The sequence below is a fragment of the Streptomyces sp. cg40 genome, from assembly GCF_050320165.1.
GTDB classification, from domain to species: Bacteria; Actinomycetota; Actinomycetes; order Streptomycetales; family Streptomycetaceae; genus Streptomyces; species Streptomyces hokutonensis.
Window position 1 is genome coordinate 4915090 of record NZ_CP190128.1, and the last position, 56051, is coordinate 4971140.

56 protein-coding genes and 1 riboswitch (2 of these 57 only partly in view) are annotated in these 56051 nt (G+C 70.1%); of the genes, 33 read left to right on the forward strand and 23 right to left on the reverse strand.

Features of this window, described 5'->3' with window-relative positions; genetic code table 11:
* Positions 1 to 1199: the end of a helicase-associated domain-containing protein gene (locus tag ACQHII_RS21640; RefSeq protein WP_427920851.1), read on the forward strand. Its footprint begins 1384 nt before the window's first position; only the last 1199 of its 2583 coding nucleotides appear in the window; the start codon falls outside the window, past its left edge; it ends in the stop codon at positions 1197 to 1199.
* Positions 1200 to 1207: 8 nt separating this feature from the next.
* Here ACQHII_RS21640 and ACQHII_RS21645 read toward each other — a convergent pair whose 3' ends face one another.
* The 6 genes from ACQHII_RS21645 to fxsA all read right to left on the reverse strand — a co-directional run bounded on the left by ACQHII_RS21645 (position 1208) and on the right by fxsA (position 9999).
* The gene (locus ACQHII_RS21645; protein WP_427920852.1) at positions 1208 to 1708 is read right to left on the reverse strand and encodes an NUDIX hydrolase; all 501 of its coding nucleotides are present in this window, start codon (positions 1706 to 1708) and stop codon (positions 1208 to 1210) included.
* Entirely contained in the window at positions 1644 to 2777 is a 1134-nt protein-coding gene (locus ACQHII_RS21650) for an aKG-HExxH-type peptide beta-hydroxylase (protein WP_427920853.1), read from the reverse strand. Before ACQHII_RS21650 ends, ACQHII_RS21645 begins: the two co-directional genes overlap by 65 nt.
* Before the next feature lie 56 nt (positions 2778 to 2833).
* The gene (locus tag ACQHII_RS21655; protein WP_427920854.1) at positions 2834 to 4045 is read right to left on the reverse strand and encodes an FxsB family cyclophane-forming radical SAM/SPASM peptide maturase; all 1212 of its coding nucleotides are present in this window, start codon (positions 4043 to 4045) and stop codon (positions 2834 to 2836) included.
* A gap of 152 nt (positions 4046 to 4197) precedes the next feature.
* A complete protein-coding gene (gene fxsT / locus ACQHII_RS21660; protein ID WP_427920855.1) occupies positions 4198 to 8223 on the reverse strand; it encodes an FxSxx-COOH system tetratricopeptide repeat protein in 4026 nt (1341 codons plus the stop codon).
* Positions 8207 to 9613 carry an FxsC protein gene (gene fsxC / locus ACQHII_RS21665; protein ID WP_427920856.1) on the reverse strand — a complete coding sequence of 469 codons (1407 nt, stop codon included), beginning with the start codon at positions 9611 to 9613 and terminating at the stop codon, positions 8207 to 8209. Before fsxC ends, fxsT begins: the two co-directional genes overlap by 17 nt.
* A gap of 203 nt (positions 9614 to 9816) precedes the next feature.
* A complete protein-coding gene (gene fxsA / locus ACQHII_RS21670) occupies positions 9817 to 9999 on the reverse strand; it encodes an FxSxx-COOH cyclophane-containing RiPP peptide (RefSeq protein ID WP_362971299.1) in 183 nt (60 codons plus the stop codon).
* Positions 10000 to 10832: 833 nt separating this feature from the next.
* On the opposite strand from fxsA, the gene ACQHII_RS21675 reads away from it, so the two are divergent.
* Positions 10833 to 11318: a DUF5994 family protein gene (locus ACQHII_RS21675; protein WP_427920857.1), complete on the forward strand. Its 486-nt coding sequence runs from the start codon at positions 10833 to 10835 to the stop codon at positions 11316 to 11318.
* Positions 11319 to 11712: 394 nt separating this feature from the next.
* On the opposite strand, the gene ACQHII_RS21680 is transcribed toward ACQHII_RS21675, so the two are convergent.
* On the reverse strand, positions 11713 to 11850 hold the full coding sequence (locus ACQHII_RS21680; RefSeq protein WP_427920858.1) for a hypothetical protein: 138 nt from the start codon (positions 11848 to 11850) through the stop codon (positions 11713 to 11715).
* Between the two features lie 222 nt (positions 11851 to 12072).
* Between ACQHII_RS21680 and ACQHII_RS21685 the strand changes: the two genes are divergently transcribed.
* From ACQHII_RS21685 to ACQHII_RS21700, 4 genes are all read left to right on the forward strand, one after another.
* Positions 12073 to 13305, forward strand: coding sequence for a helix-turn-helix domain-containing protein (locus ACQHII_RS21685; RefSeq protein WP_427920859.1), 1233 nt, complete (start codon positions 12073 to 12075; stop codon positions 13303 to 13305).
* A 55-nt stretch (positions 13306 to 13360) separates the two neighbouring features.
* Positions 13361 to 13801: a hypothetical protein gene (locus tag ACQHII_RS21690; protein ID WP_427920860.1), complete on the forward strand. Its 441-nt coding sequence runs from the start codon at positions 13361 to 13363 to the stop codon at positions 13799 to 13801.
* Positions 13802 to 14445: 644 nt separating this feature from the next.
* On the forward strand, positions 14446 to 15561 hold the full coding sequence (locus ACQHII_RS21695; RefSeq protein WP_427920861.1) for a hypothetical protein: 1116 nt from the start codon (positions 14446 to 14448) through the stop codon (positions 15559 to 15561).
* Positions 15558 to 15917 (forward strand): ASCH domain-containing protein, encoded by a 360-nt coding sequence (locus ACQHII_RS21700; RefSeq protein ID WP_427920862.1) that lies wholly within the window; start codon positions 15558 to 15560, stop codon positions 15915 to 15917. The genes ACQHII_RS21695 and ACQHII_RS21700 overlap by 4 nt, the downstream gene beginning before the upstream one ends.
* A gap of 1678 nt (positions 15918 to 17595) precedes the next feature.
* On the opposite strand, the gene ACQHII_RS21705 is transcribed toward ACQHII_RS21700, so the two are convergent.
* Positions 17596 to 18024 (reverse strand): GntR family transcriptional regulator, encoded by a 429-nt coding sequence (locus tag ACQHII_RS21705; RefSeq protein ID WP_427920863.1) that lies wholly within the window; start codon positions 18022 to 18024, stop codon positions 17596 to 17598.
* Between the two features lie 166 nt (positions 18025 to 18190).
* Here ACQHII_RS21705 and ACQHII_RS21710 point away from each other — a divergent pair, with 166 nt between their 5' ends.
* The 6 genes from ACQHII_RS21710 to ACQHII_RS21735 all read left to right on the forward strand — a co-directional run bounded on the left by ACQHII_RS21710 (position 18191) and on the right by ACQHII_RS21735 (position 23131).
* Positions 18191 to 18550 (forward strand): hypothetical protein, encoded by a 360-nt coding sequence (locus tag ACQHII_RS21710; RefSeq protein WP_384165407.1) that lies wholly within the window; start codon positions 18191 to 18193, stop codon positions 18548 to 18550.
* On the forward strand, positions 18547 to 18834 hold the full coding sequence (locus ACQHII_RS21715) for a hypothetical protein (RefSeq protein WP_427920864.1): 288 nt from the start codon (positions 18547 to 18549) through the stop codon (positions 18832 to 18834). The genes ACQHII_RS21710 and ACQHII_RS21715 overlap by 4 nt, the downstream gene beginning before the upstream one ends.
* Before the next feature lie 2 nt (positions 18835 to 18836).
* Positions 18837 to 20237, forward strand: a complete 1401-nt coding sequence (locus tag ACQHII_RS21720; protein ID WP_427920865.1) for an FtsK/SpoIIIE domain-containing protein — start codon at positions 18837 to 18839, stop codon at positions 20235 to 20237.
* Between the two features lie 48 nt (positions 20238 to 20285).
* Complete coding sequence (locus tag ACQHII_RS21725) at positions 20286 to 20993, forward strand: DUF2637 domain-containing protein (RefSeq protein ID WP_427920866.1); 708 nt, start codon at positions 20286 to 20288, stop codon at positions 20991 to 20993.
* 150 nt (positions 20994 to 21143) lie between these two features.
* A complete protein-coding gene (locus tag ACQHII_RS21730) occupies positions 21144 to 22625 on the forward strand; it encodes a replication initiator (protein WP_427920867.1) in 1482 nt (493 codons plus the stop codon).
* Positions 22622 to 23131, forward strand: coding sequence for a hypothetical protein (locus ACQHII_RS21735; RefSeq protein ID WP_427920868.1), 510 nt, complete (start codon positions 22622 to 22624; stop codon positions 23129 to 23131). The genes ACQHII_RS21730 and ACQHII_RS21735 overlap by 4 nt, the downstream gene beginning before the upstream one ends.
* A 77-nt stretch (positions 23132 to 23208) precedes the next feature.
* On the opposite strand, the gene ACQHII_RS21740 is transcribed toward ACQHII_RS21735, so the two are convergent.
* Positions 23209 to 24849 carry a recombinase family protein gene (locus ACQHII_RS21740; protein ID WP_427920869.1) on the reverse strand — a complete coding sequence of 547 codons (1641 nt, stop codon included), beginning with the start codon at positions 24847 to 24849 and terminating at the stop codon, positions 23209 to 23211.
* Positions 24850 to 24876: 27 nt separating this feature from the next.
* Between ACQHII_RS21740 and ACQHII_RS21745 the strand changes: the two genes are divergently transcribed.
* Positions 24877 to 26517, forward strand: a complete 1641-nt coding sequence (locus ACQHII_RS21745) for a DNA repair helicase XPB (protein ID WP_427920870.1) — start codon at positions 24877 to 24879, stop codon at positions 26515 to 26517.
* 33 nt (positions 26518 to 26550) lie between these two features.
* Here ACQHII_RS21745 and ACQHII_RS21750 read toward each other — a convergent pair whose 3' ends face one another.
* Positions 26551 to 26733, reverse strand: a complete 183-nt coding sequence (locus ACQHII_RS21750) for a hypothetical protein (protein ID WP_086022036.1) — start codon at positions 26731 to 26733, stop codon at positions 26551 to 26553.
* 255 nt (positions 26734 to 26988) lie between these two features.
* Here ACQHII_RS21750 and ACQHII_RS21755 point away from each other — a divergent pair, with 255 nt between their 5' ends.
* Entirely contained in the window at positions 26989 to 29064 is a 2076-nt protein-coding gene (locus ACQHII_RS21755; protein WP_427920871.1) for a HelD family protein, read from the forward strand.
* Here the strand turns inward: ACQHII_RS21755 and ACQHII_RS21760 are convergent.
* Positions 29061 to 29390, reverse strand: a complete 330-nt coding sequence (locus tag ACQHII_RS21760; RefSeq protein WP_427920872.1) for an ArsR/SmtB family transcription factor — start codon at positions 29388 to 29390, stop codon at positions 29061 to 29063. The genes ACQHII_RS21755 and ACQHII_RS21760 overlap by 4 nt on opposite strands.
* Positions 29391 to 29495: 105 nt before the next feature.
* Between ACQHII_RS21760 and ACQHII_RS21765 the strand changes: the two genes are divergently transcribed.
* Positions 29496 to 30677 carry an MFS transporter gene (locus ACQHII_RS21765; RefSeq protein WP_427920873.1) on the forward strand — a complete coding sequence of 394 codons (1182 nt, stop codon included), beginning with the start codon at positions 29496 to 29498 and terminating at the stop codon, positions 30675 to 30677.
* Between the two features lie 16 nt (positions 30678 to 30693).
* Here ACQHII_RS21765 and ACQHII_RS21770 read toward each other — a convergent pair whose 3' ends face one another.
* Together ACQHII_RS21770 and ACQHII_RS21775 are read right to left on the reverse strand one after the other, a co-directional pair.
* Positions 30694 to 31383 carry a copper homeostasis protein CutC gene (locus ACQHII_RS21770; RefSeq protein ID WP_427920874.1) on the reverse strand — a complete coding sequence of 230 codons (690 nt, stop codon included), beginning with the start codon at positions 31381 to 31383 and terminating at the stop codon, positions 30694 to 30696.
* A 124-nt stretch (positions 31384 to 31507) separates the two neighbouring features.
* On the reverse strand, positions 31508 to 32197 hold the full coding sequence (locus tag ACQHII_RS21775; protein ID WP_427920875.1) for a maleylpyruvate isomerase family mycothiol-dependent enzyme: 690 nt from the start codon (positions 32195 to 32197) through the stop codon (positions 31508 to 31510).
* A 44-nt stretch (positions 32198 to 32241) separates the two neighbouring features.
* On the opposite strand from ACQHII_RS21775, the gene ACQHII_RS21780 reads away from it, so the two are divergent.
* Together ACQHII_RS21780 and ACQHII_RS21785 are read left to right on the forward strand one after the other, a co-directional pair.
* Positions 32242 to 32904 (forward strand): HD domain-containing protein, encoded by a 663-nt coding sequence (locus ACQHII_RS21780; protein WP_427920876.1) that lies wholly within the window; start codon positions 32242 to 32244, stop codon positions 32902 to 32904.
* 65 nt (positions 32905 to 32969) lie between these two features.
* The gene (locus ACQHII_RS21785; protein WP_427920877.1) at positions 32970 to 34037 is read left to right on the forward strand and encodes a GNAT family N-acetyltransferase; all 1068 of its coding nucleotides are present in this window, start codon (positions 32970 to 32972) and stop codon (positions 34035 to 34037) included.
* A gap of 15 nt (positions 34038 to 34052) precedes the next feature.
* On the opposite strand, the gene ACQHII_RS21790 is transcribed toward ACQHII_RS21785, so the two are convergent.
* Together ACQHII_RS21790 and ACQHII_RS21795 are read right to left on the reverse strand one after the other, a co-directional pair.
* Positions 34053 to 34319, reverse strand: coding sequence for a DUF4031 domain-containing protein (locus ACQHII_RS21790; RefSeq protein WP_427920878.1), 267 nt, complete (start codon positions 34317 to 34319; stop codon positions 34053 to 34055).
* Positions 34316 to 34693 (reverse strand): hypothetical protein, encoded by a 378-nt coding sequence (locus tag ACQHII_RS21795; RefSeq protein ID WP_427920879.1) that lies wholly within the window; start codon positions 34691 to 34693, stop codon positions 34316 to 34318. The genes ACQHII_RS21790 and ACQHII_RS21795 overlap by 4 nt, the downstream gene beginning before the upstream one ends.
* A gap of 55 nt (positions 34694 to 34748) precedes the next feature.
* On the opposite strand from ACQHII_RS21795, the gene ACQHII_RS21800 reads away from it, so the two are divergent.
* From ACQHII_RS21800 to ACQHII_RS21825, 6 genes are all read left to right on the forward strand, one after another.
* A complete protein-coding gene (locus ACQHII_RS21800; RefSeq protein ID WP_427920880.1) occupies positions 34749 to 35660 on the forward strand; it encodes a MurR/RpiR family transcriptional regulator in 912 nt (303 codons plus the stop codon).
* Positions 35661 to 35758: 98 nt separating this feature from the next.
* Positions 35759 to 36694 carry an N-acetylmuramic acid 6-phosphate etherase gene (murQ, locus tag ACQHII_RS21805; RefSeq protein ID WP_427920881.1) on the forward strand — a complete coding sequence of 312 codons (936 nt, stop codon included), beginning with the start codon at positions 35759 to 35761 and terminating at the stop codon, positions 36692 to 36694.
* Positions 36695 to 36710: 16 nt separating this feature from the next.
* Positions 36711 to 38093 carry a PTS transporter subunit EIIC gene (locus tag ACQHII_RS21810; RefSeq protein WP_427920882.1) on the forward strand — a complete coding sequence of 461 codons (1383 nt, stop codon included), beginning with the start codon at positions 36711 to 36713 and terminating at the stop codon, positions 38091 to 38093.
* A 30-nt stretch (positions 38094 to 38123) separates the two neighbouring features.
* Positions 38124 to 38360: a hypothetical protein gene (locus ACQHII_RS21815; protein WP_427920883.1), complete on the forward strand. Its 237-nt coding sequence runs from the start codon at positions 38124 to 38126 to the stop codon at positions 38358 to 38360.
* A gap of 199 nt (positions 38361 to 38559) precedes the next feature.
* A complete protein-coding gene (locus tag ACQHII_RS21820; protein WP_427920884.1) occupies positions 38560 to 39072 on the forward strand; it encodes an RICIN domain-containing protein in 513 nt (170 codons plus the stop codon).
* A gap of 238 nt (positions 39073 to 39310) precedes the next feature.
* Positions 39311 to 40195, forward strand: coding sequence for a hypothetical protein (locus tag ACQHII_RS21825; protein WP_427920885.1), 885 nt, complete (start codon positions 39311 to 39313; stop codon positions 40193 to 40195).
* On the opposite strand, the gene ACQHII_RS21830 is transcribed toward ACQHII_RS21825, so the two are convergent.
* Entirely contained in the window at positions 40171 to 40584 is a 414-nt protein-coding gene (locus tag ACQHII_RS21830; protein WP_427920886.1) for a hypothetical protein, read from the reverse strand. The genes ACQHII_RS21825 and ACQHII_RS21830 overlap by 25 nt on opposite strands.
* Positions 40585 to 40696: 112 nt before the next feature.
* Between ACQHII_RS21830 and ACQHII_RS21835 the strand changes: the two genes are divergently transcribed.
* From ACQHII_RS21835 to ACQHII_RS21865, 7 genes are all read left to right on the forward strand, one after another.
* Complete coding sequence (locus tag ACQHII_RS21835; protein WP_427920887.1) at positions 40697 to 41536, forward strand: helix-turn-helix domain-containing protein; 840 nt, start codon at positions 40697 to 40699, stop codon at positions 41534 to 41536.
* Positions 41520 to 41723 carry a DUF397 domain-containing protein gene (locus tag ACQHII_RS21840; protein WP_427920888.1) on the forward strand — a complete coding sequence of 68 codons (204 nt, stop codon included), beginning with the start codon at positions 41520 to 41522 and terminating at the stop codon, positions 41721 to 41723. The genes ACQHII_RS21835 and ACQHII_RS21840 overlap by 17 nt, the downstream gene beginning before the upstream one ends.
* Before the next feature lie 30 nt (positions 41724 to 41753).
* On the forward strand, positions 41754 to 42440 hold the full coding sequence (locus ACQHII_RS21845; RefSeq protein WP_427920889.1) for a hypothetical protein: 687 nt from the start codon (positions 41754 to 41756) through the stop codon (positions 42438 to 42440).
* Between the two features lie 274 nt (positions 42441 to 42714).
* Entirely contained in the window at positions 42715 to 43560 is an 846-nt protein-coding gene (locus ACQHII_RS21850) for a hypothetical protein (RefSeq protein WP_427920890.1), read from the forward strand.
* Between the two features lie 68 nt (positions 43561 to 43628).
* Positions 43629 to 44309: a Uma2 family endonuclease gene (locus ACQHII_RS21855; RefSeq protein ID WP_427920891.1), complete on the forward strand. Its 681-nt coding sequence runs from the start codon at positions 43629 to 43631 to the stop codon at positions 44307 to 44309.
* A gap of 22 nt (positions 44310 to 44331) precedes the next feature.
* Positions 44332 to 45191 (forward strand): IS5 family transposase gene (locus ACQHII_RS21860; protein ID WP_427925200.1). Its coding sequence is split into 2 segments (ribosomal slippage): positions 44332 to 44677 and positions 44677 to 45191, totalling 861 coding nucleotides; the frame shifts between segments, so codons are not numbered across the junction.
* A 37-nt stretch (positions 45192 to 45228) separates the two neighbouring features.
* Entirely contained in the window at positions 45229 to 45795 is a 567-nt protein-coding gene (locus ACQHII_RS21865) for a hypothetical protein (protein WP_427920892.1), read from the forward strand.
* Positions 45796 to 45801: 6 nt separating this feature from the next.
* Here the strand turns inward: ACQHII_RS21865 and ACQHII_RS21870 are convergent, their stop codons facing one another.
* Both ACQHII_RS21870 and ACQHII_RS21875 read right to left on the reverse strand, forming a co-directional pair.
* Positions 45802 to 46695, reverse strand: a complete 894-nt coding sequence (locus tag ACQHII_RS21870) for a metallophosphoesterase (RefSeq protein ID WP_427920893.1) — start codon at positions 46693 to 46695, stop codon at positions 45802 to 45804.
* Between the two features lie 47 nt (positions 46696 to 46742).
* Positions 46743 to 47348 carry a GNAT family N-acetyltransferase gene (locus ACQHII_RS21875; protein ID WP_427920894.1) on the reverse strand — a complete coding sequence of 202 codons (606 nt, stop codon included), beginning with the start codon at positions 47346 to 47348 and terminating at the stop codon, positions 46743 to 46745.
* 51 nt (positions 47349 to 47399) lie between these two features.
* Between ACQHII_RS21875 and ACQHII_RS21880 the strand changes: the two genes are divergently transcribed.
* Positions 47400 to 47786, forward strand: coding sequence for a hypothetical protein (locus tag ACQHII_RS21880; protein WP_427920895.1), 387 nt, complete (start codon positions 47400 to 47402; stop codon positions 47784 to 47786).
* A 157-nt stretch (positions 47787 to 47943) separates the two neighbouring features.
* On the opposite strand, the gene ACQHII_RS21885 is transcribed toward ACQHII_RS21880, so the two are convergent.
* The 5 genes from ACQHII_RS21885 to thrC all read right to left on the reverse strand — a co-directional run bounded on the left by ACQHII_RS21885 (position 47944) and on the right by thrC (position 53536).
* Positions 47944 to 49074, reverse strand: coding sequence for an NADH:flavin oxidoreductase (locus tag ACQHII_RS21885; protein WP_427920896.1), 1131 nt, complete (start codon positions 49072 to 49074; stop codon positions 47944 to 47946).
* 214 nt (positions 49075 to 49288) lie between these two features.
* A complete protein-coding gene (groL, locus tag ACQHII_RS21890; protein WP_427920897.1) occupies positions 49289 to 50911 on the reverse strand; it encodes a chaperonin GroEL in 1623 nt (540 codons plus the stop codon).
* A 340-nt stretch (positions 50912 to 51251) separates the two neighbouring features.
* Positions 51252 to 51458, reverse strand: a complete 207-nt coding sequence (locus ACQHII_RS21895; protein ID WP_007493268.1) for a cold-shock protein — start codon at positions 51456 to 51458, stop codon at positions 51252 to 51254.
* 455 nt (positions 51459 to 51913) lie between these two features.
* Positions 51914 to 52189, reverse strand: a complete 276-nt coding sequence (locus tag ACQHII_RS21900) for a MoaD/ThiS family protein (protein WP_328682262.1) — start codon at positions 52187 to 52189, stop codon at positions 51914 to 51916.
* 51 nt (positions 52190 to 52240) lie between these two features.
* On the reverse strand, positions 52241 to 53536 hold the full coding sequence (gene thrC / locus ACQHII_RS21905) for a threonine synthase (protein WP_427920898.1): 1296 nt from the start codon (positions 53534 to 53536) through the stop codon (positions 52241 to 52243).
* Positions 53537 to 53551: 15 nt separating this feature from the next.
* A riboswitch (SAM riboswitch) is annotated at positions 53552 to 53703 on the reverse strand.
* A gap of 182 nt (positions 53704 to 53885) precedes the next feature.
* Here thrC and ACQHII_RS21910 point away from each other — a divergent pair.
* Positions 53886 to 54830, forward strand: a complete 945-nt coding sequence (locus ACQHII_RS21910; protein ID WP_262061379.1) for a glucosyl-3-phosphoglycerate synthase — start codon at positions 53886 to 53888, stop codon at positions 54828 to 54830.
* 96 nt (positions 54831 to 54926) lie between these two features.
* Positions 54927 to 56051, forward strand: partial view of an alpha,alpha-trehalose-phosphate synthase (UDP-forming) gene (locus tag ACQHII_RS21915; protein ID WP_427920899.1) — the 5' portion only. The gene runs 357 nt beyond the window's last position; the window shows 1125 of its 1482 coding nt (coding positions 1–1125); the start codon lies at positions 54927 to 54929; the stop codon falls past the right edge of the window.

Here is a 56051-nt window from a genome sequence, read left to right on the forward strand (position 1 = left end):
ACCTGCGCAGCCGCCTGGCCCGCTGGACGCTGGACGAGGCGGAGTCGCTGGGGGTGACGGGGCGGGGCGCCCTGTCGGGGCAGGGGCGGGCCCTGCTGGGGGCGGCGAAGGGGACGGGGACGGCGGCGGGGAGCGCTGCGGCGGCGAAGGGCGCGGTGGCGGGCGGTGCGGTCGCCAAGGACACGCCGTCCGATGCCGGTGACAAGCTGCCCGTCCACCACCGCGCGCCCGCTCCCCCCGAGCCCCTCTCCCCCGCCGAGCAGGCCGTGGCGAGTGCCGCCGCCGCCCGGCTGCTCGCCCCGCTGCTGCCGGAGCCCTTGGACCACGTCCTGTTGCAGGCGGATCTGACGGCCGTGGCCCCCGGCCCGCTGCAACGACCGCTCGCCGATGTGCTGGACGTGCTCGCCGACGTGGAGTCGAAGGGCGGGGCGACGGTGTACCGCTTCACGCCGGGCTCGGTGCGCCGCGCGCTGGACGCCGGCCGCTCGGCCTCCGATCTGCACGACTTCCTCACCGCGCACTCCCGTACGCCGGTCCCGCAACCGCTCGCCTATCTGATCGACGACGTGGCCCGCAGACACGGCCATCTGCGGATCGGCGCGGCCTCGGCGTATGTGCGCTGCGACGACGACGCGGTGCTCAGCGAGATCCTCGCGGACAAACGCTCGGCGGGCCTGCGGCTGCGCCGCCTCGCGCCGACCGTGCTGGCGGCGCAGGCCGATCCGGCGGCGCTCCTGGACGGGCTGCGCGCGATGGGCTTCGCGCCGGCCGCCGAGTCCGCGGACGGCGATGTCGTCATCACCCGCGCCCACGCCCACCGCACCCCGCCCCGCACGGCTCCGGAACCGGTGCCGGACGGCCCGCCGACCCCGGACACGACCCTTCTGTCGGCGGCGATCCGCGCGATCAGGGCGGGCGACCGCGCCTCCACGACGCCCCTCAGGACGACCCCTTCGCCGACCGGTGAACTCCCGCGCACCGGCTCCGCCGAGACCCTCGCCACCATGCAGGCCGCCGTCCTCACCGGCACCACCCTCTGGATCGGCTACGTCAACGCCGAGGGCTCCGCCAGCCAGCGCGTCATCGCCCCCATCCGCGTGGAGGGCGGCTTCGTCACGGCGTACGACCACACGGCGGACGAGGTGCGGACGTATCCGCTGCACCGGGTGACGGGGGTGGCGGAGCTGGCGGAGGGGTAGGGCGGGGGTCAGTTCAGGTAGCGGTCCAGGGCCTCGACGGAGTCCGCCACGAAGGTCGGGCGCCGGGCCATCTTCCGCAGCTCGTCCTCCGTGACCCACGCGTGCCAGGCGATCTCGTCCGGGTCGGGGGTGATGGCGGTGATATCCGCGATGTCCGTACGGACGACCGCTTCGTGGACGCCCATCCAGTAGGGGCTGATCACGCCCCGGCACAGGTACTTGAAGGCGAACCGGACCGGCGTCACCACCCCTAGTTCCTCGGTGAGTTCACGGGCGGCCGCCTGCTCGTAGGACTCCCCGGCCTCGGCCGCGCCGCCGACCAGGAAGTTGTACTGCCCCGGGAACCGGGCCATGTCCGCCGCCCGCCGGTGCACCAGGACCCGGCCCTCCCGGTCCCGGCAGACGGTCGTCGCGACCCGGTGCAGCCAGTGCCGCGCGATGGCCTCATCCCGGTCCACCGTCCCGACCGTGCGGTCCTGTTCGTCCACCCGGTCCACCAGTTCGCCCATGGGCCCCACCCTCGCAGACGGCGCCCGGCCGGTGGAGCGCGCGGAGGGCCCGGCGCATCTCCTCGGTGAAGCGGAGGCCGGCCGGGAGGAGTTCGCCGCTGCCGAGGAGTGTGTCCACGGCGCCGCGCGTGTGCCCGAACCAGGTGGTGTGCTCCCGCTCGGCCCGGTCGTGCGGCGCCGCCGCGGTCGCCTCGGTGTACCAGAAGTCGCAGACGCCGAGATGGGCGTACGTCCCCTGGAGGAGCGCGTCGAGCGGGCGCGGGTCGGGGCGCCAGGGGGCGTGGTAGAGGGTCGGTGACACCGGGCCGTGCAGCGGGACCAGGTCGAGCAGGGCGCCGAGTTGGACGTGCAGGAACTCGTGGACCAGGGTGAGGGCGAGGAGCACCGGATCGCCGGGCGGGGAGAGCGCGACCGCGCCGTAGGCCCGCCGGGCCGCGGAACTCACCGCCGTACCGCCGGGCGCCGGGCGCAGCGGCACCAGGGTGGACAGACAGGCGGCGACGGCACGGGCGTGCCAGGGATGACGGCGGACCAGGACCTGCCAGGCGCCGTCCAGCGCGCGCTGCCAGCGGCGGACCTCGTCGGCGCTCTGCTCACCGGCGGGCGGGTGGCCGTGGACGGCGCGGAAGGGGCCGCGGTCGGCGAGCCGGACGCGCAGTACGGCGCCGTCGCACTCGGCGGACAGCAAGTGCGGTCCGGACAGCGCGGCCGGTCCGCCCCGGACCAGTTCGCCGAACCAGGCGAGATCGGGGCGCCCGCCACGTGCGGACTCGGCCAGTGCTCTGGCCAGGCCCTCGTCGAGGTAGGGGTGGAGCAGCGTCTCCTGCCAGCGGTCCGGGTCCTCGCGGCGCATCCGGGACAGCAGCAGGCACGGCTCCTCGAAACCGGCGTCGGGCGGCAGCGACCGCCGTACGGCCGCGGCCAGCACCATGCGTTTGCCGAGCTGGCCGCGCCGCAGCACCGCCACCGCCGCCGGGCCGCCCCGGGCACGGGCGACGGAGTCGAACAGGGCCGGGTCGAGGCCGAGCGCGGTGCGGGCGGAGGGGGCGTCAGGGGGGAGGACCGACACTGAGGGCTTGCTCCTCTCGGGCGGGTCGGGCGTACGGCACCACCGTCAGGCCGCCGTCATCCGGGGGCCGGCCCCGCCGCCGCGAGCAGCGTCGCCGTGACGTCCCGGCTCAGCCGGCCGGCGATGTGGTCGACGAGGACGGCGAGGTCCGCGCAGTAGACGGAGGGGGCGGCGAAGGGGGTCGGCGCGGCGGCGGGGTGATAGCGGTGGGCGTACAGACCGCCGCCGCAGACCGCGGCGCGGGGGCAGGCCGCGCAGACGGGGGCGAGTCCGGCGAGGCCGCGCTGACGGGCGCGGAAGGCCTCGTGGCGGGCGGCGTCGGCGAAGGTGTGGCGGAAGACGTCCAGGCCGGTGGCGGGAGCCCCCGGGTAGGTGACCTTGAGGCTGTCGGCCTGCTCGATGGTGCCGTCGGTCTCCACGACCACGAGGTCGACCGGGGTCAGTCCGACGGCCTCGCTGCGGGCGGTGCCGCCGAGGAGCAGCGCCATGATCTCCTCGAAGAGCCGGATCCCGGTCTCCCGCCGCGGGGCGCCGTACCAGCGGTCGAACACCGCGCACAGCCAGCGGGCGTACGGCACCGGCTCCGCGGGGACGGCGCCGGGGGCGGTGCGGGGCGGGGTGGTGCGGGTGGGGAGGCCGGGCGGCGGGGTGTGCCAAGTGGCGTGCGGCAGCAGCAGGTTGAGCCGCGGCGGGGCGAACTCCAGCAGCGCCTCGTAGGTCTCCACCGGGTCGGCGGCGAGGTCGATCGCGCACAGCAGCCCGGCGTACAGGTCGCGGTGGGGGCCGTCGGTGAGGAGCCGCAGGGCCCGGGCGACACCGGCGTGGCTGCCGCGCCCGTCGGGACGCCGGCGGTGCCGGTCGTGGGTGGCCTCGGTGCCGTCGAGGCTGACGCCGATCCGGACGCCGTGGCGGGCCAGGACCGGGAGGAGCGCGGGGTCCTCGGCGAGCCGGAGGCCGTTGGTCTGGAGGGTGACGCGCAGGGCCGCCACCCCGTCCAGGGCCTCGGCGAGCGTGCGCAGCACGGCGTCCAGCCGGGTGGCGCCCACCAGCAGCGGCTCGCCGCCGTGAAGCACGACGTGGGCCTCGCGCAGGCCGTGCGTGCGGGCGTGTTCGGCGATGTGCGCCGCCGCGCGGAGCACGGTGCCGGGGGCCATGGCCCGGGGGCGGTCGCGCCAGCTCTGGTCGGCGGACTCGTAGACGTAGCAGTAGTCGCACGCAAGGTTGCAGCGGCTGTGGATCTTCAGCAGGAACTGCCGAAAGGGAACCATGGGCCGGCCTCGCTGGATCGCACCGGTGCCGAAACCGCTCCCGCCGACGGCCCGGACGACACGGGAAGAGGTGGCTTGGCGGATGGCGGCATCCTACAGCCCGTCAGCTCCCGTGCACGCCGGGTCGCGAGCACCGGCCGGGGCCGGCCGGCTCAGGTGGTCGGCGGCTCGATGTCGGAGTCCAGCCGCACCCCGCGGGTGATCGCCAGCGTGGTCGGATGGTCGGCCCCCAGGGTCCGCCCGGCCCGCTCCAGGGCGTCGTCGCGCAGGCGGTCCGCCTCCTCCGTACGGTTCAGCGCGCGCAGGCTGAGCGACAGGTTGGAGGTGCTGCCGATGACGTCGTAGTGGTCGGCCCCGAGGGCGGCGAGCAGCCCGTTGCGCGCCGTGGTCTCCAGGTCGGCGGCCTCCTGGAGCCGGCCCGCCGCCGCCAGGTCACTGGCGTGGTTGAGCATGCAGCTGAGGGTGTAGGGGTGGAACTCCCCGAGAACTCTGCGCAGTTGCTCCAGGGTGCGCGCCGAGAACGCGAGCGCCTCCTCCTTGCGGTCCCGCAGCCGCAGGTACACCGCGATGTTGCTGGCGCAGACCAGGGTGACCGGGTGTTCCTCGTCCAGGTAGTCCTTGTAGCGGGCGAGGGCCCGCTCGGCCAGGTCCAGTGCCCGCTCGGTGTCACCGAGGGCGGCCAGGTCGCTGGCCAGGTTGCAGGCGGCGGCGAGGGTGTCGTAGTGGTCGGCGCCGTGGGCCAGGAGGTAGCGGTTGTAGATGTCGTGGTCGATGTCGTGGGCCTCGGCGTAGCGGCCGTCGCGGCGCAGGGCGACGGCCAGGTTCTTGCGGGCCCGCAGGGTGTCGCTGTGCCCGTCGCCGAGGACCTGCTGGTAGAGCCGGGTGGTCGTCTCCAGCAGGCGCAGCGCCTCGCCCAGCTCCCCGGTCTCGCGCAGGTCGCGAGCGTAGTTGTTGGCCAGGTTCAGGGTGCGCGGCTTCATGCTGCCCTGGTTCTGCCGCTGCCGTTCGTAGGCCGCGCGGTGCAGGTCGAGGGCGGCCCGGCGGTCTCCGGCGAGGTACTCGGACATGCCCAGGTTGTTGGTGTACATCAGGGTCCGCTGGTGGTCCTCGCCGAACTCTCGGACCGCCACCTCGCAGGTGTTCCGGTCCAGTTCGCGGGCCTCCTGGTAGCGGCCCAGGGCGCGCAGGTCGGCGCCGACGTTGCCTGCCGCGGCGAGGGTGGCGGGGTACTCGACTCCCTTGGTCGCGGTGAACCGCATCAGTACGTCGTAGTCCTCGCCGTAGGCCTCCACGAGCCGCCCCTGCGAGCGCAGTACGTTGCCCAGCTGGGTGCGCAGCAGCAGGGTGTGCACGTCGTCGCCGTCGCCGCCCGGGAAGCCGGGCCGTGCCCAGCGCTCCAGGGTCCGTACGGCGAGGTCGTGGGCCGTGCCGTAGAGGCTGCGCTTCCACAGGTAGCGCACCGAGTCGGTGATCAGCTTGCGGACCTCGGGGTTGGGGTCGGAGGCGGCGCGCGAGGGCTCCAGATGCGGCAGGAGTTCGTCGTACTCGTCCCAGTCGGTGGTGGCTTCCGGGTTGCCGGGGTTGGCGTCCGCGAGCGCGGTGTGCACGACCCGGCGCAGTTCCCGCCAGCGCTGGGCGCCGACGCCGTCCCGGATGACCGCCTGGACCAGCCGGTGCACGGTCAGGGTCTCGCTGCCCTGGTCGCTGCGGGCGAGCCCGAACCGGTTGAGGGCGCGCAGCAGTTGGGCGACGGCCATCTCGTCACGGGGCTCGTGCTCGTCCAGGGTGAGGGTGTGGGTGACGGCGCGGCTGTAGAGCAGCCGCATGGGGATCGGGTCGGGGCCGAAGAAGGAGCAGATCTCCAGCATCTCGGCGGCGGCCTGGTTCCGCTCCCGCAGCTCCTCCACCGCGATCTGCCAGGTGCGGGCCGCGGAGTTGGGGTACTCGCGGGCCGGCAGCGGGGTGTGGTCGAGGATGTCCATGGGACGCTCGCGCAGCCGGGACAGGTAGATGTCGACCGGCATGCTGCTCTGGCTCAGCCAGAGCGCCGCCTGTCCCACCGCGAGCGGCAGGTCGCCGAGTTCGTAGGCGACCTGTTCGGCGTCCTCGGCCGCGAGCTGCGGGCTGAACCTGTGCAGCAGTTCGACGCTCTCCTCGCGCGTGAAGACCTCCACCTCGGCCCGGCCCACGCTGTTGACCCAGGCCCGGTCCCGCGAGGTGATCAGCACATGCCCGCCGGGCGGCCCCTCGGGGAGGAGGCCGTCGAGTTCGGTGGGGCTGCCCGCGTTGTCGTACACCAGGAGCCAGCGCTTGCGCGGTTGTCCCTGGCCGAGGGCGCGCAGGACGGCCTCGGCGGTGCTGCCGACGTCCTCGCCCTCCTCCAGGTCGAGGTAGGGGGCGAGGTCGGCGAGGGCGGAGCGGATCAGGCCGGGCTGGGCCGCGTTCATCCACCAGACCACGTCGTAGGCCGATTTGTGGCGGTGTGCGTACTCCAGGGCGGTCTGTGTCTTGCCCATGCCGCCGAGGCCGTACAGCACCTGGCTGGGCACGGCGGCGGTGGGCCCGGCGGTGAAGTGGTCGCGCAGTCGCTCCAGCAGCGGACCGCGCCCGGTGAAGCCGGGGTTGCGGGAGGGCAGGCGCTGGGCGACCGGGATCGTGCCGGGGAAGGTGGGCAGGACGGTGACCAGCGGCGGGCTCGAACCGTCCGGGAGGCGCCGGTTCGGGGGCAGCCCCAGGACGGCGAGGAGCTGTTCGAAGGCCTCGGCGGGGCCGCTGCGGCCGAGGTCGGCGGCCGTGCTGTCGAGGTAGGGCTCCGCGGCCTGCGGGGCGAGGTCCTGGAGGCGGACGGCGACCAGGCCGGGGCCGCCGGCCGTCTCGTGCCCGGCGAGTTGGAGACGGATGGCGACGGCGCGCGGCTGGGCCGCGTACTCCGGCGACAGCAGGGCCAGCACCCGGCCCAGGCCGTTCACGGTGCCGGCCACCTCGGGCATGACGGCGCTGTCCGGGCCGACCGTGCTGTGCAGCGAGACCTGGTAGCCGGCCGACTCCAGGGCCTCCGCCGCCCACTCGGCCCACATGCGGCCGAGCGGCGCGTAGCTGACGTAGATCTGCGTGGGCAGGGTGCGGGGGACGCGCAGGTAGGCGGTGCGCAGTTCGGTGCGCCGCTCGGCGGGCAGGGGGGCGAGCCGCTGCACCCGGCCCTCCGAGATCCACTCGGTGAGCCGCTCGAACGCGGTGAGCAGCGAGCGCTCCTGGTGCGGCCGGTCGGCGACGGTCGCGGGGATCTCCTCGTAGGCGTAGAACGCCTTGTAGGGGATCTCGATCTCTCCCCAGTAGCGGCTGCGTTCCTCGTCCCGCAGCCAGTCGAGGAAGGGGTCGAACTCGGTGCGGCAGTAGTCCCGTCCGGCCTCCAGCCGCTCGGTCTCGGCCTCCTCGACCCGCATGGGGACCGGCAGCACCCTGATGGGGCGGGGCGCGGAGCGCTGTACGGCGGCTGCCGCGTCGACACCGCCGCGGATGCTCTGGACGCTCATGGTGAAGCAGTCGACGAGGACGTCGGGCAGGAGGATGGTGCAGATGCCCGAGGTGTCGCTGACGCCGGTCCGGCTGTCGATCAGCACGTAGTCGTAGGCCGAGATCAGTTCCTCGCGCAGCGCCTGGAGGAAGTGCCCGCCGAAGTGCCGGTCGTAGAAGCTGTGCCAGTTGAAACTGGTGACGGCGGCGGAGTAGGCGGCCGACTGGCGCCCGGCGGGCAGGAAGTCCAGCCGACCGCCGGAGGGCAGCTCCAGCAGCAGTCCGAGGGTGTACGGCGCCGGGTCGGCGGCGGCCCGCAGCCAGCCGTCGGCCTCGGCGGTGGCCGTGCCGCCCCCCGGGCGCGGCTCGGGGCCGCCGCCGACACCCGCGCGGACGGTGGGCTCCTGGGGGCGCAGCACGGTGCGCACATAGGCCTGCATCATGTTGATCAGGCCGTTGGACGACCGCAGTTCGGGGTCGACCAGCAGCGGGTGCAGGTAGCGGTGCAGGCCGGGGGCCTCCAGGTCCCAGTCGACCAGCAGGACCCGGTGGCCGGCGCTGGCGAGGATCCAGCCGACGTTGGCCAGCGCCATGGTGCGTCCGGTGCCGCCCTTGTACGAGTAGAACGTGACGATCTTGCCCGGTCCGTCAGTCGTACTGGTCATCGTCGTTGTGTCCTTGGTCGCGGGTCGGGGGCGGTTGGCCGGCCGGCTCCCCGGGGCCGCCGGTGCCGCCGGTGCCATGGCCGCCGAAGTCCCGGCGCGGGTCCTGCGGGTGCGGGACCGCCGGGCGGGGGCTCATGGGCGGAGGGTGGGGACCGGCCGGTCCGGCCGGGATGGTGAGGCCGCTCAGCGGGGGCGGGGGCGGCCCCGCCGGAAGCCACCGCAGGGGGATGGTGCTCTCCATCTCCATCAGTCGGTTCTGCGCCACCGCCAGCATCACGGCGAGCTGGTCCTCGAACTCCTCCGCGCCCACCCGGACCCGGAACAGCTCATCGTTCGGGTCGTTGCGCCGGCGCCAGTTGCGCCACAGCACCTGGCTCAGGTCCCGCCAGATCGCCTCGTCCCCGGACTCCTCGTCGGCGTCGTGGCAGGGCACCAGGACACCGGTGGCCGGGCGGTTCTGGGCGTCGTAGCCGGCGAGCGCGTCCCGGTAGGCCTCGGTGCGCACGGCCCACGGGTCGACCAGCAGGATGCTGGTCTGGTTGTTCACCATCGTCTCGTCGAGGCGACCGCTCAGTCCGTCGTCGACGACCTCGATGTTGCTGGTGTACCCCTCCTGCACGATCACCTTCTGCGCCCGGTGGGCGACCGTGGGGTGCTTGGGCGGGTGGTACGGCGTCCACTCCCGGGGTGAACGCCCGTAGTACTCGGGCCGGTTGCGTCCCTGAGGGAGCGGGTCGGCGACCCCGGCGGCCAGGAAGACCTGGACGTGCCCGTCGCCCGGCGCGGCGGCCCGCTGCGGCTCGGCCACCGGGAACAGGCCGCGCACACCGCCGAGGTCGAGGCCGGGGGTGAACGGCAGCCGAAACCGGTCCGCGGCGATCCGCACCCGCGCGGCGATCTTCTCGACGACCCTGCGGTACGCCTCGCCCGTCGGGTCGGTGCGCAGGATGTGCATCAGACCGTGCGCGGAGTACTCCGGGCCCATGCCCGCCTCGTGGTACTGGAAGCGGGCGATCTCCTCCGGCACCTCGCCGCCCATGGGCGCCCACAGCACCGGCACCAGTGCCGGGACGTCGATCTCGGTCTCCCTGCGGTACTGCTGGAGCCGCTCGCGGAAGGCGGTCCACTCTTTTCCGCAGTACTCGCTGCTCAGATAGGTCGGGGAGTACAGCGCGACGAAGGCGCGGCAGTGCCCGACCGCCGTGCCCAGCACCCGGGCCCAGTCCGCGCCCAGACCGAGCCGCTCGACGTCCCTGAACGGCGGCTGGGCCGCCGGGTCGGCACCGATCCGGCGGAGCTCCAGCACGAGATCGTCGTAGAACCGCTTCACGAACTCGTCGCGGTCGTCCTTCCGCGCGTAGCTGAGGAAGAAGTACGGCTCCTGAACCAAGTCGCCCCCCGATGCCTCCTTGGCCGACCTGACGGTATGCCACCTGTTGGCCGGAGCACGTCCCGGTCATACCCAGCGCGGTGGCGCCTCAAGCGATCGGCTTCGGACACCTGCCCGAGGTGCGGGAAACGCGGGCGTGGAACGGAGATGCGGGACGGCGGACGCCGGGAGGGGGCTGCCGGGCGGGGGCTGCCGGGTGGGGCTCAGATGGAGGAGTCGAAAGCGGCGTACGGTACGCCGACCGGGTTGACCGCCTCGTCCACCACACGTCGCAGCATCGCGCCCAGCACGGTGTCGGGCAGCTCCTCAAGCAGCCCGTCCAACGCGTCCATACTCAGGTCTGCGACATCGAGCAGGCATGAGTCGATACGGGCGCTGGCGTCCATCGGCATCCTTTGCACGAACGCGTGCACTGTCGGGGCCGGGGCACGCGGAAACTTCCGCATCCCACAAGGGATCCGGCCGCACGCGCACCCTATAGGGATTGTGTTTGGTGACACCACAGCCGCGCTCGCTCTGTCACTCTCGGCAACGCCCCCGGGTCACGGTCACGGCATGAGGCACACTGGAGGTTTGGCTCGCGCGGAAGGATGTATTACGTGAACGGTCCTCTCATCGTCCATACGATCAGGTGTGATGCACACACTAAGGGATAGGTCCGAGGTGTGGAGTGGTTTACCTGCTCAGGGGTGCCGTCAGTCTCAGAATGACCAGGCAGTTGGCAGCGTTCGAGCCTTGAACCTTCTGATCCGCAGGATCGGGCAGCCTCTTGGGAGGGTGGTCCGTCTTCGCCTGAGCTGATCGTTGACAGCGGCTAGTACAACAGGCCGGTCAGGGCCATGGTGTGCCCGATCAGCACTCTCCATGAGAAGGCGGGAGGCGTATCAATGACCCAGACCCCAGCGGTGCTCCGCAGGAGCTCGGGACGCTTGCAGAAGCACCCGCCCCGCTGGACGTCCCGGACGCGGCCCGGGGCGGCAGAGCCTTCTTTGGGGAGACAGGCGTCTGCGTGTCCCTGGTCAAGCGTTCACACGTCCTGACCAGGGACATTCCAGCGCCGATTTCCGGCCGCTGAGTCATGCGTGCCAGAGGTGGGCGGTCACGGGGAGTAGGCTGCTATCACCGAGGGCATTTCGTGCGCTGGTTGCCGTGCCGACGCCGTTTTCGGTGCACGACAACGTCGGGCTGGTGCGACCGTGCCCGGAGGCGGGTCCACGTCATGGAACCGACTGCCGATCATCCCTCGGCTGGCCCGCAGCGCCCCTCCCCACCGCTGCCGGTCCGGCTTTCGCTGGCGCCGTACGAAGCCGTCCCGGGCGGATTCGACGGAGCCTGGTGGCCCTACTCCCGCAGTCTCATCGACGAACTTCCCGTCCTGGTGGAAGCGATGGACGGCGTGGGCAGCATCACCAGGGTCGTTCTGGGGATCGACCTGTGGCCCGATATTCCGCACCGAATTCCTGTCGGCGGGCACTTCGTGACCGCCGGGTGGTTCGTGTCCGGTCACGAACAGAACGAGATCTTGCTCTGCTCCTATAGCGAGGGTTTTCGCACGCTGCTCGTTGTTCCCCCCGCGACGGCGGCCGACACGGCCGCCTGGCTGATGAGCACACCTGTTCCGGTCGACGGCAGCTGCACCGCCACCGAACTCCTGGCGATCGCAACGGCCCACTTCGAAGTCCCGCCCGTTGACGATCCGCAGTGATCGGACGACCGCCGTTACGCGTCCTGCCTGAGCACGGTTGCTTCGTTCACTTCAGACAGCAGCGTCTGTCCATCGGTTTGGAAGGCGTGGGGGCTGCGGGGCCGTGAGAGATGACGTCGGTGCATGGGACGGGCGAGAAGCCGTCGGGTTCGCCCTGGCTGCCGCAGTCTGGATTGCGGACTACTGCTCTCCGCCCGGCGGGTCTAGGGTGTCGGACAAGAAGACTTGGTCTCGGAGGAACGCCCGGCCCACTGAACGGGCCTTCCTCAATCTCAGCCGCAGCCCTTGGGCCTGGAGAGACACCTCATTTTCATGAGCGGCCGGAGTCCGTGTCCTGCAGCGGACTTGTCCGGACCCCGGCCACTTCGTCCTCCGGTCATTTCGAGTTGGGGCGTTACTCCCGCATCGCCCCAAGTGCCGCGAGGACGATCCGCGCGAGGACCTCGTGGGAGGGGAGACACGAGTCCCCGCGCCGGCGGCCGTCGTCATCGCCGGCGCTCTTGGCGGCGGCCGCCCCCAACGGGAGTCTCACAGATCCTCAGAAGAGGAAGTACCCGCTTCCCCGGCCGGAATCAACCCCCTAGGACCGGTCTCTTCGGGTGGACAGCACCCATCCTGGGCATCTCCTGACCGGTTGCACTCCACACGCGGCAGGCGGCCTAGGTACCGTCAGGGGTAGAAGCCCCGATGGATGGAGCACAATGCCTCGCCGCCCGCTGGACCGCCGGCGCCTCACCCCTAGGGGGGCGCGCTGATGCTGGAAGAAGCCGAAGAGATCGGCCGTCGCGTACGCCGCGCACGGCTCCGCCTCGGCATGACGCAAGCCGACCTCGCCGCAGCCCTGGGCATGACGCAGGGCTGGGTGTCCAAGATGGAACGCGGACACATCGAGCTGGACCGTGTTGGCCTGATCAACCTGCTCGCCTCGGAGCTGCACATACACCCGAACGACCTGATCGGACGTCCATACAACAGCACCACCCCGGCCGAGAATCAGTGGCAGGTGTCTGCCGCCGCGATCATGCGTGAGCTGCGCCGTTACGACCTCACACCCGTCTTCGACGGAACCCCCCGCCCAGCCGGTCAGCTGTGGCAGGAAACCACCCGCCTTCACCGCCTCCGCGACGCTGCTGCGAACGTGGCGATCGTGCAGGTACTCCCCGACCTGTTCCGTGAGGCGCGCGCTCTGGCCGAAGTCGCCACGGGCCACGAGCAGGAAGAGGCGTATGCCATCTACGCGGTGTGCTGCAAGTTCGCTCACACTGCCGCGCACGCACTTGGACACCCGGAGCTGGTGGCCATGGCGTGCGAACGAGCCGCATGGTCCGCGCGGCTGTCGGGCGACCCGGTGATGCCTGCCGTCGCCGACTGGATGCGCGTGTGGGACATGTGGGCAACGGCGGACTGGGACGACTCTGTCGCCTTGTCCGACAAGGCGATTCGCAGTGTGCAGCGGGAGTACGACCGCGGTGACCCGCTGGCTGTTCGGGCCTGGGGGACATTGCAACTGCGCGCTGCCGTCTCTGCCGCGCGCGGTGGTCGCAAGGCCGAAGCGAAGGACCGGATCAAGCACGCGCGGAGTGCGGCCAAGCGGATGCAGGAAGCCGCCGGCCCTCCTGTGTACGACCGTCACAGCCTGACCTTCTCGCCGGGGAACGTGCAGATCCACGCGATCAGCATCGCCCTGGAGATGCACGAGCAACGTGAGGCGCTGTCGATAAACCGGCGCACTAGCAAGGAGTTGGTCGCGTCTCTTCCCAACTCCCGTCAGGGGCACCATCACATGGACCTGGCCCGCGCGTGGCTGTGGGACGGGAACCGCGACAAGGCTCTGAAGGAACTGGAGAAGGCTGAGGTGATCGCGCCCCAACTCGTCCGCAATCACCCCATCGCGCGGTCGACGCTGCGCAGCATCGTGTACGCCGAACGGGCAAGCACTCGCGAGAAGTTGCGCCGCATGTCAGACCGCTTTCACCTCGACGGCTGAGGGCCATATTCCTGCGGTTCATATTGGGCCCCGAGCAGACACTTAGCTTCGGGGCATGGCCGAACGAACCTCGCAGCAACTCCCAAAGTCTCAGACCACTTTGAGCGCAGGCAGCCCGTTCCACCCCCGCCTTGGTGACCTCGCCATCGATCTGGCCAAGGCAGGAACGATCGGGGTCGTCGTCGCCCTGCCCAGCGACAACTCGGCGTCGTACCAACTCCGTCCGCCTGGCGGAGGCGCGGACTGGCGCGCGCGGTCCGACGGGAGCACCCTCCGCCCCGTGCCGGTTCCGGTCACGCACGTCACGCCCATGCAGCGCGACGCCGTGTACGACCCCCGTGCGCAGCAGGCCGCCATGGCGGTAACCGTCCACTACGAGGACGGGGGTGCCTGTGAGTCGATGCTCGTCCTCACCCCTGCGCAGGTCGAGCTGTACTACAACCAGCTCGGCCGCATGATCAAGGCGAGGGAATCGGCTCAGGATCGTCGGCGGTGAGGTCGGACGTGCTGATGCTCGCCCCACCGACCTCTGCACGTGCCTTTGTACGACCGCCCGTCGCATTCCGCTGTGAAGCCACTGCCTACGACCTCAGCGGCTCCCGTGAAGTCCTGCTCGCCACCTATCGCGGTCTTTCCCCACGCCTCGCGGCACGGTGGCTGAGAGCGTCCGCGCACCGTTTCGCGCGGCTGCTGTCCCCGGACGCCGGGGCTGTGGGACTCGGCAACGCCCCGCTGATCTTTGCGGGGCCGGAAATCCCGCGCCCCGATGTCGAGTTGCGAGCGTGGGCGGACAGCGATCGAGCATACGAACAAGCCCTTCGAGCCCTCGCCTCAGGCCGCGTGTTCGTGTTCACCGTGACGGACTACGACGCTCGGTACTGCCTCCGCGTGTATCCCCTGCCGACTCGCCGGCCTCTTCCGCAGCATCCAGCCCTGGCCGGGCTACCCCAGCCCTCAATGAGGGCGGGCCGTCACCGACGTCCCCGCGGGCGTCGTCCGAGCCGATGACTCCCGCCCCGCGTCTCTTCCGGTTCCCCCCGGCGCGGGGGCGGGTCCACCACGCAAATCCCAGCTCACCCGCTGAACGCACACCCGCCGCTCTGCGGCGCAGTCCTGCCCATCTACCGAGGGGAAGACGCGGTGACCATCTATCCCGTATCGCCAAACACCGTGCTCGCCAACGCGCTGACCAGTGCTGAGGACCTGCTGAGGCCGCACATCGCCGGGGTCGCTCCGGAGCGCATCGTGTTCGTGGTGGGAACGCAGATCAACGGAGCACCGCACGTGGGCACGTCCCTGGTTCAGTCGCTCACGTTCGCCACGGCGGCCCGGATTCGGGACAGGTTCGGCGTACCGGCTGAAGTTCAGTTCAGCGCACTCGACAACGCCCCGTACGCCATCGTCACCGACAAGGAGACCGGTCACCGATACCAACGGGCCTACGCGCACGCCCTGGGCGAGGCGGGCATCGCTGACCAGGTAGACAAGCTGTACCGCCCACTGTTCACCGCGCTGTCCGAGCGCTTGAACGTGCCGTACTCCGTCGAGACCTACAGCCAGCAGCAAGCGAGCGAGCACTTCCGCCGTACCTGGCTGCGTCTGCTGCCCCGCTTGGACGCCGCGCGCTGGCACCTGTCTCCATCGTCCGGCGTGCCACACGTTCGCGTTCCCTGCCCACGCCCGGGATGCGGATGGGCCGAGAAGTACGCCGAGCGGACCCGCGTCCGTGACAACGGTTTCGAGCGGGCAACCATCTCGGCTGTGTGCCTGCACCACGGCGAATACGAGATCGTCATCGAACCCGCGACCGGTGGATACCTCGACCTCGCCACGCTGTACCGCAACCTCGTCAAGGAACTGGCCATCGCTGGGCGGGACGGCACGCTGTACGTCATGGTCAAGGGCGGCGACTGGATGCCCGGCTGCCTTCTCGTCGACGGCGCCCTACAGGCTGTGGGCCTCACTCGCGGACAGATGACCGCCCGACTCTTCTGCCCCCAGGTCGTCACGGACACGGGCGCGAAGCTGTCCAAGTCCCTCATCCGAGAGGGGCGCGCGCCCTTGCCCGACGGTGCGGCCCCGTGGATGCTCGACACCCGCGAGTGGCCCGGCTCGTTGGCAGAGTACGTCGATCGCCTGCTCGGTCTGACCGACGTGTTACTCGCCGACCCACGCCATTTCTTCCGCTCGTACTCGGCCGGTGAACTCGGCCGGCTCATGTCCGCTGCAACAGCAAGGAGCGTTCCCGCCCCATGACGGAGACTGCCGCCGAGCGCGTCCGCGAACTGAACCTCTACCGCCGGTACTTCGAACTCGTCGCCGCTGGTCAGAAGACGATCGAGGTGCGGGTGAAGTATCCCCACCTCGAAGACCTGGCCTCCGGAGACGTCATCCGCTTCCGCATCAAGGGCACCGACGAGACGTGTGACGTCCTGGTGAAGCGGGTCACGGAGTACAAGACGTTCGAGGAACTGCTCGACGGGGAGGGTCCGGCGAACGTCAACCCGGCCTCCCCCCGTGAGCAGCAGCTCGCCAACATCCGCGATATCTACCCGGCGGAGAAGGAAGCGCTCGGCGCGCTCGCCATCGAAATCGAGCTGCCGCCCCGGTAAGCCCGCCGCATGGTCCCCGCTCCCCCGAGGGGACTGCTTGCGGCTTCCTGGCGTCCGCCGCTCGTTCCCGTGCTGCGGGCGGCGGACGCCCACAACAAGAGACCGGACCACCCCTCAGCCTGGACAGCGATCCGGGGTGGTCCGGTCTTGGAATCCCTGGTCAGGACCCCGGTGCCGATGGTACCGGGGCGGTCGGCGTGCTCGAACGCGGGTGCGGCTGCAACCCACTTACCCCACTGCCTAGTTTGAGAGGGTCACTGTTGAAGTCCGGTTGGCCGCATCCCAGTTCTGACCTGCACCACCGAAAGTCAGCCACGGCGGCGGGTGCGTCGAACGAGCACCTGTCACGTGTGCCTCCAGCAACCCCCCGCTGGCCCCAGCCACGCTTCCTCCATTCGTCACGGCCCTCGCCCCCTTCCCTGCCTGGGCGTTGCCGACAAAGAGCCTGGCGCATGGGCCTGCCTGCTGCTTTGAAGTCCATCGGCTGCGAAGCGCGGACTGGTCGGATGGCGCGGTCTCGCTCGGTCGGTGTCGGCCTGGTCCTGGTGCTCGGAGTGGTCGCGTTGCTTCCTGGCCTGACTGTCCGCCTCGGCATGGCTGCGCGCTGAGCGGGTGGGGGCCGCCGGAGCGGTGGCGGAGACAAGGAGCGGCGGCGGCCCATGGCCGCCAGCGCGCGCGGCCCGCCGTAGGCGGGCCGCCTTGATCCAGTAAAGAAACTCTGAACAGCTCCGCTGCGCTGGGCCCGTGGCCGGTCATGCGCCCATGTGATGTCCGCGCCTTCCCAATCCGCTCCGCGTCTCAACAACCGTTATGGACAGCCATGGGGCATTGCTGATTATTTGCTCCGACGGTCGGCGAACTTTATCCACAGGCAAATCGGTCCAGGGTTGGAGCTGTGGAAAAGCCCACAGCGAATCACGCCCGCCGTTATCGATCCGTGACCTTTGAACTGTCACACCCGGGCGGATTTTTGTACCTGGTAGCAGGTGAGGGCCGGAAAGCGGCGGTGTCTGCGAGCGCGAGAGAAGGGGTGGCCGGAATCCCACACGAGAGAAGAAGTGGAGTGACGAGGGTCACATTCACTTGGGGTCACACCAGACCCGAAAAGCGAACCCCTATAGGCACCCCTCGACGCGAGGGGCGCAACATAGCCGACGATCGCCGGTTACCCAAACCGGCGATTCTCCGGACCATTGATGTTCCTCGGCGAGCGAAGGGAGATGTGTGATGTTGGCCGCGAAGTACGGGGGCGACGGGGTGTCCGTTCTGATTCAAGCGGAGCGTGCCGGATGTAAACCGATTTCTTCGCCTCGCCGTGGGCCTGGATCTCTCGGTTCGCTCTGTTCGCCGAGTGGGCGCCAGTTGGTCACACCTCCCGCCATGCGGGCCGCGCAGAAAGGTTCTTACCCGCTGGACGGGAGCGTGAGGCCGGGGCCTTCGAACGTGTCCGGTCGGCGCGGTAGACCTGACTCACCAGGCGCGATGGCTGCTGGTTGGCCTGCGCGGGCAAGCCCGGCTTCGGCTGGCTCTGGGCGGCGCGATGACACGGAAAAGGCACGGAAGCAAGGCGGGGAGCGGAAAATGACCGAGCATGAAATAGCCGTGCTGGATGCGGAGTTGACCGACGTGTGCGCGGCGGTTGCCCGGTTGGATGCGATGGTGCAGCGGTTGGCGACGACTATTTCCGCTGCTGAGCTTCCACGATCTCCAGAAGTCGAGTCACCGTCTCCTCAAGTCGCTTGATGTCGGTCTTCATGGCCTTCATGTCCTCGGCGAGGGATTCCGCGCTGGGGCCGGGAGCATGGTCGGCTGTTTCGAGCTGGTCTTCTCGGCCCTGCTCGCCGGGGGCTGCTTCGGCCGGCGCGATGGTGGCGCTGTTGCGGACGAAACTGCCCCGGCCCTGGACGCTGTAGATCAGCCCTTCGCTCTTGAGGAGCCGTAGCGCGTTCTGCACGGTGCTGCTTGCGATGCCGTACCGGTCTTGGAGTGCGCGGGCAGAGGGCAGCTTGTCGCCGGGCTTCAGTCGGCCGGTGCTGATCTCTCTGCGCAGGACCTCGGCGGCCTGGACGTATGGGGGCCGGGAGTCGTCTTCGAGCGGCAGTGTCATGCCCGCAGGATACGGGCGCTTACCCCACACGCGATACACCCGCATCACCCTTGTGTCGCGTGTGTAGCGAGACAACCGGTGTGCGGGTGTTGCATGTGTAGCGGGTGTTGTGGTTATGTAGTGGTGCGGCCGGACCTACCGGCCCAACTCGAAAGGAAGTGCCTCCATGGCTCGTATCCGTGTTGGTCTGCTCCCGTCGGCGTCGTTCATGGTCGGCAACATGGCCGTGCCGAAGTACGCGGACGCCGAGAAGACGCAGTTCGCCGTGGACCGTGAAACCGGCGCGAAGCTGTTCACGATCACCCTCTTCTTCATGGAGGAGGACCGCGCAGAGGCGATGAAGATCACCGTTCCGGAGACCGGTCTCCCCAACGGACTCAAGCCGGGTGTGCCGGTCATGCCGGTGGAGCTGTTCGCCACCCCGTGGGCCCGGATCTTCAACGGATCTCTCTCGGACGGCATCGCGTACCGCGTGGACCGTCTCGACCTGGTCGGCGGCTCGGCCCCGGCCGCTGAGACGGCGTGAGCGGCACCGTCTTCTCCCGCACCGGCCGCGACACCCAGCTTCACAGTGTCGCGGCGGTGTGGGAGAGCGCGGGCTTTCCACCCGCCTCGGCTCTTCGCCATGCGGAGATCTGCCTGACGCTCGCCGGTCACGAAGACAGGGTTCGTCTCGTCGCGGCGATGTGGGCGAACCACGGCTTTCCGCCTGCTGACGCGGTCCAGCGCGCGGAAATCTGCCTGATCCTCGCTGCGCCGACACCCACCGACCGCACCCGAAACCGGAATCGAAAGAAGGAAGCGAAGTGACCGTGAACGACGTGAGTGAGGTGATGGGCTACGCCCCGGTCCTGATCGGGGTGGGCCTGGCCGGTATCGCCGTGTGGGCGCTGGTGTGGGTGGTCCGCTACCTGCGGGCCGATGCCATGACCCGGCAGTCCATCCGGCAGGCCGTGCGGGTGCGGCGGACCTGGAAGCGGCTGGCGCAGATGCTGAAGCTGTGCGCCATCGACAAGATGCCGACCGCGCTGGCTTCCCTGTCGAACGCGGACGGCAAGGCCGTCAAGCCCCGCGTCCTGGTCCCCGCGCTGAAGGTGACGCATGACGCGTACGGGGTGATCGCGCGGGCGGGCTGCCTGCCGGGGGTCGGCCTGGAACAGTACCAGAAGGCTGCCCCGCATCTGGCGGACGCCTGGCGGTGCACGCGGGTGGCGGTCACGCAGGATGAGCCGGGCTCGGTCGTCATCCGGGGTGTCCGACTCGATCCGCTGAAGTTCCCGACCGAGCACCGTCCCACGGGCAAGGTGCCGGAGAAGGTCGCCCGGTTGGATCTGGGCGTGGACGAGTACGCCCAGCCGGTGTGCGTCGACCTTCGGCACGTGACCGGTATGGGCGTGGCCGGCCTCCCCGGCAAGGGCAAGACGTCGCTGATCAACAGGCTTCTGTCCGACTGGGCGCCCGCTCCGTGGGTTCAGTTCGCCTGTGCGGACGGCAAGGTGTCCGCCGCGTACGAGGGTGACTACGCCGACTGGGTACGGCGCATGTTCGCCTTCGTCGGCGATGACCTCGAAGAGGCCAACAAGCTGTTCAGGCGGCTGGTGGACCTGCGGCGCGTGCGCTCGACCCTGGTGCGCGATGTCCTCGGGGTGAAGTCCATGTGGGACGTGAACCCGTCCGGGAAGTGGCCGCTGGTCGTGCTGATCATCGACGAGGCGCACACCTACTTCCGCGACCACAAGGGCAGCGACCCCAAGACCAAGAGGCTGGCCGCGCTCGCTGCCGAGAACGCCCGGCTCGTGGAAGACCTGGTCAAGAAGGGCCGTTCGGTGGGCATGCTCGTCATCCTCGCCACGCAGAAGAGCACGGGCGACGCCATCCCGACCTTCATCCGCGACGTGTGCCCCATCGGCCTGAGCTTCGCGCAGAAGACCGCCGAAGCCGCCGTTGCGGCCCTCGGTGAGGACATCCGGGACTGGCCGGACGCCAACCCGATCAACCTTCAGGACCCGGCCTACGTCGGCGTCGCCTCGATGAACCACCAGTCACAGCCCGGCTTCACCCGCATCCGCACCCCGTACGTGCCGGACGAGTGGGCGGCCGAGATCGCACACAAGACCGCCCACCTGACCGCCGACCCAGCCGACCTGCTCCCCACCGTCGACCTCACCAAGACCGACCCGGACGACGACGGCTCCACGCCCATCGCGGCCTGACCGTCCGGGCGCCAACGCCCCATTCCTGTGAGAGGAGGTGAACACCCAATGTCTGAGCACCGGATCACTCAGCGCACCGTCACCGTGGTCATGGGCATCATCGCCCTCCTTGCGTTCGTCTTCTCCTTCGGCAACGTCTGGGCCCTGGCCCTGCGCCTGGGCGTCCCCGCCCCCATCGCCCCTCTGATCGCCCCCATGGTCGATCTGTCGGTGGTCGGACTCCTGGTGGCCCTGCGCTACCTGTCCCTGCGGGGCGTCCCGCCCGAGCAGATGAAGGCGGCCACCCGCCTCATGCACGTCTCCGGCCTGCTCACCCTGGCCCTCAACATCGCCGAACCCATCACCGCCGCGCACTACGGCCGCGCCGCCGTGGACGCCGTCGCCCCGCTGCTTCTCCTCGGCTGGGGAGCGGTCGGCCCCCAGCTCCTGCGTTCCTTCCACGCGGTCACCACCGAAGCAACCGCCCCGGCCCCGGCTGACGAGACGGAACCGGCACAAGAGCCTGCCCCGGCCCCCGCCCAGCCCGCGCCCGTCGCGGCGTCCACCCCGCCCGTCACACCGGAACCGACCCTGGCCCCGATCGCTCCGGCCCTCACCGCGCCTGCGGTCAAGGTCCCCGAACCGCTGCTGACCGAAGCACGCTCCATCGCCGCGTCCCACCACGCCGAGCACGGAGAAACGATTTCTCCGGCCCAGCTCAAGAGGCGACTCGGCATCGGCCTGCCCATGGCTACGGCCCTTCACGCCGCTCTGTAGAGCCGCGCTCTCCCCGCCGGCCTTCCGGGACCACCCACCTCGCCCGCCCCTGGGCCCGACCTGCCATGCCTGCGGGCAGCAGCCCGAGCGCACTGAATCGCTGCTGCCCGCAGGACCCACCCTCGCGCCGGAAAGGAGACCCCGCCACCCATGCGCCGCTCCCTCGACCTGCGCCACGTCATCAGCCCCGGCCTGCGGGACCTGGTCGAACTGGCCAACACCCACGACTTCGACCGCGTACAGCAGCAGGTGCGCGACCTGCGCGGCTGCACCAGCCCCGTCAACCTCCATGGCTGGACCGTCACCACCGACCAGACCACCAAAGAAGTGGTCCGCTCCTACCGTTCCGAGGACGAGCCCTCCGGACGCCTGCTGACCGCCTGCGGCAACCGGCGCTCTTCCCGCTGCCCCGCCTGCTCCCGCGTCTACGCCGCCGACACCTACCACCTCATCAAGGCCGGACTCTCCGGCGGCAAGGCCGTCGCCGAAACCGTCCGCGACCACCCGCGCGCCTTCGTCACCCTCACCGCCCCCTCCTTCGGCCCCGTCCACAACCGCCCCACCATCAACGCGGGCAAGTCCCGTCCCTGCGCCTGCGGCGACACCCACGCCGAAGACGCCCCCGAACTCGGCACCCCCCTGAACCCGGCCACCTACGACTACACAGGCGCCGTTCTGTGGAACGCGCACGCCGGACAGCTCTGGGCACGCTTCACCACCTACCTGCGCCGCGCCCTGGCCGAACACCTCAACATGACGCAGAAGGCGCTGAACTCGGCCCTGCGCGTCTCCTTCGCCAAGGTCGCCGAGTACCAGAAGCGCGGGCTGGTCCACTTCCACGCCGTGATCCGCTTCGACGGACCCGACGGCCACACCACCGAGCCCCCGCCCTGGGCCACCTTCGACGCCCTCAACGCCGCCGTGGGCCTGGCGCGCAAACGTGCCCGACTCACCACCGAGTCCGACGCCACTGGCGAACGCGTCATCGCCTGGGGCGGCCGGTTCAAGGTCGACCCCATCACCGCCCTGGGCGACGGCGAACTCACCGACGCCCGCGTTGCCGAGTACACAGACGCCAAAGTCGCCGGATACGTCGCCAAGTACGCCACCAAGAACGCCGAAGGCACCGGCACCGTAGACCGCACCCTGATGTGTCGCCCCTGCCAAGGGCGCGGCTACGTACGCGGCCCGGACGGCTTCCACGACCGGTGCACCGACTGCGACGGCACCGGACAGGCCGAACCCATCAAGGCCCTGCCCATCCAGCAGCACGTACGGCAGATGATCCGCACCGCTTGGGCCCTGGGACACCTGCCGGAGTTCGCCGAACTCAAGCTCTGGAAGTGGGCTCACATGCTCGGCTTCCGCGGCCACTTCTCCACCAAGTCCCGCGCCTACTCCACGACCCTCGGCGCACTCCGCGACGTTCGCCGTGCGTGGCGTCTCGCCCAAGCCGAAGCTGCCCGCGCCCGCGCCGGACTCCCCGCCACCGACAAGACAACCCTCGTCACCGCCTCCTCCTGGACCTACCTCAGCAGCGGCTACCGCCCCGGTGAGGAGTTCCTCGCAGCACAGGTCCGCCACGACGTAGCCCACATGCAGCGCCTCAAGCAGGAGGGGGATTTCTCATGATCAACCGCAAGACGACGTTCGTCGGCCGCTTCCACTGCGGCCAAGGCTCCTGGCGTGTCTCCACTGCGACTGAGGAAGTCGCCACGGTCATCGGGCAGCTCTTCGGCAGGCAATCGCCGTGCCACGACACCCACGAAGCCGACCACTTCGAAGTGCTGCCCCGGTCAACCTCCATGCGGGTCGTCATCTCCGGCCCCGAATCCATCAGGGCCGGCCTGATGACAGCCGCACCCCGCTATGAACCCCAGCCCAGTACTCGCCTCTCGTTCCGCCTCGCCGACGCACACGCCCTCGGCGGCTTCCGCCTCAGTTCCTCCTCATGGGACCTGGCAGAGTCCGTCCCCACGCTGAGGACGGCACTGTCCGAGACAGACGGGGACGCCCTCTGCGAACTCGTCGCAGAGACAGTCGAGTTCACGACCCGCGACGGTGCGCCGCTGTCGTACTGCCGCCCCTCTATCAAGGTCATCGGCCCCTGGCGCAACCCCAACCAGCACGCCGCCTGACCTGAACACAGAAAAGCGGCGCCCCCACCTCGTCCGTCCGGTGGGGGCGCCGCTGCGTGTGTCTGGTGACGTCGGCGTCAGCCCTGGCTGTCGGCCGCCTCGGTCTCCTGTTCACTCTCCTTCGCCGCTGCCGCCCGCCGCATGTGCCCCTCCTCGCCGAAGTACACCGACAGACGTGACGTGTCCAGCTTCTTGCCGCCACGCCGCGCGGGTGCCACCTCCACGTAGCCGCCCGCGTTCAACAGCAGATCTCGCTTACCGGCCGCGTCCGAGCGCTTCCACTGCTCGGCGTGCGTCTCTCCGGTCGGCTCCGCCTTCACGCCGCCCGGCTTCGCCGTTCGCTGCCTCTCCTTCAGGGTCGCCAGTCGCTCTTCCAGCTTGGCGTACTGCTCCGCGTACCGGATCGCTCCGTCGTCGCCCCTGAACAGGCCCCGGTCGTAGCGATCCTTTTGCAGGTCGGCCAACGCTTCCTCCGCCTGCCTGATCTGCGGGCGGAAGTCCTCGCCCACCTCCTGGACCATCCGCATCACGGAAAGGTGCCCGTACTTCGCGAGGAACTGCTCGGTGACGTGCTCCTCGGTGGTCACCCCGGCCACGGTCGGCCCGTAGCACTTCACGCCCTGTTTCTCTTCCCCCTTGGCCGCCCGCTGGCGGTACTTCAGCGGGCCGATGCACCGATACCGAAGCTGACCGTTGCGCCCGCTGAAGGTGTACATGCGCTCGCCGCAGACTCCGCAATGCATGATGCCGCGCAGCAGCGACGTGCCCTCCCGGCGCTTCTCACCGGGATTGGCCCGGCGCTCCAACTCGTCCTGGAGCGCCTGCCAGGTGTCCGTGTCGAGGATCGGCGGGCGGTTGACCAGGGGCAGGCCATCCGTCCGCAGAATCGGCTTTCCGTCCTCGATGACCTGGCCGAGCAACTGGGGGTTGCCCAGCAAGCTGCGCAGCGTCGTCGTGTACCACTGCTTGGAGTCGCTGCGCTTGCCCGAGGTCTGGCGTGAGGAGTGGCCGGGCGACGGGACGCCCTCCTTGTTGAGGTCGTTGATGATCTGCATGAGCGAGTCCTTGGCCAACATCCGCTCCACGATCCGCTTGATCGTCTTGGCCTCGTCCTCGTTGACCGCCAGGACCTTGCCCGCCCCGTTGGGGTTGGGGACGACCATGTACCCGTACGGGACCCGACCGCCGGTGTAGCGGCCCTCGCGGCGTAGGTGCTCGTGCGCGCTGGACACCCGCATGCCGATGGTGTCGGACTCCAGCTCGGCGAAGACGGCGATCACCTTCGCCATGGCCCGGCCCATGGACGACGTGAGGTCGAGCGGCTCCGTCGCCGACGCGAGCGCAACGCTCTGGTGCTCGGCGAGTCGCATGATCTCCGCGAAGTCGACCGTCGAGCGCGCAAGCCGGTCGATCTTGAAGAACACGATCACGTCCAGCTCGGCGAGCCTGGTCAGGATGCGTTGCAGTCCCGGCCGGTCGAGCCCGCGCGAGAAGCCCGAGACGTCGATGTCCTCCTCGGCGGTCACGACCTCCCAGCCGCGTGCCTCGCACAGCGCTTCACAGGCCGCGCGCTGGCGTTCCGGCGAAGTCGTCTCGTCGGTTTCGCGCGATAGGCGAACATAGATAGCGGCGCGCATCCCCGGCGCGCTGGCCGGGACGCCCTTCCGGCGTCGGGCACGGGGCATAGCCCGTGCTGTGACAGGCGTTGGTTCTGTCATGAGACGACCTTATCTCCGGAGGTATGTGTGTCCTGCCTAATCGTCCAGTCCGACAAGACGCTCCTGCTCGAAGTCGACCACGAGCGGGCCGACGACTGCCGCCGTGCCATCGCGCCGTTCGCCGAGCTGGAGCGGGCGCCCGAGCACATCCACACCTACCGGGTGACGCCGCTGGGGCTGTGGAACGCGCGGGCCGCCGGCCACGACGCCGAGCAGGTCGTGGACGCGCTCGTCGAGTACAGCCGGTATCCCGTGCCGCACGCGCTGCTGGTCGACATCGCCGAGACCATGGACCGCTACGGCCGGCTCACCCTCTCCAAGCACCCCGCCCACGGGCTCGTCCTCACCACCACCGACCGGCCGGTGCTGGAGGAGATCCTGCGCTCGAAGCGGATCGCCCCGCTGGTCGGCGCCCGGCTCGACCCCGACACCGTGGCCGTGCACCCCTCCGAGCGCGGGCAGATCAAACAGGTCCTGCTGAAGCTGGGCTGGCCGGCCGAGGACCTCGCCGGGTACGTCGACGGCGAGGCGCACCCGATCGAGCTGGACGAGAACGGCTGGGCGCTGCGGCCCTACCAGAAGCAGGCCGTGGAGAACTTCTGGCACGGTGGCAGCGGTGTCGTCGTCCTGCCCTGCGGGGCCGGGAAGACCCTGGTCGGTGCGGGGGCCATGGCACAGGCCAAGTCGACGACGCTGATCCTCGTCACCAACACCGTCTCCGCCCGGCAGTGGAAGCACGAGCTGATCAAGCGGACCTCCCTGACCGAGGAGGAGATCGGCGAGTACAGCGGGACCCGGAAGGAGATCCGGCCCGTCACCATCGCGACCTACCAGGTGCTGACGACCAGGCGGAAGGGGATCTACCCCCACCTGGAGCTCTTCGACTCCCGCGACTGGGGGCTGATCCTCTACGACGAGGTGCATCTGCTGCCCGCGCCCGTCTTCAAGTTCACCGCCGACCTCCAGGCGCGGCGCCGCCTCGGGCTGACGGCGACCCTGGTCCGGGAGGACGGCCGGGAGTCGGACGTGTTCTCGCTCATCGGGCCGAAGCGGTTCGACGCGCCGTGGAAGGAGATCGAGGCGCAGGGCTACATCGCGCCCGCCGACTGCGTGGAGGTGCGCGTCAACCTCACGGACTCCGAGCGGCTCGCGTACGCCACCGCCGAGGCCGAGGAGAAGTACCGCTTCTGTGCGACGACCGCGACGAAGCGGAAGGTCACGGAGGCGATCGTGCGGCGCTTCGCGGGCCAGCAGATCCTTGTCATCGGTCAGTACATCGACCAACTCGACGAGCTGGGCGAGCACTTGAACGCGCCGGTGATCAAGGGCGAGACGTCCAACGCGCAGCGGGAGAAGCTCTTCGGTGCGTTCCGCGAGGGCGAGATCAGCGTCCTCGTCGTCTCCAAGGTGGCCAACTTCTCCATCGACCTGCCCGAGGCGACCGTGGCCATCCAGGTCTCCGGCACCTTCGGCTCCCGCCAGGAGGAGGCCCAGCGTCTCGGCCGTGTCCTGCGCCCCAAGGCCGACGGGCACCAGGCCCACTTCTACTCGGTCGTCGCCCGCGACACGATCGACCAGGACTTCGCCGCCCACCGCCAGCGCTTCCTGGCGGAACAGGGGTACGCGTACCGGATCATGGACGCGGACGAACTCCTCGCGGAGAGCTGAGCCCGGGAGGGCAGCCGTAGGTGACCGCTGCGGTCACTTACGGCGTATGCCCGCTTCCTCGCCGTACTCACCGAGGACGACCACGCTGAACGCGGCGCCCGCGAACACTTTTATGGCGCGGAGGGCATTGCCCAGGCGATGGGGGTGGCTGCCGCCGGTGGCCGGTGTGGCGCCGGACGGGCGGACGGGGACCGGGTGGATGGTTGCTGCGCTCATGAATCCATGGTGCGTCTTGGGACATAAGGCCGGCATCGGTCCAGAGAGCCAACCTGCGAGCCGCCCGCGTACTACTCCGGACTGACCCGTTCCCCCGTCGGGTGGAGGGGTCGTCCCCTAGGGGACGGAAAACGATTGGCCCTCGCCGGGCCCGCGTCACTAAACTCTCCGCTCTTGCCCGCCTCCCCGCAGGGAGTGCCACCGCCCGGACGGAAACCGGTCGGTACCCCACTTGAGTCCTCCGGAGGCACCCCCTTGTCCACGCCCGCCGCCGACCCCCTCGGCGATCCCCTCGGCGATCCCCTCGACGACCCCCTCGCCCGCGAGCGCACCCACCTCGCCTCCTCCCGTTCCGCGCTGCGGGCCATGCGCGAGGACGTCGAGTCCCTCGACATCAAGGACGTCACGGCGAACTGGGTCAACGCCGAGGTCCTGGCCCGCCAGATCGACGAGCGCATCAAGGCGCTGGCCGACCTCAGCGACACCCCGCTCTTCTTCGGCCGCCTGAACTACCTGCACGCACCCGGCGCCGAGCAGGCCGAGGGCGCGGAAGGGGAGCAGTTCTACATCGGGCGCCGGCATGTGCACGACGGCGACGGCGACCCGATGGTGATCGACTGGCGGGCGCCGGTCTCGCAGCCGTTCTACCGGGCGTCGAAGAAGGACCCGCAGGACATCTCGCTGCGCCGCCGCTTCGGGTACACGGGCGGCGACCTCACGGCCTACGAGGACGAGCACCTCATGGACCCCGCCGAGGCCGCCGCCACCAGCAAGCTGCTCCAGCAGGAGATCGAGCGGCCCCGCGTCGGCCCGATGCGCGACATCGTCGCCACCATCCAGCCCGAGCAGGACGAGATCGTACGGTCCGGACTCGGCGGGACGGTGTGCGTGCAGGGCGGCCCCGGCACCGGGAAGACCGCCGTCGGGCTGCACCGCGTCGCCTACCTCCTCTACGCCCACCGCGAGCGGCTGGCCCGCACCGGCACCCTCGTCATCGGGCCGAACAGGTCCTTCCTCCACTACATCGAGCAAGTCCTGCCCGCGCTGGGCGAGTTGACGGTCCGCCAGGGGACGGTGGACGACCTGGTCGCCCATGTCGAGGTGCGCGGCACGGACGAGGCCCCGGCCGCCGTCGTCAAGGGCGACGCGCGGATGGCGGAGGTGCTGCGCAGGGCCGTCTACTCGCACGTGAGCATCCCGGCCGAGCCGGTGATGGTGGTGCGCGGCTCGCGCCGCTGGCGGGTCCCGGCGTACGAACTCGAAGCCATCGTCCGGGAGTTGCTCGACCGCGACATCCGCTACGGCGCCGCCCGCGAGGCCCTCCCGCAGCGCATCGCGCATGCCGTGCTGGTGCAGATGGAGCGGTCCGGGGAGGCGCCGGACGACCGGGTGCAGGACGCGGTCGCGCGCAACGCGGCCGTGAAGGCGGCCGTGAAGGCGGTGTGGCCGCCGGTCGAGCCGGAGAAGCTGGTGCTGCGGCTGCTCACGGACGCGGAGTTCCTCGCCGTGCACGCGGACGGGATCCTCGACGAGGACGAGCAGAAGACGATCCTCTGGTCGAAGCCGGTGCGGAGCGTGAAGGCCGCCAAGTGGGCCGCCGCGGACGCCGTGTTGATCGACGAGGCGACCGACATCGTCCAGCGCACGCACTCGCTCGGGCATGTGGTGCTCGACGAGGCGCAGGACCTCTCCCCCATGCAGTACCGGGCGGTCGGCCGCCGCTGCACGACCGGTTCCGCGACCGTCCTCGGCGACCTCGCGCAGGGCACCACGCCCTGGGCGACGCGGAGTTGGGACGAGGCGCTGGCCCATCTCGGCAAGTCGGACGGTGTGATCGAGGAGTTGACGGCCGGTTTCCGCGTACCGACGGACGTCATCACCTACGCCTCCCGGCTCCTCCCCCACATCGCACCGGGCCTGACCCCGGTCGCCTCGGTCCGTGAGAACCCGGGCTTCTTCGACCTCCGCGAGACCGCCGGTACGGCCGAAGTGGTCGCCGCCTGCGAGGAGTTGCTGCGCAACGAGGGCTCGACGGGCCTGATCGCGGCGGACGCCCGCGTCTCCGAGCTGGCCGAGGCCCTGACGGCGGCGGGCATCGGCTACATCGACCCGGGTGAGGAGACCACCGCGGACACGCGTCTGACCCTGGTCCCGGCCTCGCTCGCGAAGGGTCTGGAGTACGACTACGTGGTCCTGGACGAGCCGCAGGCCGTGGTCGACGGCGAACCGGACGAACGCACCGGCCTGCGCCGCCTGTACGTGGCCCTGACCCGAGCGGTCTCGGGCCTGATCGTGACGCACACGGCACCACTGCCTGCCCAACTCGCCTAATCGGGCAGGGATTTGATCAGGGAGTCCAGGAGGCCGGGGAACCTCGCGTCCAGGTCGTCCCGCCGCAATTGCACGTAGCGGTTGCGGCCGACGGCCCGGGTCGAGGTGAGCCCGGCCTCACGCATGATCTTCATGTGGTGCGAGACGGTCGACTTGTGCAGATGGGCGACGCCGAGCGCTTCGGGCGCGCAGCTGAACCGCTCCCCCGTCGCGTACACCTTCAGCAGTGACAGCCGCACCGGGTCGGCCAGCGCCTGCAACACCGTGACCAGCTCGATGTCCTCGACGTCCGGCTGCGGCAGCCACTCGCTCTCCGCCTCGCTCACGCGCGCACCCCTCTCCGTACCGTTTGACAATCATCCAACAGTCTTTATTGTTTGACCAACGTCAAACCGTTGCGCAGTCCTGCGCCGGACGCACCTGGGGGACCCGTGCGCCTACGCCTGCTCCTGCTCGCCCTCGGAACCTTCGCCGTAGGCACCGACGGCATGGTGACGGCTGGCATCCTGCCCCTCGTCGCCCGCGATCTGGACATCTCCGTATCGGTCGCCGGACAGATGGTCACCGTCTTCGCCCTCTCCTACGGCGTCCTCGCCCCGGTCCTGGCCACCGCCACCGCCCGGTGGCCCCGCCGCCGCGCCCTCCTCACCGCGCTCGCCGTCTTCAGCGCCGCCAACGCCCTTACGGCGCTGGCCCCTTCGTACGACACCCTGCTCGCCACCCGCATGCTGGCCGCCGTAGGAGCCGCGCTCTACACCCCCACCGCGAACGCCGTGGCGACGACCCTGGTGCCGGCCGAGCGGCGCGGGCGGGCGATAGCGGTGGTGATGGGCGGGCTGACCGTCGCGACCGCGCTCGGGGTGCCGCTGGGCACCTGGATCGGCCGTACGGACTGGCGGCTCACGATGTGGCTGGTGACCGGGCTCGGGGTGGCCGCCTTCGCCGGACTGGCCCTGCTCCTGCCCGAACTCCCGCAGCCGGCGGCCGCGTTGAGCCTGCGCGCGCGGTTCGCGCCGCTCGCCGACCGGCGGGTGCTGGGCGCGGCCGGCACCACCTTCCTGGTCTTCCTGTCCTTCCAGACGACGTTCATCTACTACACGGTGGCCACCCGGCACGCGACCCACGGCTCCCAGGACCGGCTGACCCTGCTGCTCCTGGTGTCCGGCTGCGCGGCGGTCGCGGGATCGTCGCTGGGCGGACGGCTGATCGACCGGTGGGGACCCCGCGTGGTGATCCTGTCCGCAAGCACGGCGTACGTGGCGCTCTCGGCCGCCGCGCCTTGGACGCTGCGCACCATGCCGACCGCGCTCGCCGCCGCCGCGCTCGCCCCGGTGTTCGGCTGGGCCATCATGGTCGGCCAGATCACCCGCGTCACCTCGCTCGACCCCGCCAACGCACCCGTGCTGATCTCCCTCAACAGCAGCGCCCTCTACCTGGGCATGGCCGCGGCCGGCGGCACCGGCAGCCTGGCGCTGAGTCTCTTCGGCGACCGCTGGTTCCTGCTGGCGGGAGCGGGACTCGCCGTACTGGCGACGGTCGTGGCCGCCCTGACGACCCGGCCGGCACCGCAGCCTCGCGCGTCCGCCAACGCCCCGGAACCGGCGCGCACTTGAGGGCGTGCGCGGTGCCTCAGCCGTCGAGTGCCGCCCGCCACTCCCCCACCGCCGCCGCCGACACCGGCCGTTCCCAGCCCTCGGGTCGGGCGGCGCCGCCGATGTGGAAGGCGTCGACTCCGGCGGCGCGCAGGGTGGGTACGTGGTCGAGGCGCAGGCCGCCGCCGACGAGGATGCGCTGTTCGTAGCCGGGTTCGCCGTGCAGGGCCGCCTCGCGGAGGAGGGCGGGGAGGCCGCCGTCGACGCCGTCGGCCGAGCCGGCGGTGAGGTAGGTGTCGAGGCCGGGCAGGTCGGCGAGCTGCTTGCGGAGGGCGTCGCGGTCGGCGGCGCGGTCGATCGCGCGGTGGAACGTCCAGGCGCAACCGTCCAGTTCGGCTACGACGCGTTCCACCGCGTCCAGGTCGACCCCGCCGTCCGGGTCGAGGAACCCGAGCACGAACTGGTCGGCGCCGGCGGTCCGCAGCTCCCCGGCGACCCGTACCAGCCGCTGCGTGTCGCCCGCGGCGAAGCCGTCGGCGAGGCGGATCATCACGCGCAGGTCGATGTCCACGGCGGCGCGGATCGCGGCGAAGGTCTCGATCGGCGGGGTCAGTCCGTCGGCCGCGATGTCGGTGACCACTTCGAGGCGGTCCGCGCCTCCGGCCTGGGCGGCGATCGCGTCCTCGGCGCCGAGGGCGATCACCTCCAGGACTGCACGCGTGCTCATAGGACCCCTTCCGTCGTGTTCCCTGGAGCGGCTACAGGTCTAGTCCAATCTCAGGGTACGCGGGCGGGCCGGGGGGCGCGAGATCACCCCCGTGAACGGCGAACAGATGGCGGAAAACGGCGGCTTACGGCCACGCGCCGAAGATGTTCAGCTCCGCCGGCTCCGCCCCCGCCAGCTCGTACGCCGCCCCTTCCAGCACCGGGCGCCCCGAGTACAGCCGTACGAGCGTGGGCGCGTCGCCGATGTACCGGGCGGGGGTACGGTCGCCCGACACGTCGCCGAGCCGCAGCGGATCGTCCGAGTCGTCGAGGTCGGCGTGGAGAAGCCGGTGGCCTCTCTGACGGGTCACGAGGCCGAGAAGGGTTAGGGCGGACCCCAGCCTTTCGCCCCCATAGGCCCCGGGCTCGCCGAGCGTGTCCCGTACGTCGCCGGCGTGCACCCACTCGCCGAACGCGACCGCGTCCAGCGCACCGCCCGCGCGGGCGATCACCGCACCGGCCTCGGTCATCCCGCGCTCCAGTTCGTCGAGGACCCGCGCATTGCTCCAGTCGGCACGCTCGGCGATGTCCCGGTCGTTGGACTCCGGCGAGAACACCCCCTCCTCGAACCGGCGCTCCACCACCCGGATCAGCGCGGACGAGCAGTGCGCGAGCACGTCCCGCACGGTCCACCCCGGACACGCGGCGGTCGCGAGCGCGAAGTCCTCCTCGGCACGGGAACGCAGCAGCGGAATCAGCGCGTCGCGCTCCCCGGCGAGGAGCCGCCCGGGCAGTTCGGGATCACGTACGTCGTGTGTCGTATCGGCGTAAGTCATGGACCCCACGCTAGGGGCGCCGCCACAGGAGGAAAATAAGCACCATGGCCGATCTCGACGCCCTTCGCGCCCGCTGGACCCGTGCTCTGGAAGGAGCCCGGCCGCCCGGCGGCGGACCCGACCCGCTGCCGTACGCCGAGAACCTCCTCACCCGCTGGCAGGAGCCGCAGCGCCACTACCACACGCTCACCCACCTCACGGCGGTCCTGGACCACATCGACGTGCTGGAGCGGTACGCCGACGACCCGGACGTCGTACGGCTCGCGGCCTGGTTCCACGACGCGGTCTATCTCCCCGACCGCTCCGAGAACGAGGACCGGTCGGCACGGCTGGCCGAGCGTGCGCTGCCCGAGGCCGGGGTCCCGGACGCGAAGACGGCCGAGGTAGCCCGCCTGGTCCGCCTCACCGTCACCCACGCCCCCGCCCCCGACGACCGCGACGGCATGGTCCTGTGCGACGCGGACCTCGCGATCCTGGCCGCCCCGCCGTCGGCGTACGCCGCGTACACGGCCGCCGTCCGCGAGGAGTACCACTTCGTCCCCAACGACACCTTCAGGGACGGCCGTTCGGCGATCCTGCGCCAACTCCTCGCCCTGCCCCGGCTGTTCAGGACCCCGCACGGGCTGGCGGAGTGGGAGGCGACGGCACGCTACAACCTGACGGGCGAACTGGCCCTGCTGGGCTCGGCGGACCCGAGTGCCGGCTGAGGACGGCGAGTGGTGACCGGTTTATTCACGGCGGGTCGCGGAACGCGGCCCGTATGCTCCCCGGCATGGGGACCACGGGCGCACCACAAGTGGAAGAGGCCGTAGCGAGCTGTCTCGCGCTGCTGGGCACGGCGACGGACCGGGACTGGGACGGCGTGAAGGCCGACCGCCTGGAGTGGAGCTGCCGCTACACGGCCGAGCACATCGCCAGTGATCTCGTCGCGTACGCGGGCCAGTTGGCCGGGCGCGCACAGCACGCGTACTTCCCCTTCGACATCGCTCTCGACGACGGCACCGGCAACTCCGGTGTCCTGGAGGTGATCGGGGCGACCGGCGCCCTGCTCGCCGCCGCCGTCCGCACCACCCCGCGCGAGGTGCGCGCGTTCCACCCGTACCCGTTCCGCAGCGCCAACCGCGAGGGCTTCGCGGCGATGGGCGTCGCCGAGGTGCTGCTGCACACCCAGGACATCGCCCAGGCCCTGGGCCTGGACCACCAACCGGCCCGGAATCTCGCCGAGTTCGTCCTGACCCGGATCTTCCCGCAGGTCCGTCCCGGCGCCGACCCCTGGCGCACCCTGCTCTGGGCGACCGGCCGCGGCGAACTCCCCGGCCGCGCCCCGGTCACCGAGTGGCGCTGGCACAACAACCTCGTCCTGGCCACCGACCGCCTCACCCTGGACGGCGTCCACCCGGCGGCCGCCGCCGACCTGGCCGCCGGCGGCGACGGCGGCTTCGAGTGGATCGACGGCGGCCCCTTCCAGGGCACCCGGGAGGCCGCGACCTTCCTGACGAAGGCGTACCAAGCGGGCCTGCACCGCCCGGAGTTCGGCATGTTCGCCCTGGTCCGCCACGAGGACGGCCGCGCGATCGGCGGCATGGGCTTCCACGGCACCCCCGACGAGGAGGGCCGCGCCGAGGTCGGCTACGACCTGGTGGAGGGCGCGCGCGGCCAGGGCTACGCGACGGAGGCGCTGCGCGCGCTGACCGGCTGGGCCCTGGCACGGGACGACGTACGCACCCTCCTCGCGACCGTCGAACGCGACAACCTCGCCTCCCAGGCGGTGGTTTCCCGCGTGGGCTTCAAGCAGATGGGCGAAAACCTCGACGAGCTGACCTACGAGCTGGAGGTCTGACCGGCCTCAACCGGCCTACCGGTCCCGCCCCTTGGGCCGGCGCAGCCCCGCCGCCGTCAGCAGCCGCACCACCTCCCGGCTCCTGACCTCCACCGCCCCGGCGGCCACCGCGTCCGCGTAACGGTGCGACGGAATGTCGTAGTGATCACGCTCGAAGGCCCGCCGCGGAACCCCCAACTCCGCGGCGAACAGGTGGAGTTCGTCGTACGAGACATCGCTGACGAGATGGGACCACAGACGGCCGTGCCCCGGCCAGGTCGGTGGGTCGATGTACACGGTCACAGGGAACCCAGGTTTCCCACCGCGGCGACCTTCACGCCCGCCTGGTGGCAGACCCAGTGCGGGTCGGGTCCCAGCTCCGGTTCGACCTCCAGGGCGTGCGGGTCCCCGGCCGAGCAGACCGGGCAGAGCGGCCAGCGGCCGTACGCCTCCAGCAGCGCGTCCTGCACGTCCTGCGCGACCAGTCCGGCGACGTAGTCGACGCCCTCCGGCCACTGCTCCACCCACCACCGCCGCTGTACGACGGACTCCTCCACCATCGACACCACGTCCGCCGCGACGACCTCGCGCGCGGCAAGGTCGGCGAGCACGAGCGCGCGAGCGGCGTGCAGCGCCTGCTCCAGGGGACTGACAGGGTCGCTTGCGGGTTCTTCCATGCACCCATTGTGCGCACTCTTGACCACGACCCGGATCCGAAAATATCTTTCAAAGGTGACCCAGGACGTGAAGGAAATTTTCGGAAACGGTTCCGGGAGTACACCACCCGCGGCCCTGGCCGCCAAGGTGCGCACCCTCGTCCCCTCCATGACCCGCTCCATGCAGCGCGTCGCCGAGACCGTCGCCGCCGACCCGGCCGGCTGCGCGGCCCTCACCGTCACCGGCCTCGCCGAACGCACCGGCACCAGCGAGGCCACCGTCGTCCGCACCGCCCGCATCCTCGGCTACCCCGGCTACCGCGACCTGCGCCTGGCCCTCGCCGGGCTGGCCGCGCAGCAGCAGTCCGGGCGGGCGCCCGCCCTCACCACCGACATCGCGGTCGACGACCCGATCGCCGACGTCGTCGCGAAACTCGCCTACGACGAGCAGCAGACCCTCGCCGACACGGCCGCCGGCCTCGACACCGCGCAGCTCGGCGCGGCCGTCAGCGCGCTCGCGGGCGCCCGCCGTACCGACATCTACGGCGTCGGGGCGTCCGGGCTCGTCGCCCAGGACCTCACGCAGAAACTCCTCCGCATAGGGCTCATAGCCCACGCCCACAGCGACCCGCACCTCGCCGTCACCAACGCCGTGCAGCTGAAGGCCGGTGACGTGGCGATCGCGATCACCCACTCCGGTTCCACCGGTGACGTCATCGAACCGCTGAGAGTCGCCTTCGAGCACGGGGCCACGACGGTGGCCATCACCGGGCGCCCGGACGGAGCGGTCACTCAGTACGCCGATCACATCCTCACGACGTCCACGGCCCGGGAGAGCGAGCTGCGGCCGGCGGCGATGTCGTCCCGTACCAGTCAGTTGCTGGTGGTGGACTGTCTGTTCATCGGGGTGGCGCAACGGACGTACGAGCAGGCTGCGCCCGCGTTGTCGGCGTCTTACGAGGCGCTGGCGCACCGGCACAGGCGCTGAATCCCACGGTTCGGTGTGGCGTTCAGGGGCGCGGGGAACTGCGCGACCAGCCCCCACCGGGCCCGCAGACAAAGAACAACCGAAAGAGCCGCTTCTCCATGACTTCCACGTCCAACCCCCGTGATCTCCGTGCCGAGTTGGAGTCACTCACCACCGAGGCGTTCCGGCCGGAACTCGCCGGAATCGATCAACTGCCCACCCTCGACATCGCCCGGCTGATGAATGCCGAGGACGCCACAGTCGCCGCCGCAGTCTCACAGCGCCTCCCCGAGATCTCCGCCGCCATCGACGCCGTAGCGGAACGCATGGGCAGAGGCGGCCGCCTGATCTACATGGGTGCCGGAACCGCCGGACGGCTGGGCGTGCTGGACGCCTCCGAGTGTCCGCCGACCTTCAACACCGACCCCTCCCAGGTGGTCGGACTGATCGCGGGCGGACCGGCCGCCATGGTCACGTCCGTCGAAGGGGCCGAGGACTCACGGGAGTTGGCGGAGGCCGACCTCGACGAGCTCTCGCTCACCGCCGACGACACGGTGGTCGGCGTCTCCGCCTCCGGCCGGACGCCCTACGCGATCGCCGCAGTCGAGCACGCGCGCGGCCTCGGCGCGCTGACCATCGGCCTGTCCTGCAACGAGCACAGCGCGCTCGCCGCAGCCGCCGAGCACGGCATCGAGGTCGTCGTGGGCCCCGAACTCCTCACCGGATCAACGAGGTTGAAGGCGGGCACGGCCCAGAAGCTCGTCCTCAACATGCTGTCCACGATCACGATGATCCGGCTGGGCAAGACGTACGGGAACCTCATGGTCGACGTCCGCGCCTCGAACGAGAAGCTGCGCGCCCGCTCCCGCCGTATCGTCGCGCTCGCGACCGGCGCGGACGACCCGGAGATCGAGCGGGCCCTCGCGGCCACGGACGGCGAGGTGAAGAACGCGATCCTGGTGGTCCTCGCGGGGGTCGACGGCCCGACGGCCGCCCGCCTTCTGGAGGAGTCCGGGGGCCGGTTGCGCGCGGCACTGACCGCCGCGGGCGGCTGACCAGCACGCTCGGGGGGTGGATACCGATACCCCGTACGACCTCGCCGCCGCGCTCCTCCCCCTGGTCGGCGGCCCCGCGAACGTCACCTCCGTGGCCCACTGCATGACCCGCCTACGGCTCGGCCTGACCGACCGGTCGTTGGTGGACGAGGACGGGCTGCGGGCACTGCCCGGCGTGCTCGGGATCGTGGACGACGACACGTACCAGATCGTGCTGGGGCCGGGGGTGGTGGCCCGAGTGACCCCGGAATTCGAGAAGTTGGCGGGTGCGGGCAGCGAACCGGCGACCCAGGGAAGGGGGTTGAAGGAGGAGCAGCGGGCCCGCAACGCGACCCCCGCCAAACTCCTCCTCCGCCGGATCGCGAACATCTTCGTCCCCCTCATCCCGGCCCTGATCGGCTGCGGGGTGCTGGCGGGCCTCAACGGCCTCCTGATCAACATGAGTTGGCTGCCGGGCCTGACCCCGGCCCTGGCCGCCGTCGCCTCCGCGTTCCTCGCCCTGATCTCGGTCTTCGTCGGCTACAACACGGCGAAGGAGTTCGGCGGGACGCCGGTGCTCGGCGGGGCGGTGGCGGCAGTGGTCGTATACCCCGGGGTGGCGAAGGTGACGGCGTTCGGAGTCGCCCTCTCCCCCGGCCAGGGCGGAGTGCTGGGCGCGCTGGCCGCCGCGTTGCTCGGCACGTACGTGGAGAAGTGGTGCCGCACCTGGGTCCCCGCGACCCTCGACGTCCTCGTCACGCCCACCCTGACGGTCCTGGTCTCGGGCCTGGCGACGCTCTACGGCCTCATGTACGCGGCCGGCGAGATCTCCACGGCGATCGGCACGGCGGCGAACTGGCTCCTGACGGCCACGGGCCCCTTCGCGGGCCTGATCCTCGGCGGCCTCTTCCTCCCCCTGGTGATGCTGGGCCTGCACCAGGCCCTCATCCCCATCCACACCACTCTCATCCAACAGCAGGGCTACACCGTCCTGTTGCCCATCCTCGCGATGGCGGGCGCGGGCCAGGTCGGTGCGGCGGTCGCGGTCTACTTCCGCCTGCGCCACAACACTTCACTCCGCACGACCATCAAGTCGGCACTCCCCGCAGGCCTGTTGGGCATCGGCGAACCCCTCGTCTACGGCGTCTCGCTCCCCCTCGGCCGCCCGTTCCTGACCGCGTGTGCGGGCGGCGCGGCGGGCGGCGCGTTCGTCGGCTTCTTCGCGACCTTCGGCGACAAGGTGGGCGCGACGGCGATCGGCCCTTCGGGCTGGGCGCTGTTCCCGCTGCTGGCGGGGAACCGGGGGCTGGGGACGACGGCCGCGATCTACGGGGGCGGCCTGCTGACGGGGTACGCGGTGGGCTTCGTGGCGACCTATTGGGTGGGGCTGAGCGGGGTAAGACCGGGCAGAACCGGGTGACGCCTCCCGGGCGTGATCGTTTTCCCGGCCATGAAGAAGACACTCATGGCCGCGGCCTGTGCCGCCGCCGCTCTCGCCCTGGCCACGCCGGCGCACGCGGACAACGACTCCAACTTCGGTGAAGGGGTGAACGCAGCGAGTAACTGGGCCTTCACGGCGGCCTCGGTGTGCTTCCAGGAACTCGCCGTGGTCCCCGTCGGCGGCGCCTGGAACGGCAACACCGTCAACCACTGCGTGAACGGCAACGTCCTCAACCACGCCCACTGACCAACCAAACCGGCGCCGGAAGCTCCCCCACGGGAACTCCCGGCGCCGTCGCGCTACTTGGCCCGCGCCCCCCGCCCGGTCCCCGGTCCCCGGTCCGCTCAGCGGAACAGCGCACGACACCCGCTCCCCCGCCCATCAGGCTGCCCAGCACACGCACGGAAACCGAAGCTGCCCCGCACGGGGGAACGGAGGAAGAGGCATGCCCGAACGACGCAGAGTGTTCGCGCTCGTCACCGCGGTGCTGGCGATACTCGCCCTGGCCTGGGCCGGCGGCTCGCCCGCACAGGCCGCGGGCTTCACCCCGATCAACGTCTGGAACTCCAGCCACTGTCTCGACAACGCCACCGAGAACGCCGCCAAGCTCCAGATGTGGTCCTGCACCGGCGGCGCCGAGCAGAAGTGGCTCGAAGGGTTCAACACCCAGACGAGCCTGTTCACCTTCACCAACCAGAACACCGGCCGGTGCATCACCGCGCCCGCCTCGGGGACGGGCACGGTCACCATGGCGTTCTGCAACGCGGCGGCGACCAACCAGCAGTGGCGCGTCTACTTCGCCGACAACCCGCTCGGACCGCCCTCCGGCTGGTACGACGTCTGGCAGAACGTGTCGAGCGGCTACTGCCTCTCCACGCCCAGCGTCGGAAACGGCACCCTCATCCAGACGACACCCTGCGACCCCTCCGACCAGTACGACCGCTGGCACCAGCAGTAGCCACCCACCGAGGCCCCCTCAACGACACCGGGCGGGGTCAACTCCCTTGCCCGGGCGATGATTTCGGGGTCCGAGTCGATGCCGTCGAGCGCTCGGCCGAAACTTGAGCGGCCGTGAGTGAACGTGGGATCCCCCTTCCGCGTCGGAGTGTGGACCGGTGCCGGTGGCCGGAGGCGAAGAGCCTCCGCGCCATCCTCTCAGCCGCGTGGCCGCCGTCCGCGACGCCCAGGGGGACTCCATGAACACGCAACCGAAACGCCGGTTCAGCCTGCTCTTCGCACCCCTCCTGGGCGCCTGCCTCCTTGCCGGTTGCGGCGACGGGCGGAGCGCGGACGACCTGCGTACGGACAGCAAGTCGCAGCAGACGCAGGAGAAGCGCGCCCGTGAAGTGGCCGACGCCTGGCACGGATCCGCGGCCACCGCTGCCTGGAGCCGGGGCTACTACCCGTTGGGCGACACGCCGCAGCCCCCGGCATCTGGCTGGCACAGCGAGGCGGACAAGTGGGCCTTCGAGAGCGGGACCATCGTCCGGAGCGGCAAGCTGCCGACCACCGCGATCACGCGGGGGAAGGTGGAGTGGCGGAGCGGAAGCACGCTGATCCGTCCGGTGGTGGATCCGAACTGGGCGTATCAGTCGTTCGCCCACTACAGCAGCAAGGGGCCCAGGCTCACCGTGACGGGAGTGAAGCTCGGCGAGACGACGATCGCCACGACCCGGGGAACGGCGACCGTTCCCGCCTGGCTGTTCACCCTCGACGGCTATGACGCTCCGCTCAAACAGGTCGCCGTCAGCCCGTCGGAGCTTCCCAAGCCGCCGATCGGACGGGCCGGGCACGGATCCGCCGGCGGCCTCTGGCAGGTCACCCGGCTGACCGGGACCTCGGCGGACGGCCGCTCCCTCACCGTGCGGTCGGGCCACGGAGCCTGCGACGACGGCCCCGTGGTCAAGGTGCTGGAGACGGACGAGAGCGTCGTGCTGTACGGCTCCGTCAAAGGTGCGCGCAGCGGCCCCTGCACCGCCGAGATGCTCCAACCGAAGGTGAAGGTCGAGTTGCGGCAGCCGCTCGCCCACCGCGTCGTCCTCGACGCCCTCACCGCTCAGCCGGTGCCGTACGGAACCTGAGGAAGACGAGCCTCCCGGTTCCGCTCCCGTACCCGGGCCGGCAGCACCTCCTCCTGTGCCGCGGGCCCCGTCGACTCCGGCGGGCAGTCCCACTCCCGGCCGCCGCAAACGGGCCGCAACTGCACGTTCCCGCCCACGTGCCCCATCACCTCGCCGATCCGCCCGTCCCGCACGTCCACGGCGTGCGCCCCGACCGGTGGCCGTTCCCCGCGCAGCACGGACGCCAGCTTCTCGGCGGTACGTACGTTGCACCGCCCCAGCGTCACCAACGCGAACGGTTCCTCGCCCGCAGCGGTCACCGGGTCCACCCCCAGGGACGGCAGGGCGACACCGACGCCGGTCAGTGCCTCCCGGAGCAGAACGACGACTTCTTCCGTCGACCGCAGCATTCCTTCACCTCCACGCAGAGTTCGCTGTTCGCAACACAGCGTGGTCTCTACGTGTCTAACCTGGCCATACGCGAAGTCCCAACAAACTCGGGTGTCAGGGCAGGGAGTTGCTGTGGCAGGACAGAAGGACCTCGACCCGTCGTCGTCACCACGCGCCCTGCTGGGCGCCGAACTCCGCCACGCCCGCGAGAAGGCGGACCTCAGCCAGGAGGAGTTGGGCCAACGGCTGTTCGTGAGCGGTTCGTTCATCGGCCAATTGGAGGCGGGCACGCGGCGGATGCTGCCGGAGTACGCACGGATGCTGGACGTCGAGCTGGGGACGGGGGACTTCTTCACGCGGAACTGCGGGGCGGCGGCGAAGTCCAAGTATCCCGAGCACTTTGCGGAGGCGGCAGAGGCGGAGACGAGGGCTACGGCCATCCGCGAGTACGCGCCCATGCTGATCCCCGGGCTGCTCCAAACCCCCGCATACGCACGGGCCGTGAACCGCGCCTACGACCCGACGGCACCCGAGGGAACCATCGTCGAGTGGGTGGACGGCCGGATGGAACGGACCCGTCTGCTCGACCACCCAACAACGCCTCTGTTGTGGGCCGTGCTTGATGAGGCGGCGCTCCGCCGGGAGACCGGTGGCCGGGTGGTCATGGCTGAGGCCCTTGGCCACGTCGTGGACCTGGGCCGCCGGGGCCGGGTCATCACGCAGGTACTTCCGTTCAAAGAAGGCGCGCACACAGCGATGAAGGGTGCCATGAAGCTGATGGACTTCGCTGACGCGCCTCCGCTTGCCTATCTGGAGGGAGTTCACACCGGACGCCTGGAGGACGACCCGGCCACCGTCACCCACCTGAGGCTGACCTTCGAACTCCTCGCAGCCGTCGCGCTCTCGCCAGAGAAGTCCCTGGCCATGATCGAGGCATTGGCGCAGGATTACGCCCATGAGGAACTTTCCTGACTACGACCTGAGCACCGTTACCTGGCACAAGTCGAGCTACAGCGGCGGCGGGGGCGACAACTGCCTCGAAGTCGCCGAAGGCAACCCCGCCCTGGTCCCCGTCCGTGACTCCAAGAACCCCCTCGGCCCGAAGCTCGTGTTCCGGGCCGAAGCCTGGGCCGCGTTCGTATCCGACGTGAAGGAGTGACGCTTCCCTGACCGGCGCAGCATCGTCACAATGCTCGTCGTGTCGATTCGGCCGGAGCACACCACGAGGCAACTCACGTACTACCGCTGGCGGTTGGGACACGACGAGTTGATCCGGCTGTACAGCGTCGCCGCCGAGGGGTTCGCGCCGGACGACATCGTCGTATCGACGGTCAGGAACAGCACGCGCTACAGCCGACGGTCCCTCGACGAACTGGTGACAGCGTTAGACGCATCGGCTATGGCCGGTGCCCTCCGGACGTGGGAGAACCTGGCCTTCGAGGCCGGAGAGTCCACGAACGCGCGCCACATCGCCTTGGCCATCGACGGCGGCAGGCTGACCCTGGTGGTGGAGGGCGAAGACGCCACCTGGGTGTTCGGCCAGACCGCGCGCCTGGAGATGCTTTTGGCGGCGGCACGTGGGGACAGCAGGCCGGAGGGACCGTCCCGGAGAGACCGCGGCTCCCTGATCGCACTGTGGGTCGCTGTGACACCTGTCCTGACCCTCGGCCTGGGTGGGTTGATCGGCTGGCTGATTGCCGCACATTGCATCTGGGTCGTCTGGCGGCAGTTCATACGCGGTAGAGCTGCTCACCTCCACGCCACCGAGCCGTTGCCTCCGTACGGCGTTCGCCAACGCCTGGCGATGGCGGGGTGGTACGACGTTCTGACCCTGGCACTCTCGGCCGTGGCCATCCTCGTCGCGGCCCTCAAATAGAAGCCCCGAAGCTCAAACCCCCAGCCCCGAGCCCTCTTTTCAAGGAATGGGTGGAGGGCCTCAACCCACCCACCCTCCCCGCGAGTTGACCCGAAGCGCTCGGCTTGCGACACACAGTCACGATCGTCTAGCGTGCGAACAACAAACAGCCCCCGTCAGGCGCTAGCAACACCTGCGGGGGCTTAACCAACACGATCGAAGAAGGCTCGATCCCGTGGCTGACGCCAATCCTAGTGCTGTCCCCGTGTCCGCGCATCCGTCGCCCCTGCCCCCCATGGCCAACCCGGGGTACGGCAAACGCTCCGCACCGGACCAACACCCCCGCACCACCCACGACTTCGCCCACCTCCCACCCCGCGAAGCCGCCATCGCCGCGTACATCGACCGGCTCCCGGGCGGTGCCGACATCTCCGTAAAGACGCTGGCCAAGACGCTGCCGTACGGACAGTGCGCCCTTCGCACCGCCCTCAACAACCTCCAAAAGGCAGGCCACTTGCGCCGGGGGCGGGAACATCTGACCGACGCCAAGGGCTCCCGCTGGATCACCCGAACGTGGTTCTCGCGTACGGCACGGGACGACGACTGGTGGGCCGCTTTCACGCGCGGTGACGTACCGGAAGCAATGGCGGACGTACGGAAGGAGACACGGCCGCCGACTCGCTCCCGCGCCCACATCCTGCTAGCCGCCCTCGGCCGTACCGCCCCCGTGCTGTCACTCTCCGCCGCCGAATGCGCCGAACTCGCCCCGCTGCTCACGGAGTGGTTCGCACGGGGAGCCACGGACGAGACGGTCGTACGGACCCTGACCGCCGGCCTCCCCAGCCCGGTCCACCACCCGGCGTCCCTGATCCGCCGACGCCTGACCACCAAACTCCCACCGGAGCCCAGTCCGGCACGGCCGCCCCTCCGCATCCTGGAGTGCGCGAAGTGCGGCGTACCAGGACGGCCGGAGGCTCTGCCGGGAGGCGTCTGCGGCGCCTGCCGGGGCGAGCACGCGCCCGCGCACTCCAACGCGCCCCTGCACGCCTCCGCAGTCCGGGCACATGCGGCGGAGATCCGTGCCGCAATGGATCAACGGCGCTACGAGCCAGACAAGACATACGAAAGGACACCCGTATGACAGCCCCGGCGGTCCGACCCCACCACTCCAGGGCACGATGGGAGAAAGGAGAGGAAGAAGGCGACGCCATGACCCCTGACACCGCTGACCGCCCGCAGATGTCCGTCGAGGACTTCGAGGAACTCGTCCGCAGGGCTCCGAGGGAGTTGCGGAACCGGCTGGAGTTCCTCGGCGGAAGGCTGTGCGTCCGGCACGGACCGCTCGACGTCGAGGAGTTCGAGGAGCTGGCCGCTGCCGCTCCGGAGACCGTGCGGCTGGAGTACATCAACGGAAAAGTAGAGGTCAAGGCAGTGCCGGACGGCAATCACCGCGAGATCTTCGTCTGGCTCCAGGAACAGTGCATGCAGCACCGCCCCGACCTTCGCGTCTACGGCGAGTCCGGAGTCAAGGCCGAGGCCTACCGGAAGGGGCGTGCCCGCACGGACGGCGCCATCGCGCTCAAGGGCCACTTCAAGGGCCACGGCGAGTGGTCCGCAACCAACGGCATCCTCGCGGCCGTAGAGATCACTTCCCACGACCGCGACACCGATCGCCGTGACCGTGTCGAGAAGCCCGTCGGATACGCGGAGGCGGACATCCCCGTCTATCTCCTCATCGACCGTGACATCGACAGCGTCGTCGTCTACAGCGAACCGAAGGCCGGCCGCTACCAGCAGATCTCCTCCTTCCCTTGGGGAACCCCCGCAGAACTCCCCGCCCCACTCGACTTCACCCTGGACACAGAAGAACTCAAGGACTACGCGGACTAGGGCGTTTCCTTCGGATCATCTGATCGTTGGTCTGGGTGTGTCGTTGACTGACGCCCAGTGGGCCCGGATCGAGCCGCTGTTACCCGATCGGGCACCGAGGCGGGGTGGGCGGTGGCGGGATCATCGGCAGGTGATCGACGCGATCGCCTTCAAGTACCGCACCGGCTGCCCGTGGATGGACCTGCCCGAGGAGTTCGGCTCCTGGAAGGGCGTCCACAACCGGCTACGGAAGTGGGCGGCCGACGGCACCTGGGAGAAGGTCTTCGCCGCGCTGCTGGCCCAGGCCGACTCCGAAGGCGACCTCGACTGGGTCGTCGCCGTCGATTCCACCATCGTCCGCGCCCACCAGCACGCCGCCGGGGCCCGTCAAAAGGGGCCCCGGCCGGCGAGCCGCACGACCATGCCCTCGGTCGCTCCCGCGGCGGACTGACCACCAAGATCCATCTGGTTGCCGACGGACGTTGCCGCCCCCTGGCCTTCTGCCTCACACCGGGACAGGCGGGTGATGCACCCGCATTCACTGAGGTCATGGCCCGCTTGAGGGTGGCCCGGCCGGTCGGACGGCCCCGGACCACCCCGGAGACAGTCCTGGCGGACAAGGCGTATTCCTCCCGGGCCATCCGCACCCACCTGCGCCGCCGCGGCATCCGGGCCGTCATCCCGCAGCCTGCCGACCAGATCGCCAAGCGCAGGCGGCGGGGCCGGTCCGGCGGCAGGCCACCCGCCTTCGACAAGACCGCCTACCGGCAGCGCAACACTGTCGAGCGGTGCATCAACAAGCTCAAGCAGTGGCGCGGCCTTGCCACTCGATACGACAAGACCGCCACCGTCTACCTTGCCGCACTGCACATCGCGGGCATCTTCATCTGGTCCGCACGCTGATCCACAAGAAACGCCCTAGACCCGCACACTGGACACCATGAACCACGCCCAGCAGACCGCCCTAGGTCGCGCCCTCCGGCTCCTCGGCGAGCACGGTGAGGCGCTGACGTCCGACACCCCCGACGCTCGGCTGCACGAGGTCAAGGCGGATCTCAGGCGCGCCCTGGACCTGCTGGAAGACACGGTCAGCGGCGGTGCGCCGACCACCCGCTGCCCGGAGCACCCCAACGGCCCGGTCGACGCCGACGCCCCCGACCTGTGCCTGCTCTGCGAGACCCGGCGCCGCGCGGCCCGCCGCTCCGAGATCAACGGCCCCGACGTGCGCAGGCCGGCCGACACCACACCGTCGCGCTACGGCGTGCGCGAGGACCGCCCGCAGGCGCAGCAGCGCTGGCTGCCCGAGCTGTGGAACGGCCAGGCCTGGCAGCTGTGCGGCACCCCGCGCCGCGACCGGCACGAGGCCGAGCTGTACCTCGCGGCCCAGCGCCGGGGTTCGCGGCCCGCGATGGCGTACCGGCTGGTGCACGAGTTCACGGACTACGAGGTGCTGCGGGTGTGGGGCACGCCGGTGCACGTGGACATCGAGCCGCTGGGGAACCTCTGACCAGGTTCAGGTGGTGGCCGCCTCGCCCTCGCGCTGGATGATCAACCGGGTCCGCTCCGCGTCCAGTTGGTACACGGTCTCGTGCGCCCGTGGATCGCGCGCGTGGAAGGTGTGGAACATCGGCCCGGTGTCGCCGCCCAGTTCGACCCGCGAGGCCGAGGCCCCGCGTACCGCCCGCTCCGTGCCGTACGCGGTCGTCAGGTCGATCCGGTTGACGACACCCGGCGTGACCCACACCGGGGTCGCCTCCAGGAAGCCGAAGAGCTGGAGGTGGAAGTGCCCGGTGAGGACGACCCGTACGTCACTCCCCCGGATCGCGTCCGCCAGCTCCCCGGGATTCCGCAGCCCGAAGGCCTGTTGGCTCGGCACGTCGAGGGCGATCGGCGGATGGTGGAAGGCGAGGACGGTCCCGTTCCCGAACGGCGTGCTCAACTCCTCCTTCAGCCAGTCCAGTTGAGCCCCGCTCAACCGCCCGTACACCTTCCCGGGCACCAGCGAGTCGAGCGTGATGAACCGATACCCGCCCTCGTCACTCACGGCCGCGCACCCGAACTCCACCGGAAACAGGGCGGACACGACCCGATCGGTACCGTCCGCCGCCAGGTGCCCGCTCCCCAACACCTTCCCGAACGCCTCGCGTTCGTCGTGGTTCCCGGTCGTGTAGAAGACGGGCACCCCGCCCATCGACCGCGCGAAGGCGCCCACCAGCTCCCGTACGGCCGAATACGCCTCCACCGCACCGTCGTTGGCGAGGTCGCCGGTGACGACGATCGCGTCCACCCCGCGCTGGTGCCGCAGTTCGGCGAGCATCAGCCGTAGCGAGTCGGTCGCGTTGACACCGTTCCGGTTGGGGGCGTCGGTGCGCTCCAGGTGGGTGTCGGACAGGTGCAGAATCCTCATGTTCCGGCACGCTAGCCCGAGTTGCGACCCTCACCAATAGCCACAGCTCAACGGGCGGCCGGACGCAACATCGTCGTAACGACCTGGCCACCGGCGACGACGATCTCGTCCCGGACCTCGAACCCGACGCTCTCGTAACGCCTGTTGTTGGCCGGGTTGGTCGACTCCAGGTACACGGGAGCGCCGCCCTCACCGAGTGCGTCGATCCGGGCGAGCCCGTCGACCACCAGCCCCATGCCCAGCCCCTTGCCCCGATGGTCGGCGTGCGTGCCCAGGATGGTGAGATAGAAGAACGGCTGAGCGGGATGAACCGCCTCGAACTGCTCACCGACGACGGTGATCGCACGAGCGGTCCCCTCATCGGTGACAGCGGCCAACCGCCCCTCCAGCCCGCCGGCCTCCTCCTCGGTCAACTCGACCCCGCCCGGCGGAATGAAGATCGCCGCGGCCTCGACGTTCGGCGTCACCAACGTCCAGGGATACCGCAGCGCGGAGCCTGCGTAGACCCGCCACATCACGGCCGCCTGCCCGGCCCGCCGCCGCTCGTCGGGGAACGCGGGACCCCACACCGGGTCATGGAAGAAGGCGCTGGTGAAGGTGGCGACGATGGCATCGAGATCGGCGACCGTGGCCACCCGGCTGGCGGAAGTCATACGATCACCGTACGCACTCCCAAGCCGGAGCAGCAGGGCGGAGAAGACATCGTGGGGTTCCCGAGAGACCCGGACACCGGCGCCATGTGGGCCGTACTGCTGGTGGCCGTCGGACTGCCCGCGCTGCTGTACGCCGGCATCGCCCGTTTCACCGGACACGGGCTCAAAGGGGGCCCGGTCTGGCGCCCGTTGAACGACCGGCTCAACCTGGTCTGCGCCCTGCTCGCCGTCGTCGGCCACGCGGGCGCCTCGGTCGCGGTCGGGGGCTGGGGGGACCTGTCCGGATTCACCCCGAGCGCGGCCCTGAGCGGCAGCTTCTCCAGTGCCTTCGCCTACACAGTCAGCGGCGACCAGCAGGGCCGCGCCCTCCGCCCCATCCTCCTGCTGCTGGCGCCGTACTCGATCGCCCTCGGCTTCTTCGCCCGCATCGCGGGCTGAGCGGCGGACAGAATCAGCCTGTCCGGCACCTTTCCAACCCAGGCCCGCACCATCAGCCCGTCCGGCGTTTGAGGACGAGGCCGTCCAGGCCGAAAGCGGGGGTCTGGGGGCGCAGCCCCCAGGGACGGGACGGGCAGGGGCGGCGGGGGCGAGAAACTCAGCTCAGCGAGCGCAGCGCCGCCGCATCGTAGGGCGCCAGCTCCTCCACCCGCCCCGCAAGCACCTTCGCCGCCCACTCCGGATCCTGAAGCAGCGCCCGCCCCACCGCGACCATGTCGAACTCGTCCCGCTCAAGGCTGTCGAGAAGGTCGTCGATCCCCTTGACCGGCGCCCCCTCACCACGGAACCCCTTGAGGAAGTCCCCGTCGAGGCCGACCGAACCGACGGTGATGGTCGGCTTGCCGGTGAGCTTCTTCGTCCAGCCCGCGAGGTTGAGCTCGGACCCGGTCTCCTCGAACTCGGGAAGCCAGTAACGGCGGGTGGAGGCGTGGAAGACGTCGACACCGGCCGCCGCGATCGGCGTCAGGATCGCCTCCAGCTCCTCCGGCGTCTCGGCGAGCCGGGCACCGTAGACATCCTGCTTCCACTGCGAGAACCGGAAGATGATCGGGAACTCCGGGGAGACCGTCTCCCGTACGGCCGCCACGATCTCCGCCGCGAACTTGGTCCGGGCGACCGCGTCACCGCCGTAGGCGTCCGTACGACGGTTGGTGCCCGCGTACAGGAACTGGTCGAGGAGATAGCCGTGCGCGCCGTGCAGCTCGACGCCGTCGAAGCCGATGCGCTCGGCGGCCGCCGCGGCCTCGGCGAAGGCGCCGATGACGTCGTCCAGGTCCCGCTGCGTCATGGCCGTACCGGTGACCTCGTCGCTGCCGATGCGCAGCCCGGACGGGCCGACCGCGGGGGCGTCGGCGTACGGCGGCTGGCCCTGCTCGCGGACCATGCCGATGTGCCACAGCTGCGGCACGATCGTGCCGCCCGCCGCGTGCACGCCCTCGGCGACCTTCGCCCAGCCCGCGAGCTGCTCCGCGCCGTGGAAGCGCGGCACGCGGTCGCTCTGCCCGGCCGAGTCGTGACCGACGTACGTGCCCTCGGTGACGATGAGACCGACGCCCGCGGCGGCCCGGCGGGAGTAGTACCCGACGACGTCCTCACCGGGAATGCCGCCCGGCGAGAACTGCCGGGTCATCGGCGCCATCACGATCCGGTTCGGGACGGTCAGGCCGTTGAGGACGATCGGACGGGCGAGCACTTCGGCCGCTCGGGAGGCGGGGGCGGACGTAGACACGTGTGGGGACTCCTCGGACTACCAGGCACTGGGTACCGGACGGTATGTGCGTATGCATCGATCATGCGTCAACAACAACCTCCGAGCCAAGCCCGTCATTCCGACCGTCCCACCTGTCGGCCTGTGATCCCGGACACGCCCGAGGGCGGTACCCCCCGCCAGAAGCAGGAAGTACCGCCCTCGGTAAGACCGTTGATCAACCGGAAGGGGTCGATCAGAAGTCCATGTCACCGCCCGGCATGCCGCCGCCGGCCGGCGCGGACGCCTTCTCCGGCTTGTCGGCGATGACGGCCTCGGTGGTGAGGAAGAGCGCGGCGATGGAGGCGGCGTTCTGCAGAGCGGAGCGCGTGACCTTCGCCGGGTCGATGATGCCTTCCTTGACCAGGTCGACGTACTCACCGGTCGCGGCGTTGAGGCCGTGACCCGGGGTGAGGTTGCGGACCTTCTCCACCACGACGCCGCCTTCGAGGCCGGCGTTGACGGCGATCTGCTTCAGCGGGGCCTCAAGGGCCAGCTTCACGATCGCGGCACCGGTGGCCTCGTCACCTTCGAGCTCGAGCTTCTCGAAGACGTGGCCCGCCTGGATGAGCGCGACGCCGCCACCGGCGACGATGCCCTCCTCGACGGCCGCCTTCGCGTTGCGAACGGCGTCCTCGATGCGGTGCTTGCGCTCCTTGAGCTCGACCTCGGTGGCCGCGCCCGCCTTGATGACGGCGACGCCACCCGCGAGCTTGGCCAGGCGCTCCTGGAGCTTCTCGCGGTCGTAGTCCGAGTCGCTGTTCTCGATCTCGGCGCGGATCTGGTTGACCCGGCCGGCGACCTGGTCGGCGGAGCCGGAGCCGTCGACGATGGTGGTCTCGTCCTTGGTGATGACGACCTTGCGAGCGCGACCCAGCAGGTCGACGGTCGCGTTCTCCAGCTTGAGGCCGACCTCCTCGGAGATGACCTCGCCACCCGTGAGGATGCCGATGTCCTGGAGCATCGCCTTGCGGCGGTCGCCGAAGCCCGGAGCCTTGACGGCGACGGACTTGAAGGTGCCGCGGATCTTGTTGACGACCAGCGTGGACAGGGCCTCGCCCTCGACGTCCTCGGCGATGATCAGCAGCGGCTTGCCCGACTGCATGACCTTCTCCAGGAGCGGGAGCAGGTCCTTGACGTTGGCGATCTTCGAGTTGGCGATCAGGATGTACGGGTCGTCGAGGACGGCCTCCATACGCTCCATGTCGGTGGCGAAGTACGCCGAGATGTAGCCCTTGTCGAAGCGCATGCCCTCGGTGAGCTCGAGCTCGAGACCGAAGGTCTGCGACTCCTCGACGGTGATGACGCCTTCCTTGCCGACCTTGTCCATCGCCTCGGCGATGAGCTCGCCGATCTGGGTGTCGGCGGCGGAGATGGAGGCCGTAGAAGCGATCTGCTCCTTGGTCTCCACGTCCTTGGCCTGCTCCAGCAGGGCACCGGAGACGGCCTCGACGGCCTTCTCGATACCGCGCTTGAGGGCCATCGGGTTGGCGCCCGCGGCTACGTTGCGCAGACCCTCCTTGACGAGGGCCTGGGCGAGGACGGTCGCGGTGGTCGTACCGTCACCGGCGACGTCGTCCGTCTTCTTGGCGACTTCCTTGACCAGCTCGGCGCCGATCTTCTCGTACGGGTCCTCGAGCTCGATCTCCTTGGCGATGGAAACACCATCGTTGGTGATCGTGGGGGCGCCCCACTTCTTCTCGAGGACGACGTTGCGGCCCTTGGGGCCAAGGGTGACCTTGACGGCGTCGGCGAGCTGGTTCATCCCGCGCTCGAGACCGCGCCGTGCCTCCTCGTCGAACGCGATGATCTTGGCCATGTGAAGTGGTCCTCCCGGACTGGGGTGGATTGCTCCGGACCGCGCTGGCGCCCGCGACGGACGGCCTGCCTGCCCCGTGGTTCCTTGCACCACCTGGCCTGCGGGCCTCACCGACCCGGTCCTTCGTTATCACTCTCACCTTCAGAGTGCTAACGCCAATGATTAGCACTCGGCATGGTCGAGTGCAAGCGGCTCCCAGGTACTGACCCCCTGGCACGGGCCCCGCCGCGACCCGGCTCCGGACATGCCGAAGGGCCCGTACCCCAGGAGGTGACCCCCCAGGAGTACGAGCCCTTCGGTGAAGAACGAAGAACGTCGCTGCTGTTCGTCGGCGCGTGCTTCAGCCGGTCGCGAGCCGGACCATGTCCGCCTGCGGCCCCTTCTGACCCTGCGAGATCTCGAAATCGACCCGCTGCCCCTCTTCCAGGGTGCGGTAGCCGTCCATCTGAATCGCGCTGTAGTGGACGAAAACATCCGCACCACCGTCGACCGCGATGAAGCCGTACCCCTTCTCCGCGTTGAACCATTTGACGGTGCCCTGAGCCATGCCTAACTCCCCTATTACTGGCCCTTGCACGGACCCACACTTCGCGGATCCGGGTCAGACCTCACCCCCCACAGGATTGGGGGCGTGCGCCGGAACGCGTCGACCGCGGCCGAATGTATCCGTCCAACTGCCGTCTGCAACAGGTCAATCCGACGAGAATTCCGGGCAGGACCGGTCGGGAATTTACGGAGAATTCGTCCGACTTCAGGGCAAGTCGGGCTGGATAAAGGGCACATAAGGCGCAAAAGAGCTGCACACTTTGGCTACTTCTCATCGCACGCGGAGCCGGTACTCATATGCGTTCGGCATGCGGAGTGGAGCGCGTTCCCCAACTGTACCCCGCTCAACCATAGAGAATTGCCCCCTCCGTTTCTCTCACGGAGGGGGCACTGCATCCATTAGCGGCAATGCCGCGGGCATGAACTCTTGGTAATCGACGTTACCTAGGGTAACGATCAGCCGCCCGCGACGGCCGGAATGATCGAGACTCCGGCCCCGTCCGGAGTGGCCGTCTCCAGCCCCTGCTCGAACCGCACGTCGTCGTCGTTGACGTACACGTTGACGAACCGGCGCAGCTTCCCCTGGTCGTCGAGGACGCGGGCGGAGATCCCGGTGTGGTTCTTCTCCAGGTCGCTGATGACCTCGGCGAGGGTGGCACCTTCGGCGGTCACTTCGGCCTGCCCGCCGGTGTAGGTGCGCAGGATGGTGGGGATGCGGACGGAAACGCTCATGCTCAGGACCTCCGGTCAGGTACGGCTTTGTCGTTTAGGGGCGCGGGGCCGTCAGGACGCGAGCCCGGCTTCCCTGAAGGACTCGAGGCTCGGGCGGATGGTCGCGGTGAGCCCGGTACCGGCGACCGCGTCCAGCGTCTTCAGACCGTCACCGGTGTTCAGCACGACAGTCGTCAGCGTCGGGTCCAGCAGCCCGTTCTCGATCAGCTTCTTCGTCACACCGACCGTCACCCCGCCTGCCGTCTCCGCGAAGATCCCCTCCGTGCGCGCCAGCAGCTTGATCGCGTCGACAACCTGCTCGTCGTCGACGTCCTCCACCGCACCGCCCGTACGCCGGGCGATGTCGAGGACATACGGCCCGTCGGCCGGGTTGCCGATGGCGAGGGACTTGGCGATGGTGTTCGGCTTCTGGGGGCGGACGACGTCGTGCCCGGCCTTGTAGGCCACGGACACCGGCGAGCAGCCCTCCGCCTGGGCGCCGAAGATCTTGTACGGCTTGTCCTCGACGAGCCCGAGCTTGATCAGCTCCTGCAAACCCTTGTCGATCTTCGTGAGCTGGGAGCCGGAGGCGATCGGGACCACCAGCTGGTCCGGGAGCTGCCAGCCGAGCTGCTCGCAGATCTCGTACGCCAGGGTCTTGGAGCCCTCCGCGTAGTACGGCCGCAGGTTGACGTTGACGAAGCCCCAGCCCTCGCCGGCCGGGTCGCCGATCAGCTCGGAGCAGAAGCGGTTCACGTCGTCGTAGTTGCCCTCGATGCCGACGAGCTCGCCGCCGTAGATCGCGGCCATGACGACCTTGCCCTCCTCCAGGTCGTGCGGGATGAACACGCAGGAGCGGAAGCCGGCCCGGGCTGCGGCGGCACCGACGGCGCCGGCGAGGTTGCCGGTGGAGGAGCAGGAGAGGGTGGTGAAGTCGAAGGCGCGCGCCGCCTCGATGGCCTGCGCGACGACGCGGTCCTTGAAGGAGTGCGTCGGGTTGCCGGAGTCGTCCTTGACGAACAACTTGCCCGCGTCGACGCCCAGTTCGCGGGCGAGGTTGTCGGCCTGGACGAGCTTGGTCCAGCCGGGGTTGATGTTCGGCTTGGTCGCCACGTCGGCGGGGACGGGCAGGAGGGGCGCGTAACGCCAGATGTTCGCGGGGCCCGCCTCGATCCGCTTGCGGAGCTCTTCGGTGTCGTAGGCCGAGAAGTCGTAGGCGATCTCCAGCGGGCCGAAACACTCCTCGCAGGCGAAGACCGGGCCGAGCGGGACACGGTGGCCGCACTCGCGGCAGGACAGCGCGGCGGCGGGGCCGAGATCAACGGCGTCTACGGGGTTCGTGGTGCTTGCAACAGTCTGCGCAGCCATGGAGGCGAGGCCCTTTCCTCATCTTCCTCACGACGCGTTTCGCCGCGAGACGGATTTGGCACCTTCCCGAGCCGGGAGCCTCGGCACATGGACAACATGCGACAAGACCGGCTGGAGGGTTGCCGGGGCTTCAACGGGCCGTATCCCTCTGCCCCTCTGGATGAGCGGTGTTCAGTTGTGTATGCAATTGTCTCGCCGACAGCCCCCGACATGCGATGGTCATCAGCGTTGTTCAAGACTGTAACCGAAGGCCAGGACAGTTGAGTGAGCCGTCCGAACCGCGAGATGGATCACTTACTCACTGTCTGTGACCAGCCCTCGCCGAGAGAACGCAGAGGAGCCGCGCAACGTGCTGAAGGAAGTCGAGCACTGGCTGAGCACCCGCTCCTGGTCCCTGACCGACCGGCCGCTCCACAAGATCCTGGCCGCGAAGCACCGTACGGGCCAGTCGGTCTCCGTCGTGCTGCCCGCGCTCAACGAGGAAGCGACGGTCGGTGACATCGTCGCGATCATCCGTCACGACCTCATGCAGCAGGTCCCGCTCGTCGACGAGATCGTCGTCGTCGACTCCGGTTCCACCGACCGCACCTCCGAGGTGGCCGCCGCGGCGGGCGCCCGGGTCGTGCACCGGGACGACATCCTGCCCCGCATCCCCGCCGTGCCCGGCAAGGGCGAGGTGCTGTGGCGCTCGCTGCTGGTGACGAGCGGCGACATCGTGTGCTTCATCGACGCGGACCTGAAGGAGTTCTCCTCCGACTTCGTCACCGGGATCGTGGGCCCGCTGCTCACCGACCCCGGCGTCGACCTCGTCAAGGCCATGTACGACCGCCCGCTCGGCGGCGCGGCCGGCCAGGGCGGACGCGTCACCGAGCTGATGGCCCGCCCGCTGCTCAACATGCACTGGCCCCAACTGGCCGGATTCGTCCAGCCGTTGGGCGGCGAGTACGCGGCCCGCCGCTCGCTCCTCGAGCAGCTCCCGTTCCCCGTCGGCTACGGCGTCGAGCTGGGCATGCTCGTCGACGCGCTGCACCTGGTGGGCCTGGACGCCCTCGCGCAGGTCGACGTGGGTGTGCGAAAGCATCGGCACCAGGACGGGCAGGCGCTGGGGAGGATGGCCGCGCAGATCTACCGCACGGCACAGCTGCGACTGGCCCGCGGGCATCTGATCCGGCCGTCCCTCACGCAGTTCGAGCGGGGGCCGGACGGTTTCGAGCCGCGCACGTACTCCGTGGACACGGAGGAACGGCCGCCGATGGCGGACATCACCGAGTACCAGTCGCGCAAGGTGGCGTAGCCGGTCCGCCGGCGGGCGGCCGTATACGGACCCGTCCGGTCCGTTGTGACCCGTCCGTACGTTTGAGCGTTTCCGGGCCGGGCTAGGTTGTGCCGTATGGCTTCCACGTCGTCCCCCTCGTCCCCGTCCGGTGCTGCTCAGGTGCTCGTCGCGTCCAACCGCGGCCCGGTCTCGTACGAGGTGGGCGACGACGGTTCGCTGCACGCCAGGCGCGGGGGCGGCGGGCTGGTGTCCGGGCTGTCAGCCATCGGGCCGGACGCGGGGGCGCTGTGGGTGTGCTCGGCGCTGTCGGAGGGCGACCGGGAGGCGGTACGGCGCGGGGTCGGCGAGGACGGTGTGCGGATGCTCGCCATTCCGGCCGACGTGCACGCCGACGCGTACAACGGCATCGCCAACTCCGTGCTCTGGTTCGTCCACCACATGCTGTACCAGACCCCGCTGGAGCCGGTCTTCGACGCGGAGTTCCGGCGCCAGTGGGCGTCGTACGAGACGTACAACCGGGCGTTCGCCGAGGCGCTGGCCCAGGAGGCGGCCGAGGGGGCCGCGGTGCTGGTGCAGGACTACCACCTGTGCCTGGTCCCCGGGATGCTCCGTGAACTCCGCCCGGACCTGCGGATCGGGCACTTCTCGCATACGCCGTGGGCGCCGGTGGAGTACTTCGCGATGCTGCCGGACGACATCCAGGTGCGGCTGATGGAGGGGCTGCTCGGGGCGGACCGGGTGGCGTTCCTGACCTGGCGGTGGGCGACGGCGTTCGAGAGCTGCGTGCAAGGGCTCGACCCGTACAGGTGGCTCCCCCTGTGGCCGTCGGGTGCTCCCCGTTCGATCGAGCACCTGGAGAAGGAGAGGATCACCCGCAAGACGCTCATCGGTGTGCACGGGCTCGGTGCCGACGCCGAGTTCCTGCACGCGCGCTCGCACCAGGCGGACGTCGAGGAGCGGATGGCCGCGCTCCGCGAGGAGATCGGCGAAGGGCGCCGGACCATCGTCCGGGTGGACCGCACCGAACTCTCGAAGAACATCGTGCGCGGCCTGCTGGCGTACCGCCAACTCCTCGACGACCACCCGGAGTTGCTGGAACAGGTCGTGCACGTGGCCTTCGCCTACCCGTCCCGGCAGGACCTCGCCGTCTACCGCGACTACACCGCCGAGGTGCAGCGGGTCGCGGACGAGATCAACTCCCGCTACGGCACGCCCGGTTGGACCCCGGTGGTCCTCCAC

Bases quoted from the DNA above. Each gene is read 5' to 3' on its own strand.
- ACQHII_RS21815 (WP_427920883.1), top strand. From the start codon at position 38,124: ATGAAGAAGACACTCATGGCCGCGGCCTGTGCCGCCGCCGCTCTCGCC.
- ACQHII_RS21735 (WP_427920868.1), top strand. From the start codon at position 22,622: ATGATCAACCGCAAGACGACGTTCGTCGGCCGCTTCCACTGCGGCCAA.
- ACQHII_RS21895 (WP_007493268.1), bottom strand. From the start codon at position 51,458: ATGGCTCAGGGCACCGTCAAATGGTTCAACGCGGAGAAGGGGTACGGC.
- ACQHII_RS21875 (WP_427920894.1), bottom strand. From the start codon at position 47,348: ATGACTTCCGCCAGCCGGGTGGCCACGGTCGCCGATCTCGATGCCATC.
- ACQHII_RS21830 (WP_427920886.1), bottom strand. From the start codon at position 40,584: ATGCTGCGGTCGACGGAAGAAGTCGTCGTTCTGCTCCGGGAGGCACTG.
- ACQHII_RS21700 (WP_427920862.1), top strand. From the start codon at position 15,558: ATGACGGAGACTGCCGCCGAGCGCGTCCGCGAACTGAACCTCTACCGC.
- ACQHII_RS21900 (WP_328682262.1), bottom strand. From the start codon at position 52,189: ATGAGCGTTTCCGTCCGCATCCCCACCATCCTGCGCACCTACACCGGC.
- ACQHII_RS21850 (WP_427920890.1), top strand. From the start codon at position 42,715: ATGGCCAACCCGGGGTACGGCAAACGCTCCGCACCGGACCAACACCCC.
- ACQHII_RS21740 (WP_427920869.1), bottom strand. From the start codon at position 24,849: ATGACAGAACCAACGCCTGTCACAGCACGGGCTATGCCCCGTGCCCGA.
- thrC (WP_427920898.1), bottom strand. From the start codon at position 53,536: ATGGCTGCGCAGACTGTTGCAAGCACCACGAACCCCGTAGACGCCGTT.
- ACQHII_RS21710 (WP_384165407.1), top strand. From the start codon at position 18,191: ATGGCTCGTATCCGTGTTGGTCTGCTCCCGTCGGCGTCGTTCATGGTC.
- ACQHII_RS21645 (WP_427920852.1), bottom strand. From the start codon at position 1,708: ATGGGCGAACTGGTGGACCGGGTGGACGAACAGGACCGCACGGTCGGG.
- ACQHII_RS21795 (WP_427920879.1), bottom strand. From the start codon at position 34,693: ATGGAAGAACCCGCAAGCGACCCTGTCAGTCCCCTGGAGCAGGCGCTG.
- ACQHII_RS21825 (WP_427920885.1), top strand. From the start codon at position 39,311: ATGAACACGCAACCGAAACGCCGGTTCAGCCTGCTCTTCGCACCCCTC.
- fxsT (WP_427920855.1), bottom strand. From the start codon at position 8,223: ATGACCAGTACGACTGACGGACCGGGCAAGATCGTCACGTTCTACTCG.
- ACQHII_RS21675 (WP_427920857.1), top strand. From the start codon at position 10,833: ATGGAACCGACTGCCGATCATCCCTCGGCTGGCCCGCAGCGCCCCTCC.
- ACQHII_RS21685 (WP_427920859.1), top strand. From the start codon at position 12,073: ATGCTGGAAGAAGCCGAAGAGATCGGCCGTCGCGTACGCCGCGCACGG.
- ACQHII_RS21870 (WP_427920893.1), bottom strand. From the start codon at position 46,695: ATGAGGATTCTGCACCTGTCCGACACCCACCTGGAGCGCACCGACGCC.
- fxsA (WP_362971299.1), bottom strand. From the start codon at position 9,999: ATGGACGCCAGCGCCCGTATCGACTCATGCCTGCTCGATGTCGCAGAC.
- ACQHII_RS21775 (WP_427920875.1), bottom strand. From the start codon at position 32,197: ATGACTTACGCCGATACGACACACGACGTACGTGATCCCGAACTGCCC.
- ACQHII_RS21845 (WP_427920889.1), top strand. From the start codon at position 41,754: ATGCTCGTCGTGTCGATTCGGCCGGAGCACACCACGAGGCAACTCACG.
- ACQHII_RS21655 (WP_427920854.1), bottom strand. From the start codon at position 4,045: ATGGTTCCCTTTCGGCAGTTCCTGCTGAAGATCCACAGCCGCTGCAAC.
- ACQHII_RS21840 (WP_427920888.1), top strand. From the start codon at position 41,520: ATGAGGAACTTTCCTGACTACGACCTGAGCACCGTTACCTGGCACAAG.
- ACQHII_RS21770 (WP_427920874.1), bottom strand. From the start codon at position 31,383: ATGAGCACGCGTGCAGTCCTGGAGGTGATCGCCCTCGGCGCCGAGGAC.
- murQ (WP_427920881.1), top strand. From the start codon at position 35,759: ATGACTTCCACGTCCAACCCCCGTGATCTCCGTGCCGAGTTGGAGTCA.
- ACQHII_RS21750 (WP_086022036.1), bottom strand. From the start codon at position 26,733: ATGAGCGCAGCAACCATCCACCCGGTCCCCGTCCGCCCGTCCGGCGCC.
- ACQHII_RS21705 (WP_427920863.1), bottom strand. From the start codon at position 18,024: ATGACACTGCCGCTCGAAGACGACTCCCGGCCCCCATACGTCCAGGCC.
- ACQHII_RS21725 (WP_427920866.1), top strand. From the start codon at position 20,286: ATGTCTGAGCACCGGATCACTCAGCGCACCGTCACCGTGGTCATGGGC.
- ACQHII_RS21785 (WP_427920877.1), top strand. From the start codon at position 32,970: ATGGGGACCACGGGCGCACCACAAGTGGAAGAGGCCGTAGCGAGCTGT.
- ACQHII_RS21780 (WP_427920876.1), top strand. From the start codon at position 32,242: ATGGCCGATCTCGACGCCCTTCGCGCCCGCTGGACCCGTGCTCTGGAA.
- ACQHII_RS21690 (WP_427920860.1), top strand. From the start codon at position 13,361: ATGGCCGAACGAACCTCGCAGCAACTCCCAAAGTCTCAGACCACTTTG.
- groL (WP_427920897.1), bottom strand. From the start codon at position 50,911: ATGGCCAAGATCATCGCGTTCGACGAGGAGGCACGGCGCGGTCTCGAG.
- ACQHII_RS21865 (WP_427920892.1), top strand. From the start codon at position 45,229: ATGAACCACGCCCAGCAGACCGCCCTAGGTCGCGCCCTCCGGCTCCTC.
- ACQHII_RS21820 (WP_427920884.1), top strand. From the start codon at position 38,560: ATGCCCGAACGACGCAGAGTGTTCGCGCTCGTCACCGCGGTGCTGGCG.
- ACQHII_RS21855 (WP_427920891.1), top strand. From the start codon at position 43,629: ATGACCCCTGACACCGCTGACCGCCCGCAGATGTCCGTCGAGGACTTC.
- ACQHII_RS21730 (WP_427920867.1), top strand. From the start codon at position 21,144: ATGCGCCGCTCCCTCGACCTGCGCCACGTCATCAGCCCCGGCCTGCGG.